Origin of the sequence: Photorhabdus akhurstii (assembly GCF_018448925.1) — a bacterium.
In the GTDB taxonomy this organism is placed as follows: Bacteria; Pseudomonadota; Gammaproteobacteria; order Enterobacterales; family Enterobacteriaceae; genus Photorhabdus; species Photorhabdus akhurstii.
This window is the reverse complement of sequence record NZ_RCWE01000022.1, coordinates 1-57,671: the sequence shown is the minus strand read 5'-3', so window position 1 is coordinate 57,671 and position 57,671 is coordinate 1. Positions and strand designations below refer to the sequence as shown.

29 protein-coding genes and 1 pseudogene (1 of these 30 running past the window's edge) are annotated in these 57,671 nt (G+C 41.8%); 4 read left to right on the top strand and 26 right to left on the bottom strand.

What is annotated here, in order from left to right; all coding sequences use genetic code 11:
- The 4 genes in view from EAE93_RS18615 to EAE93_RS18600 are tightly spaced (at most 14 nt apart) and all read right to left on the bottom strand, a layout consistent with a single transcriptional unit that may run on beyond the window.
- Positions 1-1,009, bottom strand: partial view of an isocitrate/isopropylmalate dehydrogenase family protein gene (locus EAE93_RS18615; RefSeq protein WP_214040294.1) — the 5' portion only. 1,157 nt of this gene lie to the left of the window's left edge; the window shows 1,009 of its 2,166 coding nt (coding positions 1-1,009); its start codon is at positions 1,007-1,009; the stop codon falls past the left edge of the window.
- The gene (locus EAE93_RS18610; RefSeq protein WP_214040293.1) at positions 1,006-1,749 is read right to left on the bottom strand and encodes an alpha/beta hydrolase; all 744 of its coding nucleotides are present in this window, start codon (positions 1,747-1,749) and stop codon (positions 1,006-1,008) included. The genes EAE93_RS18615 and EAE93_RS18610 overlap by 4 nt, the downstream gene beginning before the upstream one ends.
- Positions 1,746-2,684 (bottom strand): beta/alpha barrel domain-containing protein, encoded by a 939-nt coding sequence (locus EAE93_RS18605; RefSeq protein WP_105398052.1) that lies wholly within the window; start codon positions 2,682-2,684, stop codon positions 1,746-1,748. Before EAE93_RS18605 ends, EAE93_RS18610 begins: the two co-directional genes overlap by 4 nt.
- 14 nt (positions 2,685-2,698) lie before the next feature.
- Positions 2,699-3,916: a multidrug effflux MFS transporter gene (locus EAE93_RS18600; protein WP_214040292.1), complete on the bottom strand. Its 1,218-nt coding sequence runs from the start codon at positions 3,914-3,916 to the stop codon at positions 2,699-2,701.
- 676 nt (positions 3,917-4,592) lie between these two features.
- Here EAE93_RS18600 and EAE93_RS18595 point away from each other — a divergent pair.
- On the top strand, positions 4,593-5,012 hold the full coding sequence (locus EAE93_RS18595) for a GFA family protein (protein WP_105398050.1): 420 nt from the start codon (positions 4,593-4,595) through the stop codon (positions 5,010-5,012).
- A 192-nt stretch (positions 5,013-5,204) separates the two neighbouring features.
- Here EAE93_RS18595 and EAE93_RS18590 read toward each other — a convergent pair whose 3' ends face one another.
- The 19 genes from EAE93_RS18590 to EAE93_RS18500 form a co-directional block, all read right to left on the bottom strand.
- On the bottom strand, positions 5,205-9,665 hold the full coding sequence (locus EAE93_RS18590; protein WP_214040291.1) for a type I polyketide synthase: 4,461 nt from the start codon (positions 9,663-9,665) through the stop codon (positions 5,205-5,207).
- A gap of 130 nt (positions 9,666-9,795) precedes the next feature.
- A complete protein-coding gene (locus EAE93_RS18585; protein ID WP_214040290.1) occupies positions 9,796-12,360 on the bottom strand; it encodes a non-ribosomal peptide synthetase in 2,565 nt (854 codons plus the stop codon).
- Positions 12,361-12,385: 25 nt separating this feature from the next.
- Positions 12,386-12,844, bottom strand: coding sequence for a GNAT family N-acetyltransferase (locus tag EAE93_RS18580; protein ID WP_044467012.1), 459 nt, complete (start codon positions 12,842-12,844; stop codon positions 12,386-12,388).
- A gap of 21 nt (positions 12,845-12,865) precedes the next feature.
- The gene (locus EAE93_RS18575; RefSeq protein WP_214040289.1) at positions 12,866-16,000 is read right to left on the bottom strand and encodes a non-ribosomal peptide synthetase; all 3,135 of its coding nucleotides are present in this window, start codon (positions 15,998-16,000) and stop codon (positions 12,866-12,868) included.
- A gap of 26 nt (positions 16,001-16,026) precedes the next feature.
- On the bottom strand, positions 16,027-16,356 hold the full coding sequence (locus EAE93_RS18570) for a darcynin family protein (RefSeq protein WP_040148897.1): 330 nt from the start codon (positions 16,354-16,356) through the stop codon (positions 16,027-16,029).
- A gap of 5 nt (positions 16,357-16,361) precedes the next feature.
- Positions 16,362-17,093, bottom strand: a complete 732-nt coding sequence (locus EAE93_RS18565) for a thioesterase II family protein (RefSeq protein ID WP_214040288.1) — start codon at positions 17,091-17,093, stop codon at positions 16,362-16,364.
- Between the two features lie 60 nt (positions 17,094-17,153).
- On the bottom strand, positions 17,154-22,955 hold the full coding sequence (locus EAE93_RS18560) for a type I polyketide synthase (RefSeq protein WP_214040287.1): 5,802 nt from the start codon (positions 22,953-22,955) through the stop codon (positions 17,154-17,156).
- Positions 22,956-22,972: 17 nt separating this feature from the next.
- Positions 22,973-27,445 (bottom strand): non-ribosomal peptide synthetase, encoded by a 4,473-nt coding sequence (locus tag EAE93_RS18555; RefSeq protein WP_214040286.1) that lies wholly within the window; start codon positions 27,443-27,445, stop codon positions 22,973-22,975.
- A gap of 60 nt (positions 27,446-27,505) precedes the next feature.
- A complete protein-coding gene (locus EAE93_RS18550; protein WP_214040285.1) occupies positions 27,506-28,918 on the bottom strand; it encodes a serine hydrolase domain-containing protein in 1,413 nt (470 codons plus the stop codon).
- A 74-nt stretch (positions 28,919-28,992) separates the two neighbouring features.
- Positions 28,993-30,357 (bottom strand): MATE family efflux transporter, encoded by a 1,365-nt coding sequence (locus EAE93_RS18545; protein ID WP_214040284.1) that lies wholly within the window; start codon positions 30,355-30,357, stop codon positions 28,993-28,995.
- Between the two features lie 125 nt (positions 30,358-30,482).
- Positions 30,483-40,751: a type I polyketide synthase gene (locus EAE93_RS18540; RefSeq protein WP_214040283.1), complete on the bottom strand. Its 10,269-nt coding sequence runs from the start codon at positions 40,749-40,751 to the stop codon at positions 30,483-30,485.
- A 236-nt stretch (positions 40,752-40,987) separates the two neighbouring features.
- On the bottom strand, positions 40,988-42,133 hold the full coding sequence (locus tag EAE93_RS18535; protein WP_214040282.1) for an acyl-CoA dehydrogenase family protein: 1,146 nt from the start codon (positions 42,131-42,133) through the stop codon (positions 40,988-40,990).
- A 9-nt stretch (positions 42,134-42,142) separates the two neighbouring features.
- Positions 42,143-42,400 (bottom strand): acyl carrier protein, encoded by a 258-nt coding sequence (locus EAE93_RS24745; RefSeq protein ID WP_040148891.1) that lies wholly within the window; start codon positions 42,398-42,400, stop codon positions 42,143-42,145.
- 11 nt (positions 42,401-42,411) lie between these two features.
- Positions 42,412-43,470 carry an HAD-IIIC family phosphatase gene (locus EAE93_RS18525; protein ID WP_214040281.1) on the bottom strand — a complete coding sequence of 353 codons (1,059 nt, stop codon included), beginning with the start codon at positions 43,468-43,470 and terminating at the stop codon, positions 42,412-42,414.
- A 16-nt stretch (positions 43,471-43,486) separates the two neighbouring features.
- The gene (locus EAE93_RS18520) at positions 43,487-44,332 is read right to left on the bottom strand and encodes a 3-hydroxyacyl-CoA dehydrogenase family protein (protein ID WP_040148890.1); all 846 of its coding nucleotides are present in this window, start codon (positions 44,330-44,332) and stop codon (positions 43,487-43,489) included.
- 446 nt (positions 44,333-44,778) lie between these two features.
- Positions 44,779-45,129 (bottom strand): type VI secretion system contractile sheath small subunit, encoded by a 351-nt coding sequence (locus EAE93_RS18515; protein WP_036778179.1) that lies wholly within the window; start codon positions 45,127-45,129, stop codon positions 44,779-44,781.
- Positions 45,130-45,730: 601 nt separating this feature from the next.
- On the bottom strand, positions 45,731-46,021 hold the full coding sequence (locus EAE93_RS18510) for a DUF6137 domain-containing protein (protein WP_214040280.1): 291 nt from the start codon (positions 46,019-46,021) through the stop codon (positions 45,731-45,733).
- A 23-nt stretch (positions 46,022-46,044) separates the two neighbouring features.
- Positions 46,045-49,806: a hypothetical protein gene (locus EAE93_RS18505; protein ID WP_214040279.1), complete on the bottom strand. Its 3,762-nt coding sequence runs from the start codon at positions 49,804-49,806 to the stop codon at positions 46,045-46,047.
- 447 nt (positions 49,807-50,253) lie between these two features.
- Positions 50,254-50,709, bottom strand: a complete 456-nt coding sequence (locus tag EAE93_RS18500; RefSeq protein ID WP_036809758.1) for an Lrp/AsnC family transcriptional regulator — start codon at positions 50,707-50,709, stop codon at positions 50,254-50,256.
- Between the two features lie 261 nt (positions 50,710-50,970).
- Between EAE93_RS18500 and EAE93_RS18495 the strand changes: the two genes are divergently transcribed.
- Both EAE93_RS18495 and EAE93_RS18490 read left to right on the top strand, forming a co-directional pair.
- Positions 50,971-51,585: a LysE family translocator gene (locus EAE93_RS18495; protein ID WP_036778188.1), complete on the top strand. Its 615-nt coding sequence runs from the start codon at positions 50,971-50,973 to the stop codon at positions 51,583-51,585.
- Positions 51,586-51,922: 337 nt separating this feature from the next.
- Positions 51,923-53,092 (top strand): RNA-guided endonuclease InsQ/TnpB family protein, encoded by a 1,170-nt coding sequence (locus EAE93_RS18490; RefSeq protein WP_214040278.1) that lies wholly within the window; start codon positions 51,923-51,925, stop codon positions 53,090-53,092.
- Between the two features lie 163 nt (positions 53,093-53,255).
- On the opposite strand, the gene EAE93_RS18485 is transcribed toward EAE93_RS18490, so the two are convergent.
- Both EAE93_RS18485 and EAE93_RS18480 read right to left on the bottom strand, forming a co-directional pair.
- Positions 53,256-54,296, bottom strand: a complete 1,041-nt coding sequence (locus EAE93_RS18485; protein ID WP_214040277.1) for a 5-bromo-4-chloroindolyl phosphate hydrolysis family protein — start codon at positions 54,294-54,296, stop codon at positions 53,256-53,258.
- A 57-nt stretch (positions 54,297-54,353) separates the two neighbouring features.
- Positions 54,354-55,457, bottom strand: a complete 1,104-nt coding sequence (locus EAE93_RS18480) for a toxic anion resistance protein (protein ID WP_105398039.1) — start codon at positions 55,455-55,457, stop codon at positions 54,354-54,356.
- A 448-nt stretch (positions 55,458-55,905) separates the two neighbouring features.
- On the opposite strand from EAE93_RS18480, the gene EAE93_RS18475 reads away from it, so the two are divergent.
- Positions 55,906-56,307, top strand: coding sequence for a hypothetical protein (locus EAE93_RS18475; protein WP_040148876.1), 402 nt, complete (start codon positions 55,906-55,908; stop codon positions 56,305-56,307).
- A 165-nt stretch (positions 56,308-56,472) separates the two neighbouring features.
- On the opposite strand, the pseudogene tccC reads toward EAE93_RS18475, so the two are convergent.
- Positions 56,473-57,671 (bottom strand): annotated as a pseudogene (gene tccC / locus EAE93_RS18470) (insecticidal toxin complex protein TccC); the annotation flags it as partial.

Below are 57,671 nucleotides of genomic sequence, written 5' to 3'. Positions count from 1 at the left end.
CACGTATCACATTATCTACTGCACCGTTAATTTGCTGTGCTGCATCAGCAAAGCCAAGATATTCCAGTAGTAATGCTATTGTGTAAAACATCGCTGCCGGATTGGCTTTATTTTTACCAGCCATATCAGGCGCACTACCGTGTACAGGTTCAAAGTAGGCAATATCACTACCAATATTAGCGCTAGGCGCTAAACCAAGCCCTCCCATTACGCCCGCTGCCAAATCAGACAAAATATCACCAAACATATTCTCAGAGACAATGACGCCAAATTCATGCGGTTTTTTTACCATCCATAAAGCTACTGCATCTATATTGTGGATATCCGCTTTTATTTCAGGGTAATGTGCCGCAACGGTATCGAAAATACCTTTTGCAAAGTGCCCACTTTCCCGCATTACATTTGGTTTATCCGCAAAGGTTACACGGGAGTAGTTATTTTCCTTTGCATACTCAAATGCAGTGATAAACAAACGTTCTAAACCAAAACGGGTTTGTAGACGAACTGTCCATGCAGCTTCTTCAGGACCATATTTATCTATATTTGGGTGCTGTAACCAAGTCGTTGCAGTAGAGGGAATGCCTTTAAAATCGAACCCTGCATATAGTCCCTCGGTGTTTTCCCTAATAACACAACAGCGAAATGGTTTACGGTCCCCTTCTACATAACGTACTGGCCGGATATTTGCATATAATCCCAAACGCTGGCGTAATTGGATAACTGGTGACACATAATTTCTCGTTTTCACACGCAGATGCGGCGGCAACGCTTGTTGTGCTTCTTCTTTACCTTTACTAGTAATAGCGCCGAGTAACACCGCATCTACTGAAGCTATCTTTTCCCAAGTACTGGCAGGTACTGGATCACCATCTCTTTCCCAACAAGTCCAACCAATATCCCCAATTTCCAATGTCACAGGAAGATTCAGGGCCTGAAAAACGGGAAGAGCAGCATCGCATACTTCCTGACCAATACCATCCCCAGGTAAAATAAGAATTTTTTTATTCATAAGGTTTTGAGCCAATCGTTAATTACATTGTTAATAAATGACGGCTTATCTTCCCAAGGCCGCATTCCTGCTCCATCCACGACAACCAAACAGTGCATAGGATGAGTATTGACCACCTGATTATATTCTGTGGCTAATTGCGAACGTCCTCCAACTATACTCAGAAATTTTCCTTTGTAATTACACAATATTGTTCTGGCATCCAGTTGTAGCAACAGTGAAAATCCCACCATCATGCGTTCCCGAGCAGTATTTCTTAAATGATCAAGTATCGCAGGCATTTTAGGAGATGGAGTCCCACCTTCAGGAATAACAAAGTCATGTAACACAGAAATCGCTTCATCTAGCTGATTTCTATTTAGTAATGCTATCAATTGTTCCAGCCTATTGGTCAGTAACAAATCAGCATATCCAGGACCACTCACTGAGATTACGCCCGTGAGGTTTTTCAGGCGAGACGCAAGCAATTGCACCAGAGTACCTGACATCGCAAAACCTATAAGCAAATAAGGCTGGGAAAAACGTTGATTGAGTTCAGATTCAATAATATTAATAGCGCAGTCGGGATCAGATGAATTAATTAAAGATAATGTATCAATAATCGACACCTGATATCCCATTTTCTGTAATAATATACGTAATGGAGTGCAAAAATCGCCATGATCCCAAAGCGGCATCACAGGTGCGAGAATTACCGCTTCAAGGCTGAAACATCCGGCACGGTTATTATGCCGTGTCATGCCGTTGCTCCTCGCAAAGATTTAACAACCTGAAACGCATAATTAATACCATTTCGTAACCCTTCTTCAAGAGCTGTTTTATTCTCCACACTCAAGTTGTACATACCCATCATTATATCGATAATATCGCGCCTAGAGGCGGCAAAAAAACGATGGGATTGCAGTTCATTAAGTTGATTAAATACTCGTTCAAGGTCATATTGTTTACTATTTTGGCTCAGATTGAGAAATGATAGCCAGCTTTCCAAATTGAGATTTCCGGCACCTTTTCCCATCCCTGATAGAGAACTATCAATAAAATTAACTCCAGCTCTCATAGCTTCAATACTGTTCGCTGTGGCAAGACCCAGATTATCATGAGGATGGAATCCCAATTGCACTTGCGTGGCAGACTTTAACTTATAAAACATCTGCGCTACCTGTTCAGGGAACAAACTACCATTTGAATCCGCCAGGTAAATAATATCAGCACCAGCTTGTTCACACTGTTTGGCAATCTCAATAATTTTACTGATAGAGAGCTGACTCGCTCGTGTAAAATTAATACCCACAGCCATTCCAGTCGCTCGAGCAATCTCGCACAACTCTAAGCATGGTTGCGGGTTATCGGCCTTAATACATAACCTAAGCAAGCTAACACCATTCGTCTTCATCGCATAGATATCATCAGCATTAATATTATGCGGATGGGCAATGACTACCAATTTTGCCTCAGGTACCGATTGATGAATATCTCGGATATAACTATCCGGAGACATACCTGTTAGGCCAATATTAGAGATAGGTTTGAAAGAACCATTGCGATAACCGATTTCAAACCATTCCACGCCACTTTTAGTCAACGCTTCAACATGTTTTATAGCGTATTCTGTTGTAAAATTAAAATTATTAAGGTATCCACCATCACGTAATGTGACATCTATATTATTAACCATTTTTCATTCCTATTTTATTTAGTTTCTATTACTTGTTTTCCACTTATTTCTTTATCACCTCTATTACCAGTTATATAAATAATACTACCGACCAAGGAAACAACTGTGATGATAGATGCCACCTTAATAGGTTCATGGTGAGATATATAACCAATAAGCAATGATGCCAGTCCTGCACTACCTAATTGCAAGGTTCCCATTACGCCGGAAGCTGTCCCTGCCGCTTGAGAATGAGCGGCAATTGCTGACGCAGTACCTAGTGGCAGCAAAAAACCATTACCGAAAGTCAATACTGATATTGTTAGCACAGAAGTTATCAATGGGTAGGAACTAAAAAACATTTGTATCGTGAAAGCAATACCTCCAACAGCAAAGATAAAATAGCCATGAGAAATCGTCTTTCTCACGCCCTGCCGGCGACTTAATTTTTTAGCAGTAAGATTTCCCAACACATAACTCAAAGAGAGCATTATATAAGTGTAGCCAACATATTTTTCTGGTAATCCCATAGCGGTAAGAATAAATGGAGATTCAATCAAATAAGAAAAATATGCCGTATAAGCGAAACAAGGTATTGCTGCATAGTAAAGAAACTCTTTATTTATTATCACTTGGTAAGTACTGACCAATACATTTTTAACACTCAAATTTTGACGTTTTTCTATTGGTAGTGATTCTTTCAGAACTAGCAAGCACAACATAAGCGTGGCTGTTATAAATAAAGTAAGAAATAAAAAACAGGCTTTCCAACCATAATACTCACTTAACATACCGCCGATCATGGGTGCGACAGCGGGTGACATTCCCACAAAAGGGAAAATAATCAGATACAAATTGGCTGCCTCTTCTTTCCCCATCAAATCACTAATAATGGCACGACTTAATGTAATACCCGCACAAGCGCCTATTCCCTGGAATAAACGCAATAATAGTAACTCACTAATATGCGTACTGTAAAAAATACCGATTGTTGAAATCAGCCATATGATCATCCCAGAAATAAGAACCCTTTTTCTTCCGAAACAATCACTTAATGGTCCATAAATAAGTTGAGAAAAGGCTATACCAAATAGAAATATAGCTATTGCACTTTGTATACTAGATTCGCTAACGTGATAATAGTTTCCCATTTTACTCAAAGCGGGTAGGAATATATCTGATGAAACCAGTCCCCCCATAGAAAGAAAAGCCATTAAAACGATAAATAATAAAGATGAAGTTTTGTTGCTCATAGGCCATTAACCAATCGATATAATAAACATTATCCCAAAATAAATTCCGTATAAAATAAAAGTCACGTGCCAGTTAAATTCACATTAAATGCACACAATCACTTATTTAATGAATAAAATTAACACCTTGCATGTAAAAACAACAAGTTACTTTGCATATTATCTTGTACTGCAAGAATTAAGAACTCTTTATAACAGCATAAAGACAAAATCCCATTCACGCTTTAGATTAATAATTTTTTACTCTATAAATAACCCCTCCAAATAGTGAGATACTTTTACACAGCTTCTTTAATAATTAACTTTTACAAAAATAAATTCATGTAAATATCAATTAAAAAAATAGTAACATCAACATCACTTTTAGCAAACAAAAAAACACAGAATTTAAATTCAAAAATGAATAAAAAAAACACAAAACACAACATATAATGCTAAAAACAAAGCCATTATTATTTGAACAATGATATATACCCTATGGATTTCAAGATGGATCGCGACGGCAAGGGAGCGAATCCCCGGGAGCATAGATAACTATGTGACCGGGGTGAGTGAGTGCAGCCAACAAAGAGGCAACTTGAAAGATGACGGGTATATTTTTTTAAAACTCACAAACCAGTAATACCAGATCACATTTCCTCGCTATTGTTAAGACACGCAAACTAAGGAGGTACACATGTTAATTTCCGGTAGTTGTCACTGTAAGAATGTTGAATTTACGTTTAATTGGGAACCTGAACCTCTGGAGATTCCGGCACGAGCATGTACTTGCTCTTTTTGTACCAAGCACAATGCAGTCTGGACATCACTCCCGGCAGGACAGCTTCGGCTGAGTATCAGAGAACAAAAGCTTTTACATAGATACTCTTTTGAAACAGGCACAGCGCAGTTTCACATCTGTAGCCAATGCGGGGTAGTGCCTGTTGTCATCAGCCAGATTAACGGTCGCGATTATGCCGTAGTTAACGTCAATACCTTTGAAGACGTTGACCCTGCGCTGTTTAAGTATATTGCAGCCAAGTTCACTGACGAAAGCGAGCAAGCGCGATTGACGCGTCGCCAACAAAACTGGATTGCTAATGTTGAATATATATAGCCAAAACTAAAGGAGACATAGATTTAGAAGCCAAATTCGGCCAAATGGGAGAGGAGGCGTTTTACCACTATCACAAACCACATGTATCACAGATCACATGGTGGCATGAAAGGTAAAACGCCTTCTGGGACTTTTATTGAAAAAATTAGAGTTTAAAAACGCTCTGTCAGAGAAGGTCAGAAATCCGACATGTTATACTGCGTAATTAGCTGATTTTTTTACCCTCTTATTCTTCATTCTTTGTTTTGCAAGTTGGCTAGCTGAAGTTCGATGTTGTAATAATGCCGCTTCATTTTCTTGAGTGTTATTCAACTTAGATGCCACCGCATTTTCTAGTTTCGACACGGTGCTGTAGGTAAACATCATTGATATAGGAATATCGTGATAGATACGCTGTTTGAGCCTTTCATTGATTTGAACGATATCCAGTGATGTGGCACCCAGCGCGAAGAAGCTGCAATGCTCATCAATTTCAGAAAGCCCCAACTGGTGTTGTACTTCTTCTGAAATCACCTGTTTAATCGAAATATTTTTGCTTACGATCTCATTTTTAGTCTCTACCAAAATATTGGCTTTTTCTCTATCCAGAGCATTTACTCTTTCCTCAATCGGTATTACAGAAACTAATAATCGTTGTTGCGTCGCCTGTGAAAGTGCTTGTAGAAATACGGCTTTACCTTGCTGATTGGTTAATCCTTCTGTGGATGCGTCAATTTCCATATTTCTTGACGCCATGCCAACTTCCAGCCAGCGATCCCAAGCGAGAGAATAGACCTTGAATTTTAGATCTCGTCTATCAGCAATCGCGTCGAGAAATGCATTTGCAGCAACATAAGCAGATTGCCCAGGGGCGCCACAGTAAGAGAGTAATGAAGAACATAAAACCATTGAATTTAGCGGTTTCTCTTCAAAGTACGATATCAGGTTCATTGCTCCTTCTACTTTAGCCGTCATGATTTTGCGATGTGATGATATATCAGGCTGCATAATCAACGCCCCGGCATCCGAGCCTGCGCTATGGATCACCATGTTGATGGCCCCATAATTATTTTCCAGATACTGTAACGTGTCGAAAAGTTGGGGTTTATCTGTTACATCCAATTGTCGCAATATCACCTCCCCACCGAGTTGTTCAATCTTCTCCACACACTCAATTTGTTTAATCAACGCTAATTGCTGCTTGTTTTCCTTGATATTTGCCCATTGTGAACGGTCAGGAATAGCTGTTCGAGAGGCAAGCACAATACGGGCCTTATAGTGTTGCGCCAGGCTTTGCGAGAGCTGCAAAGCTATTCCACCCAATCCACCACTGATTAAGACTAAACATCTCTCATGCAACCCATTACATTGTTGATGAGTTTCAACGCTTTTACTTGGCAGTGCTTTGAACTCTGGCAACCAAATTTGGTTATGCCTTATTGCCATTCGATGATTAATATCAGAACTGATTAAATGACGAAGTAAAGACTGGGTTGAACTATCCTTTGCTAATTCATCGAAGGAGATGTCAATTTGATAGCCATAGTGTTCTTGATGCTCGTGGTTAATTGACTGTATTAAGCCTTTCAGTAATGAGATAGCGGCATCGGTGATTTCATAGCCGAGCACATTCTCAATTTGAGGCGTTAACAGAATAAACCGAGAGGCCGCGAGTGACTTACTGGATAATATATTTTTGATACATGCGAGCCATTCAAGATAATGTGCTATTGGATCACCAACAAAGTCTTCTGCATTAGGCATTAATACAAACGAACAACAGCCCGTTAGATTTAACGAAGGTAATTTATCAACCTCCTCGACAAAGATAATATTTTGTCCTGATAAAACGTTATCGACCAGCGCTCGATTGCTATTAGCTCCACGATGTGTGGTTAGAACATATACCTGACCTTCATGTGCCATTTTCTTAATATCATCACACGAACTTCTATACCACACCGGTCGATACAAGATGTTTCCTTTTATATCTGGTGATTTAATCTGTGGCGTTCGACCTTTTACCAACCGATCTCTGATCTTTGTAAACTCTTTTTCAGCAAATGCGTACACAGGTAAATGAATGAGACGACCAGATTGGCTGCTCGGCACTTGCCAGTTTCCTAATCCGACAGTACACCACAACTTAGCAATTTGGCTGTAGAAATAGGTGATATCCCCCTCAGGTAAATTCGGATGCCTTAACATATTGGCAATATGTATTTGTTGATCCGATTTTTGTTTAAAGAATTTCTGTACACAACTAGCAAGAGTGTTGCCCGGCCCTACTTCGATGAAAACAAGATGTTGCTGCGAAGAAAGCGTCTCTAAACACCCTAAAAAGTCGACTTTATCTCTTTGATGAGACAACCAATATGCTGGTTTTCTAATTTCATTATTATCATGCCAATCACCAGATAGATTTGACAAAATTGGGATATTTACAGAATTAAACGCGACCGTTTGCAATGCCTGCTCATATTCATCCTGTATTTCATCGATCGTTTTAGAATGGAACGCGTGGGTAGTTTTTAGTTGACGCGAATGAATGCCCTGTAATTGCAAGTAAGATTTCAGGTTCTCGATATCTTCAATAGAACCAGACAATACTGTCGATTCTTTACCATTAACCGCCGCAATTTCTAAACTTCCCGCCAATAGTTCTACAACTTGCTCTTTTGACAAAGGTACACTCAACATGGCGCCTGGAGACATTTTCTCCATCAATTGCGCTCGTCTACCAACCAAAAATAGAGCATCTTTTAGCGCAAAAACCCCTGAAATAGTCGCCGCAACATATTCACCCAGACTATGACCTAATAATATATCAGGCTGAATACCCTTTGATTCCATTAATCGCGTTGTCGCGTATTCAACGATGAATATGGCAAGCTGTATGATTTCGGCAGGAAATGGATTAGAACTTTCCGGTTCCATTAAGTAATTTCTTATCTGTTCTCTTTTTTCATCGTCCAAAAGTGATAAACAGTGCTCTACTTGCTCTTTAAAAACCAACTCACGGAGATATAAGCCTAGCCCCATAGTCTGATATTGCGAGCCTTGACCGGGATAGAGAAAAACAACACGTTTGTTTGCAGGTTCACACCGACCACGAACAAAGTCGGCTGTAGAGTATGTCACCCTGTCGTCTGAGCAAACCAATACAGATCGATAACCAAAACGCTCGCGACCATTTTGTAAGGTATGAGCGACATCGGCTAATTTATTGGGATTAGAGGCTAACCACGCGATTAACCGGTTCTCCATTTCACCCAAACTCCATTCAGATTTAGCCGACAACGGGAGTAATTTTACTGCATCAGAAGCTTGATCATCGTGAGGCTCACAGACATATTCTTCAAGTATCACATGAGCATTGGTTCCCCCAATACCAAATGAACTCACCCCCGCTCGCCTCACCGTCGCGCTATCCCAATCTTTACTGTCGGTATTAACATAAAAAGGTGAAGAAGAGAGTTTTGTTTTAGGATTAGGATTCGTAAAGTACCGATTAGCGCACAGCTTTTTGTGTTTTAGCATCAGCGCCGTTTTTATTAACCCGGCCATTCCAGCCGCACTATCAAGATGACCAATAATCGACTTTACCGACCCAATAGCAATACTCTGCTGTGGGACGTTGGAGAAAACTTTATTCAGAGCGGTTATTTCTATTGGATCACCAAGCTTGGTCGCCGTGCCGTGGGCTTCAATATAAGAAATGGATTCAGCTTCAACCTTAGACATAGCCAAAGCACCTCTAATCGCTTCGAATTGTCCGTCAATGCTCGGCGCGGTGTAACCTACCTTTCTTGAACCGTCGTTGTTAAGCGCTGATCCCTTAATCAAGGCCAAAATAGGCCGTCCCTGCTCCAATGCAATTTTGAGCGGCTGCAACACTATCGCGCCAACGCCTTCACCACCGACAGTACCATTCGCCATTTCATCAAATGGTCGGCAAGTTCCATCTGGAGAAGTAATCATGCCATCTTGATGTAGATAGCCCTGTTGACTGGGCGTAACTAAAGTCGCAGCGGCAACAAGCGCTGTCTGGCACTCACCTAATAACAAGGCTCTTGATGCCAGGTGTATTGCAGTGAGAGATGAAGAGCACGCTGTCTGAATGGCAATCGCCGGCCCTGTTAAACCTAATTTGTACGCCAGTCGAGTTGCCGCGAAGTCTTTCTCTACTAAGTTAAATGCAGAAAAAAGACTGGCGCCATCTTGTTCACACTCGTCATAAGCGGCCATTTGCCAACCGAGTTGAGCGCTTGACGCTAAATAACAACCAACCGCCCCTTTGTATTCAGACGGAACAATACCGGCAGAACCTAACGCTTCAAAACCACATTCATGTAATTTACGAATTTGTGGTTCCAAAAACTCAGCTTCACGCTTGTTATAATCAAAAAAATCAGCATCAAACGTTAAAGGGTTATCAATAACACCCTTAGCATTGACGTAATTTTGGCTCGCATAATGCTGTTTAGATACGCCATTTTTCGCCAATGTTTCATCAGAAAAACGAGAGATACAATCCTTGCCCTCTAAACAATTTTCCCAGAAGCTCTCTACTGTTTCACTATTAGGGAAGCGACAAGAAACACCGACGATAGCGATTTCTAATCCCGTTAATTTTTGCCTGGTAAATTCGTGTGTATGATTATCTTTTTTCATAATTTTCAATATTAGCAAGTGCTAAATTAGCCATTAAATTATTGAGAGACGTTTAATTAAAATATCAATATATTGCAATTGATATTTTTCAATTGATATTTTTAAAATGGATAAATTAACGAAATTAAGCTTAAAGACCGAATATCTTTAATGCTTCATCAAACTGTTCTGTTGAATTAGCGCCATTATCGGAACTGTCTAATGGTTGTTGATTGCCATCTATATATTGTGCTTGTGACTGAATCGTAGTGTGTTGAAATAAATCGACAATTTCTATTTCCCGCGCAAACACTTCACTTAATTTGAAACTAAGTTGTGCTAACTTAAATGATGAACCACCTAAATCAAAGAAGTTATCTGTTAAGCTGATATTCTCTTTTCGAGTAGTCAGTAAATCCGCCCAGATATCCAATATTTGCTGTTCTGTCTCATTACTACATGCCACAATTCTTTTTTGCACCACGTCACAGCGCGGATCAGGTAATGTAGCGTTATCAATTTTACCACTACTATTTTGTGGGAATTTATCAACTGCAATGAAATATGCCGGCACCATATAATCAGGAAGATGGAACGCAATTTCCTTACGAATCGTACCAAAATCGATTTCTTCATTAGTACAAATATAAGCGATTAATAATTGATTACCAGACTCTTTATTATTGACTATCACATGGACATCAACGACTGGCTTAATATCATCCACGGAATTCAGTTTTAATATCGCTTGTTGAGTAACTTTCTCTATTTCTCCAAGTTCTATTCGATATCCATTTATTTTCACCTGACTATCTATTCTCCCTAAATAAATCATCCCTTCCTCACCGATATATCTTGCCAGATCACCCGTTCGATAATAACGCTTACCATTGATGAAAATGAAAGATTCTTGAGATAACCGGGCATTATTAATATAGCCTTTTGCCAACCCTTTCCCAGATATAGCAATTTCCCCCACTGCCCCTTTGGGAAGAATTCGCATAAATTCATCAATCAGTACAATTTCCTCACCAGACATTGGCTGACCAATAGGAATAGTCTCAGTATTAATCTGGCTTGAAGCGTTAAATTCAAAAGAGAGTGATTGTACACAACATTCTGTAGGCCCATATGCGTTAGATGCATTCGGAACCGACTCCCAGCAATCAGCGAAATTCAACCAATTTTGCTGATCTAATTTTTCGCCGCCAATCATCAGATGCTTTACCTGACAATCAATGCGCTGACCATTCATTTGTGACCTAATCATTCTTAAATGGGTTGGAGTACAATCGGCAATATGGATCTTTCTGTCACGCCAAAATTGGCTGATTCTCCTGCCATTTTTTCTGATCTCATCAGGCACAATATGCAGCGTATGGCCCAGTAACAGAGCCGGATATAGCTGCTGTACCGACGCATCAAAACTGAGTGCTGATATCATTGAGACGTTCAAATCCCACGGGTAATTGCGATAAACCTTTTGATATAGCCCTTTGACCAAATTGACAACGGCACTGTGAGGAATTTCAACCCCTTTTGGATTACCCGTCGAGCCAGAGGTAAAAATAATGTAAGCGGAATCTTGACCATTAATTTCAGGCAATTGAAGGTTTTGTTTTATATCAAATCCATTGTGTTGCAAATTATCATAGGTAATCTGGCTGTACTCTTCCAACGCCAACTGGGTATCAATTGACGATATAACTAATCGCATCTCCGCAGTATCTAGCACATATTTCTTTCTGCCAACGGGCCAATTTATATCGAAAGGACAATATTTTCCGCCGGCTTTAAGCACCGCGAACATTGCTACTATTGCTGAGCAAGATCGCGGCATATGTATACCAATCGTATCGCCTCTTTCGATACCTAACTCTATTAACCTGACGGCGCAGGTATCACTCAATTTATCCAGTTCAGCATAACTCAATTCCCCCACACTATCTGCGATAGCCGTTTTTTCCGGGTACATACCGACCTGTTGCTTAAATAAAGCCAATATCGACTGTTCAGTATCAATGCCATTTTCTGCTTCAACAGCATTTAAATAAAAGGGATTAGCGATTGGCAACTCAGAAATTTTACAATCAGAGCGTATTTCATTTACCCAAGATTCCATTATATTCATCATAGTGATGACATAATCTGAACCGTATATCGAAGTCATTTCACATGATATCAGCGCATTATCATGTTCAAAGAATAATTGCGATAAGGCGCGTTCAAAGAATTCATAAGACTCTTTTTGGCAATTTTTCAATATAACAGCTAAAGGGAAAGTGACTGTACTATCAAAAATGTTTTGAAAAGATGCTACGGCATACGCAAGCTTCTGCTGAATATTTGTTGAAGCAGCTACGATCACCTCTTTTAAGGTACACTCACTATCAAAGTTAAACGGTAGGCATAATACCTTTGGTCCAGTTGAATCTTCGAGATAATTTCCAGTAACAACAGTCACCTCAGAACTCTTCAACATTATTGCCTGCGCATAAGCGGCCAAAGACACGAGCAATATGCTCAACCGTTTATTTGAACCATTTGCAATTGAGAGTAAGGTCTTTGAAGTTTCTTCAGAAAAGCTAAACTTTGTTGGTTTAGATGAGATATCTTTACAATAAGAAATCTCGTACTCTGGGCTACGATATTCAGATAAAAATCCCTTCCAATAACTTACCGTAGCTTCACTAATTACATTACTATTATCAACCATTTTAATATCTCATCTTTAAAGTTAATTAGCCATTCCACTTCATCGTAATTTCTAACTCACCAGTATGTTCATCCACACCTTCTTTTTCCTCGACAAAGCCATTCATTTTATAGAAATCTCTCGCCAGTTTATTTTTTGAATAAACATTAAGAACTAAATCACTTCTTTTACCGAAGGCATCGAATAGTAATTTCTTTCCAATTCCTTTACCTTGAAAATCAGGATGAACAAATATTGACGCCAAAATATTATCAACCAAACTGATAAATCCAACAATTTCATCATTATATTTGGCAACTACAGTTTCAGCGCCAGGAATATATATATTCATCATATCCTCCTTACATGAGTGCCAAAAACTCTCGCTAACAAAATGATGACACTTAATTGAAGCAAGATACCAAATATCTACAACTCTTCTTATCTCCTCCACATCGCCATTCAACTCTGTTAAGACCACGTTTTTAATAGATTGTAAAGTCATTATCATTTATCTCCATATTTATTAATGAGTAAAACTGACTCTTTTCTTCATTTTTCCACGACGTTCCGCTAGTCGGTCTCGTCTCGACATAGCCTCTTCTTTATTGACCAGGTTTATTTCCTGTTTTTCACCGGACTCAATATAGGAAATAAGAGTCGCCATATTCGTGTATGTGAAGAAATCGACAACTTTTAACGGGAAAGGCAGGAACTCATTCAAAACATTTGTAATTCTAAGCAGTTTTATTGAGTTAGCCCCCAAATCAAAGAAACTGGTTTTAAGGTCTATTTGATCTACCTCTAAAATTGAGGAGAATACCTCAAGCACTTTATCTTTATAGCTTGAACCCTCTAAATCAGCAATATTTTGGCTCGTTAAATCAAGATCAGGCAGGCTTGCTAAATCGACTTTCCCATTTGTAGTTAATTTAATTTCATCCACCGCTTTAAATATGCCAGGCACCATGTAATTAGGAAGAGATTCAGATAAATAACGCCTCAGGTTATTCTCTTCAATATTCTGACTAGAAACGTAATAAGCAACTAGTTGATCTTCTCCATGAATCCTCTTAATAATCACAACGGCATTATGGCATGCGTCATATGACTTTATTTTTGTCGCTATTTCATCTAGCTCAATTCTATAGCCTCTCAATTTTATTTGATTGTCCACTCTACCGATATATTCAATGTTACCCTCACCGTTAAAGAAAGCTAAATCACCGGTTTTATATAGTTTTGATTTATGATCAAAAGGACTATCAATAAATTTTTCAGCGGTTAAATCTGGCCGATTCAAATATCCTCTGGCAAGGACTCTTCCCCCGATATAGATCTCACCGGGAACGCCTATCGGTTGCGGGTGTAAATTTTTATCTAAAATATATATTTTCGCGTTATTTATCGGTCTACCTATAGGAACAACCGGATTTTCTTGTTGATCTCGTTGATATCGATAGATCATACAACCAACCGTGGCTTCTGTCGGGCCATATTCGTTACAAATAGTTACGCCAGGTTTCAGTTTATCCGTAATTTCTTTACACAATTTACTTTCTAATTGTTCGCCACCGAGAATAAACGTCTGTAATGAACTGTTATTATCGCAGATTTGATTGAGTAGATTTAATTGCGAAGGTGTGATCTTGACATGACTTAGATTTTGGTTTTTAGCCACATCTTGCAACGCTTCAAATGACTCTTTATCGATAATTTCTATTTCTCCGCCAGAAATTAGCGGGCACCAAATAGAAGTTACGGTTAAGTCAAACGCAAGACTGGTAAACAAAGGATAAACCGAACGATAACTATCTGAATGGTAAGCGCTAATAGCCCAGTAGATATAGTTCATAACCGTGTGGTGTTCTAGCATCACTCCCTTCGGTTCTCCGGTAGATCCTGAGGTAAATATAGTATATACAAGGTCATTTTCAGAGTATGCCAAATTTGGTCGTTGATTGCCACCTTCGTTTATCTTCGACAAACTGAGCAAATCATCATGATAAATAATATATTTAATACCATTAGATAAAATCTTGTTTACCCGTTCTTCCGGGGTAGATATATCGATTGGAACATAGGCAGCACCTAATTTATTTATCGCAATTAACAGCGCTATCGTATAAATGCTAGCACGGCATTTAACTGCAACCAATTCCTGATGCTTAACGCCTTTTGAATAGAGATTGTTTGCAATTTGGTTAGATAGCTCATCAAGTTCTGCGTAAGTGACGCTAATACCTTGTTGTCTAATGGCGATATCATCTTGATATTTTTCTACCGCCGCCTGCCATGCGAAAGTTAAGTGAGCAGGCCCAGGTAATGAAACATCATTATTATTAAAATCAATAATTAACTGATTATACTCTTTCTCATCTAAGAAACAGAGTTCAGATAATGTCTTTTCTGCATTATACGCTATCGATTTTAATACTTTTGTGAACTGTTTCAGGATGCCATTAATAAAATATTGTTCGTATTTTTCGGAATTATAACTTAACTTTAAAATCGCTGAATCAAGTAAATTGACTTCTAAGCTCAGATTGAAATTTGTAGTTTCAGACGTTGTATATGAAAGAATATCCACACTGGTTGACATCTGTTGTAACCTTTTTGAAATTGGGTAATTCTCTATCACCACAATACTATCAAAAAGATTATGTTTTATTTTATTAACGCTTTGTATTTCAGATATTGGATACTCTTTATAAGCATCCCGCTCCAATATCGTGGTTTGTACGCTCTTCATGATGCTTAAAAGCGTCATTTGACTGGATAAATTATCAATTAACAAAGGCGGTGTTTGAATATATAAACCAATGCTATTTTCAATGCCAGCAATTAAATTATCTCTACCGGATACTGTGGTACCAAAGCAAATGGATTCAGAATCATTACACTTAGCTAAAACAATTGACCAAGCTGTGTATATTGCAATAGCCAGCGTAAATCCATTATTTTTACAATATAACTCGACCGCGTTTATTAAATTTTTATCTAATGTACATTCAATTTTACCAACGCCTTTTGAGAGCAAGTTTTGTTTACTTGGTAAACTCATTGCCGCGTCCTGAAATATAGTGCCAGTCCAGAATCCTCTGGCTTTATTACATTGCCTCACTTTATTTAAATGAACAATATAATCTTGATAATCAAAAATGTTACCAACACATTTTAATTGAGGATGATCATAATAATCCCAAAGTTGGGTTATTAATAGACCCAGACTCCAACCATCCATGCAAATGTGATGATATTGAACATGGAGAATATAATTATCTTCGCTTACTTTATATAAGTTAATTTTGATTGGGCAACGTTCTAAGTCAATTTCAGTTTTTTGAGAAACTATCTCATTAATATTTTCTTGATCTGCCCTATAACTATTATTTTCAAATGTTCTGAAATCTATGTGAAGCGGTTTATTGTCAAAAATAATCTGAACTGGATGGCTTAATCCTTTCCAGCGGTAAACCGTTCGTAATGCTTGATGTTCCGATACCACTCTGTTCCACGCAATTTCTAATTTCTTTTCATCAATCAGACCCGCAATGGTTAAGGTAAAGTTTGTCACATAAACATCTTTACTGCCCTCTTCAATGGAATGATAAAGCATCCCTTCTTGCATTGGACTTAAAGCGACAATGTTATAATTCACAGGCATTTTCTAATCCGTCCATTCCATTATATTTTATGTGACTTATATATTTCATGGGCATTTTCTATGCCCATTAATATATTGGAAATTTTCAAATACCCATCTGATATTACGGTTGTATTTCGCATATCCTGGAGCATACAGTAGTAATGTTCCAAGCTTTCTGTCTCAATAATGACAATATCTTGAAAATCAGCAGAAAACCCTTCCGAGTCTACGGTTCTAAGACTAATAAAATCATGGTACTTCAGCAGAATTTCAGGCAGCGATTCATTCTGCAATTGCTCTCTTTGAGAACGATTTAAAGCATTCCATTTATCACTAAAAACCAATGTCCAAATAATCACATATTTCATATAAATCACCGATTGAAACTCAGATCGCTTGCTATTTTATTTATCAAGCTACTTGGAAAACTATTAAGGTAAAAATGATCTCCATCAAAAGTACTATGAAGGAATTTACCATTTATATAATCTTGCCAGGAAGAGATCATTTGAGGAGTGACTGCAACGTCATATAGGCCGGAAAAACTATGTACTGTCGTTTTATCACTAATTTTCGCATCACTCATACGCCAGGACTCTATTATTCTAAAATCACTCCGCACAATATCTAACATCATTTTCATCACCACACGGTCTTCACAAAAGTCCTTCGAACCGCCCAATTTCTCAAGATATTCGGTTAACTGATCATCATTGAATGACGCACGAGATAAATTCTCTTTATTTTTTAAGTGCGGGGGTTTGAAAGCTGAAATACCTAACCAAACAGGGGACAGACCTAAATCCTGTAACCTTAACGTTAATTCATACGCGATAAGGCCGCCCATACTATGGCCGAAAATAGCAAATGGCTTATCCGTCTGAATTTGATTCAAAAATAATTCGATGACCTGTTCCATAGATTCTGGGAGCGGCTCACCAAAACCCATGCCTCTTCCCGGTAGCTCAAGAGCGATACACTTTATCCAGCCCGGCAGTAAATGTGACCAAGGTCGATAAAGCATATGCGAACCACCTGCATGGTGAATCAAATAGAGCCGAACATCAGCATTTTTACTATTGTTAATATCTATAAAATTTTTCATATTTTTAAAAATGTCAATAAAATGGAGCGGGTTTCGGTTTCACTCCATTATATCAATCCACTAAAAGTTAAATTCTAAAAGACTCTCATCTTTAGGAATATCCAAATTCACTTCTGCATGCTTAACGTATTCAGAAATAGCAACATCCGAATGATTTAAGATATTATTGACCAGATCAATATATCGCTCTATGAAAAATTTAATCTTTTCACTGGTAAATAATGCACTCTTATATTCAAAGCTAAATTCATATCCACCGCCGATCTCTTTAACAAAGAACGCCAGGTCAAATCTGGAACTTTCTTGTTCTATTTCATATCGGCTTAACTTCAAATTAGGCATTTCAAAATCAGCCATGCCAATATTCATATATGAAAATACGGTATCGAATATCGGCATCCTATTTTTCTTTGGTTTTACATTTATTGCTTTAACGATTTCTTCAAATTGAATATTAGCATTATCAAATGATGAGACAACAACATCAGCAACAGAGTTAACTAAATCTCTAAAAGTTGTTGCTTCATCAAAATCAAATGGAATTGGAAGAAGGTTGACAAACATACCTATGACATCTTGCAACTCACTTTGCGGCCTACCCAATATGGGCGTTCCAATACAAAATTTCGTCTGCTTTGTTAAATCAGCTAATAGCAAGTAGTAGGTAGATATGAAGATCATGAAATTGGTCGCACCATCTCTACTGAACATATTAACCAATCGTTCTGTAGTTTCATTTTCTAAATAAAAGTAAAGTCTCTCCCCACAATCATCTGTGATATTTTCCCGTTCAAAATCACATGGGAGTTTAATTTCTGGTATGTTTTTCAGCTTTTCTAACCAAAAATCCTTTTGTGCTAATACCTTACAACTATTTGCTATTTCACTTTGCCAAATAGTGTAATCTTTGTACTGTATATTAAGAGGAGCTAATTCTATCCCCTGATAGATATCCAGAAAATCTCTCACGAAAATATCCTGAGATAAACCGTCAGATATAATGTGGTGAATATCCAAGAAGAATATATATTCATATTGTTTTAATTCAATAAGAATTAGCCTAATTAACGCGTCTTTATGTAAGTTGAATGGTTTTATTAACTGCTTTATCTGCTCTTTAACTTGCAGCGGATTTAATCCTGCTGTATTGAATTTAATATGCTTGAGTTCAACAGTGGGTTCTTTGTGACATTTTTGTCTTGGTTCGCCATTAACTAATATTATCGAAGTTCTAAGGGATTCATGTCGTTGGATTAACTTCTGTAGCGTTTCACTGAATTTTGCTATATCCAAGTGGCCGACAATATTAAAAACCGCGGTTTCATTATAAGCAACAGATCCTTTATCGAACATTTGTTGCAAATAGATACGTCTCTGACCGGGAGATAATGGATATGAATCCTGCTCAGCAACAGGTTGAATCGCCTGATACCCTGATGTTTCAGATTGACTTCCGGCAAATTCGGCAATTTCTTTGACCGTTGGATGTTTGAAGAAATAGGTCAATGGCACATCAATATTACAGCTCTTGTGTATCTGCGATAGTAAAGTGATCGCTTTAAGAGAGTTGCCGCCTAAATCGAAGAAATCATCCTCTATGCCTAACGGCTTGATACGTAAAAACGCTTCCCATATTCCAATCAACTGAGTTTCAATTTCGTTACCAGCGGTAATAAAATCACATTCAAGATCTGGCCTGCCTGAATACTCTTTATTGCTATTATCATGCCCTTGCTCTTCAAGCTGATTTGGTTTAGACCATTGCGCAATGCGGGCATTGATATCAGCGGTCGAGATAATTAAAGCGTCTTTTTCTTGATAATTGAGTACATCAGCCAGTAATAAGATACCTTCTTCTTTCGTTACCAATAAGTGCGACAAACTGGTGCCAATTTTTTCATTAATGTCACTCTTTACCGCGACTTCCCAACCATCCCAATTGATCAATGTCCAATTATTCTGGTTATATTGGTTGTGCTGAATGACAAACGCATCTAAATAAGCACTAGCGGCAGCGTAAGCATAGAAACCAAGTCCTCCTAAGATTGGAGCAAGTGATGAAATAACAACACAGAAATCATAATCAATTTCCGCTAACGCTTGCTCTAAGACTTTAATTCCTTTTTGCTTAGCTTCAAGATGCGCCTGAATGTAAGCCTTATCAGTTTCAATAATAGACCTTAGTGAAGCCTCTCCTGTAATTCCCGCCAGGTAGAATACGCCGTCTATCTTGCCATGATCTTTAATAACGTTTTGAACAAGTTCAGACATGGCATCTAACTCTTTCGCATCAGCTTGGATCAACTGCAACGAAGAAGCCTGTTTATCTATTTGTTGCCAAGAATTATCCAAATAAGCACTAGAGCGCGACGTAATAATTAAATTAGCTTGATATTCTTTAGCGAGGTAATTTGAAAACGTTTTACCAATAAAGCCCGCGCCACCAATCAATAAATAAGTCCCTTCCTTTTTCAGACTGACGTGATTTCGATCGGCTAAAGACACGTAAGGAACGAAATCCTCACACCACCTTCTGTTATTGCGATACGCAACGGTCTCGCTTCCACCATAGGCAATTTCAGCAAGTAACTTGGTCGCCCCGCAATCTGTTGCCATATCGCCAACATCTATCGCACGACAAGATAAATCCGGAAACTCTTGCCGGATCACGGTGCTGATTGCCATAACCGCCGCTGATGATGGATCAATGCTCTTTTCATTGCATACCACGACGGCATATTTCACCAGCAAAGTGATATTTTTAAGAGTACTGTCGGCTGTTTGCGCACGATATGACTTTAAGAGATGAAGAATCTGTGACAGCAATTCATCGACAGCCAGCGCTGAGTCAATGCAATCAATAACAATGTTCGATACAGAAACATGACTCTGTTCGAGCAACTTAAAGAATTGATTAAAGTCTTCTTGGTTATCGAGTCTAATTTGGTTTTCGCCATCCAGATCAAACACCTTCTCGTTGCCCACATGAATCTTTATTAATTTCTTGTAGTAACGTTGTAAGCTACTCTCCATACAGCATGTTGGCGCCGATGGCTGTCCGAGTCGTAGCAAGAGCGTTGTTTCATCACTTGATGGCGCATTTGATGTGCTCAACGGCTGTTGTTTCCAGCCATGTTGATAAAACCAGTCAGACATCCGCCCTTTCCTTTCAACTTTTTTCTCTGCTTCTATTGCGCTTGATGCGTTAGAGAAAATATTCAGGAAATTTGCTTCCTTGGGCCAAAAAACGCTTCTATCGAAGGCATATCCGGGCAATGGGATACGCCTGCAATTATCGGTAAATCGCACCTTATGCCAGTCAATCTGAACGCCTTGTTGCCACAGTTTACCCAACGCTCCCCAATATGAATAAGGCAGTTCTGGCGCCTTGATCTCTTCTGGCAGTAACTGGATAAGCACATTAGAACGCTCCTCCTTAGAATCATCTTGAGAGAGATATCGCCGTGTGAGATTGATCAGATCGCGGCCAACACCCACTTCAATAAAAATAGAGGCTTTGTGTTTTTCAATCAGGTGCTCAAATCCCTTGACGAAGCAGACTGTACGTTCAGCCTGTGCTGCCCAATATTCCGCTGACATTGCCTGCGAGGCAGTTAACGGCAGTCCCGTCACGGAAGAAATGAGCGGGATCTTTGGCGCACTGAGATTAAACTGAGCTATCACAGCCTGGAGTGCGCCATTAATTTGTTTCATCGCCGGCGAGTGCGCCGCATGCCTAGACTTGATTGGCGTGGTCAGAATACGCTTTTTCTTAAGTATCGCTGCGAACTCTTCGATATTTGCTTCCGATCCCGATACAACGCATGAGTCTTTATTGTCAATCGCCACAACTATTCCTGCCGGGCATATGGCGTTAACCTCTGCAACAGGCAGCGGGATACTCAACATCGCCCCCGTCGGCAAATCTTGCATGAGTTTGCCACGAGCAATCACAAAATTAATGGCATCTTCTAAGGAAAACACCTCTGCAATTGTCGCGGCGACCAATTCACCAAAGCTGTAACCAAGCAAGCTTGAGGGTTGAACGCCAAGTTCCATCAGGCAACGAGCGAGCGCATATTCAACAATAAAAATGGCCGGTTGAGCATACTTTGTTTTCTGTAATTCATTTGCAACACTATCGGTAAACCACCTTTCTTTCAGAGATTCACCTAAATGGTGAGACGCTATCGCAAGGCAATGGTCAACAATATCCCGGAATTCTGTATGAGTATCATACAAGGCACGCGCCATATTGGTATATTGCGCTCCCTGACCGGGCAGCAGAAACACAATTTGATGCTCTGCCCCAGACGCTTTTGTCGGTTGGGAACTGGGTTTTCGCAGGGCTTTAATTAAGTCGTCGCATGAAGAAGCAACCACTGATTTTCGATATTTATGATGTACTCGCCCCTCCTGCAATACATACGCAACGTCAGATAACCTGATGTCCTGCTTAGTCTGGAGCAAGTCAGCTAAATTATGTTGATTATTGGTGAGTGATTCAGGCGTTTCACCGGAGAGCAAGAATACATTCGGTAATGTCTCGGCCTCTGTTTTCAGAACGGTTGGTTCATCCGCTTCCGCTAAAATGATATGGGCATTCGTCCCGCCAATACCAAATGAACTGACGCCGGCAATACGTTTCTTATTTCCTGAAACTGCCCACTCCATTGGTCTATCTACGACTTTGAACGGCGTTTCTTCAATATGTAGCTTGTCGTTAGGCGCCTTATAGTGAAGGGTTGGTGCGAGTTTCTTATTTTTTAAAGACATCACCGTCTTTATGACACCGGCAACACCAGCCGCTTCATCCAGATGCCCGATATTACTTTTCACCGCACCAAGCATGCATAGATGATTCGAGTCGCCGAACACTTTAGATAGCGCCGATACCTCAATCGGATCACCTATCTCAGTAGCAGTGCCATGACACTCGATATAGCTAATCTCCTCCGGTTCAACACCAGCCAACATTTGAGCGCTGGCTATCACTTCCGCCTGTCCTTGAACACTCGGAGCGGTAAATCCAACTTTGCGCTGACCATCATTGTTTATCGCGGAGCCTTTGATCACCGCATGAACATAGTCATTATCTTCGATGGCTCTATCCAAAGGCTTAAGCAACAAAATGCCGACCCCACTGCCGCCAACAGTCCCATTGGAGTTAATGTCGAAAGGCCGGCAGTGACCATCCGCTGAACGCACCATGCCTTGCTGATAAAGGTAGCCGGACTCTTGAGGTAACGTTAAAGAAACCCCGCCAGCCAAAGCTAAGTCACAATCTCCACTCAAAATTGACTGACACGCCGTATGAATAGCAACCAGCGACGTTGAACAAGCGGTGTGGATCGCCACTACCGGTCCATTCAACCCCAGGCGATATCCGGTTCTTGTGATGATGGATTCAGGTAAATTCCAATTCACCACATCGAATGTTTCAGAGGGAGTGAGTTTGCTCTTTAATAAACTCGATATCCAAGGAATGTTTGAAGCCGCCCCGGCAAATAGACCTATTCTTTCATCACTATTTTGGCCTATATAAGCAGCGTCCTCCAATGCATGCCAACAGCATTCGTGTAACAATCGACACTGCGGGTCCATCTTATCAACTTCGTCTTTTAAATATCCGAAGATATGATTATCAAAGGATTTATAATCTGCAAGCGTCGCTTTAGCCGCTACAAAGTTGGGATTATTGATATCTTCTGCTTTATAACCATTAGCAAGGAGTTCATCTTGCGTGAATCTTTTAATGCTTTCTTTTCCTGATATTAAATTTTGCCAAAACTCCTCTGGGTTTTCAGCATCTGGAAATCGGCATGCCATGCCAACGATGGCAATATCAAATGAATCTGTCATAAGTTAATAACCCAAATTTAAATTGAAAGCATAGATAATTCAGAGATTAGTTGTTCAAGTTCAGTACTTGATAATGAAATGGTAGGAAAATCACTGGGTATATAAAAATCCTTGAAATCATAATTATTTAAGTCGATAAGTTCCTTGAGCTTACTCTCCATGACATTAATGATATTTTCAATTTTAGGAATATCTATCAACTGCTCAATGTAACTCACACTCACTTTACACCCTTGCTCCCAATAAATATTGAAATCAAAAGCTTCCGTATAGATATTATCCACACTGGAAATCGCATGAGGGTAAATTGACTTGATGTTCACAGCACCCTGATGAACCGATCCGGAAAAGTCACCTAAGTAATTGAACTTCGGTGCATTGTGAATACGATTTAAGTGTTTTTCTGTCGAGCAATGGCGAATGGATTGATAGGCCATACCATTATCATTAACCCGACGCATGGCTATTTTTGTCTTTTTTACATGGGAAGATATATTATCTTCACAGTGGCATATGAGTGGATAAATTGACGTGAACCAGCCGATATTATGGCTTAAATCCACTTCACTCTGTTGTGAACTTCTTCCGATACCTTCAAGCTCAACGGTAAAATTATTTTTATTAAAAGTTTTAAATAATGAGTAGGTAAACAGTGAGAAAAATAATTCATTGGGCTTGAGTTTCAATATTCCACATAATTTGGTAAAACTGTCAAAGTTAACACCGGCTATTTCACTGGTTAGCAAACCCACCGTTAATTTACGATTATATAAGTCTTGATACGTAAATAAAGAAGCGCCACTGATTTGCTGTTGCCAAAAGCCGATCTCATCAACACTGACTGTTTTTGCATAATGTTCAGTAAAATCAATCCATCTGGCGTAATTATTATTTTGTTGGCGTAATTTAAGCGGCTGATGATTTAAATGCTGCTCAACCAGTGTATTTAAGTCTGTTATCAAAATATGCCAGGATACGCCATCAATAATCAAATGATGGGCAATTAGCAGTAATTCGGTCTCGTTACCATCATCAAGGATAATTGCCTGAAATAGCGCAGATTCAGGCCAGCTTGACGCCTCCAGATGCGTTCTCGCCACATATTCCCGTTGCTCAAACCCCGTCACATTCACTCTGCGTGTTTTAACATGCCTCATCGCCTCCCGTACTTGTAAAGTAAAGTGTTTATCTTTTACATAGCTATTCAGGATTGGATGGAATGATACCAACGCATCCAAGATCTTATCCAACTCGGTTTGAGTTAAACATGATGGGAAAGATAAGGAGAGCATTTGGTGGTATATCTCTTTCTTTCCTAACAACAGGCCGCTAAACCATTTCATAATTGGCGTGGGCGAGAAAGTCGATATCTTGACGGCTTCTTCTGGCTCCATAAATATCGCCCGACTGTCAATATGGCGACACAATAATTTTGGCGTCGGTAACTGGAGCACTTCCTTCGCGACTACGCTAATGCCTTTTTTCTGGAGCAATGTAACCAACTGGATAGCTTTTATCGAATCACCGCCAGATTGATAAAAGTCACTGTGTATAGATAGCTCTGTACAACCCAATACCCGTCTAAACTCTTCGAGCACCGATATTTCTAAGGCGCTCATTTTCTCATTGTCATTAGTACCTATTTTATCATCTTCAAGCTCAAGCAATTTGGCGCTATCAACTTTACCGTTAAAGGTTAAAGGAATTTCACGAATACATTTAATCAATTGTGGAACCATATAGTGGAGTAAATGACTCGATAAATACTGTTTTAATTCTTCTCCACTGACAGCCGATCCCTCCGACAAAACAACAAACGCTTTTAAGATTGAGGCATCAGAATTAGCTTCGTCGATCACTATGGCGACATCCTGAACGTCCTTGTACTCGAGTAGCTTTGTCTCTATCTCTTCGATCTCAATTCGATGCCCCCTGATCTTGACCTGTTTGTCGATACGGCCTAAATAAGTGACTTGCCCATATTCGTTGCGATAGGCGAGATCACCGGATAAATAGGCTCGTTGTCTTGGATAAAATCGATCAGTAATAAATCTGTTCTGAGTCAACTCCGAACGATTCCAATAACCGGCGGATACGCCATTTCCAGCAATAACCATTTCACCTTTCATGTAAGGAATACAATGGCGTCCATAACCATCGACAATATATATCTGCGTATTGTCGATAGGCTCGCCAATCGGCACGGAAACGTCGCTATCTTTGGCGGGATCAAACTGGTGAATCATACAGCCAACCACGGTTTCTGTTGGGCCATATTCATTAAAAATGTCAGCTTTACCACCAAATTGAAGGTATGTGTGATTTGCAACGCTGACTTTTAAATTTTCGCCGCCAACGATAAAACGTTTAATCGCACAATGAGGGCCGATAATTTCATGTTGGATAGCGCGTAAATGTGACGGTGTACATTTCACGACGGTCGCCACGCCATCGTGAATAATATCGCTCAGGATAAAGTTTGATGTTTCTGTATATACCTTAATAGCCGAGCCGGAAATCAGCGCCGGGAACAGTGAAGTCACCGTTAAGTCAAAAGTCAGCGGTGTATAATATGCCGCGACATCAGATTTTTCGGGGTAATAAACTTGGGCGGCCCACCGGCAATAATTTACAAGCTCTGGTTGACGAATAATTGTCCCTTTCGGCAAACCTGTGGAACCAGAAGTATATATTAAATATGCTTCACTTGTCGGTTCACACCTGACTGGTAATGGCAATAAGTCATTTTGTGGCAAAGTTTCAGATAAAGCCGCACTATCGCAATAAGCAACACCTGCCGGCAGTAATGATGCCCAATCCGGGTTTGTAATAACTAATACACATTCGCTATCGGACAAAATATATTTTATTCTTTCCTGCGGTAAATCCTTTTCAAGCGGAATATATGTCGCGCCAACGGCCATAATAGCCAGTAAAGTTGCGATTTGCTCTGCGCTTTTAGGAAGCAAAATAGCCACTCGAGATCCGCCAGAAACCCCGTGATTTAAGAGATTAGCGCTGATTGTGCTAACTAAGATCCGAAGCGCTTGGAAAGTCAGTGATCTATTTTCTTCAATGATTGCCAGCCGATCTTTATTGCTTTCCACACTCTGTTCAAATAACGATATCACCGTTGCAGCGGTCGGTTCGGCATTGTTAGCCCCCGTTTCAATCAGCTTAAGATTATCTTCTCTTAATGGCGCAACCATCAGCAACTGGCGATGTGGATCAACACTAACTTCATCCAGAATCTCAATTAATAAATTAATTACTGCGTCAATCTGCGGCGGCGTATATTCCTCTACTTTATAGTCACAATATATTTTTGTCGTTCCCTCATTCAATAACTCTTTAAAAAGGAATTGAATTGAATATTGCTGTTCACCGGGGAATATATCCTCGACAATCAATGGGTATTCACCCAGAACCAACTCATATTTAGTGTTAGCATAGTTGTAGCTAACATCAAATAAATCATTAACCGATGCCCCGGCTCTCGTCTCTTTAACCAACTCGGTGTAATCATATTTTTGGTGTCGGTATATTCGATTATTATTCTCTAAAGCTGATTTAATTAAACTGGAGAAATCGGTATATTCATCCACTGCTATTTGTGTCGGAACAGTAGATACCGTCATTGAATTCCGCACAAGGTTGGTCTTTTTCCTACCATGAAGTGGTACACCAAAAGAGACTTGTTTACTCCCTGAAAGCCGGGATAGCAAAAGAGCAATAACAGCATAGTAGAATACGTTTTCTGTACATCCTAATGTTGCGCAGACATGCTTTATTCTCTTTGATACCTGATGAGGAATATCATAAATTTTCCGTATGGCTTTGGTTGAAAGAGTTCTATTGCCCAAAATAAAGTTGCTGTTTTCTCCCTTGCCAGCCAGGAAATTACGCCAAAATAACTTATCCTTATCATATTGACGACTAGATGAATATTTTTCTTCTAATGCTAAAAAGTAACTTTGATCATCGCTAAACTCACAATGCACAACATCATTCAATGGATTATTATAACACTCACAAACCCTGGCGATAATATTTTGCATCGTCACGCCATCACAAACTAAGTGATGTATTTTGATTAAAAATCCACATTTTGAATCAGACACTTTATACAAACAAAAATAATATAAGCATGTCCCTAAATCCATTTTCCGAGACATACACGCTTCGCGCCATTGTTCAAATTCTCTTTGTGGATTTTCTCTATTACGAAAATCAATAAAATCGATATTATTTTCCGCTCGGCTATCTAAAACCAGTTTCGGTGGAATCTCATCATTTAAAGTGAAATTTAGACTTTGGGTTTCTTTAATCACTCTCTGTATCGCATTAGTTAACCTTGTGAAATCCAATTCCGTTTCAACACTACAAGTACCACCAATATTAAACATGCTGGTCCCTTGGTGTTTCAACTCAGTTACCCAAACGCCTTTTTGAATCCCTGTCATTTCATATGATTTGCTACTAATAGACATAATTAAATCCGTATAAATTTAAATTCTGAACATTTTAAAAAAATCAAACCTCTATCAAACTCAATGCACTGAGCGGTGACGATATAAAACCTGAGAGAACAGAGAGAGACAAAGGAGCAAAAGAAGCACAAGAGAACAATACAAAACCCAAAAGCTATTAGGCATCCAAATCATAAATGTCGCCCAAGATAATCCAAGCAACAAATTTGGCAAGGTCAACATGACCAACAGAGCAATAATGAATAAAGCAGATAAAATTGTCGCTTTCACAACGCCAAAGTTTGCAAGCCAACTTATATTTTTTCCTTTTAAGTTTAAATAAATTAACAAGAGGCAAGCCAAAATCACAAATACACTAATAATGAGAAAAGTTCTATCAAAAGTATCAAATAACTCAAGCTCTTTAACGGTACTTAGCCCGGTAAATTCACCACCTTGAGCAAGCTGTTCCATTGCTTGCTTGCCAAGTTCAAAAGTAATATTGCTATTAACATTTGCCATCACAGCAACCGCAGCGCCAGAATCCAGATCAACGGCAACGTAACTAGAGAACGTTGGATTCATTCCTGTATGAAATACCCTGTTCCCCTGTTTATACCATCCCAAGGTATATATCGTTTTCTCACTTTCGTTGGTATCGACACCCAACTTCCCTGAAAAGACCCGTTTTTTGGCATTAAGGAGAGTTGAATCCGTATTGCTGCCTAAAAATCTCAACCAGTTAAGCATATCGGACGCATTAGTTTGTATATATCCTGCGGGTACATTAGCTAAGACAAATGGTGCATCGTATGGTCTGGCTTGCAAAAAACTGATTTGATGGCCGATTGCCTTTTTCGCCACATCTGGAAGAACGGAAGTCCCATTCATCTGTAGCGGCGACAAAATATAGGTTCTCAGCAGTTGTTGATAAGATTGCCCAGAAACTTTCTCCATCATTCTGGCTGCAATATCGTAATTAAGTGTGGCGTATGCATGTTGCTGCCCCGGCATCGTCTGGAGGTTAATCAGCTTAATCTCATCGATAACTTGCGAAAGCCCCTTTTCAGGTTGGGAATAAAGCATATCAATGGTTTTAAAAGGCAGGCCCGATGTATGGTTAAGCAATTGCAAAAATGTCACATCAACGTTTTCACCAGCGTAAATTGTTTTTATCGATGGCAATATTGATGAAACTGTGGTTTGAGGCAATATTTTGCCTTCCTCTATCATCTTGGCCGCAATTAAACCGGTAAAAGATTTACTTACTGATGCCAGCTCAAAAATAGTCTCTTTATCTAAATTTTGCGCACCGTTTCTATTTTCATTTGTTAGCAATATTACGCCTGATTTTTTATTCTTGTCGACCGTCACCATAACTAATTCAGGTATCTTGCCAAACTCCATATATTGCAAAATTTGACTTTTCAGATTCTCATCTGCCGAACTCACGCCGGAAAATAGAAGCAGGAAAACCATAATAAAACACTTCATAACAGCCCCATTCACATTTAATATTCTATTTCACTTCACACCAAACATTTCCAATCGAATAATTAATGCCACTTTCACAATCTATCTAAACATGCTTGTTTAGAAACTAAATTTCCTAGCGCGATTAGAGAAAGCACAACAGCCAGAATAAATACCAGTAAGTCCACCGAAAATAGAATCAGAGGAAAGCATTCAACACCAAACAAAAAAGACAATGAAAAAGTTAAAGCAACCTGCAAGAAAAGTTTAATGAAAACCAATAACATCGAATATTTCTCCTTTTTTACGCTTTGTAGAAAGCCGATAAATACCAACAATCCACCAAGGAAGAACAAGCCTAAAAAAATAAAAAATGAAATATTCAAAACCGTTAATAACAGATTTTTATCATCAGTGAATAAGCCATATAGATGTTCCGGCAACGCAACAACCAGTAAAGTCATTGATATTGAATAAAATGCAGCATATAACAATGCCACTTTCAATGACTTTATACAGCGATGATATTTTTCCGCGCCAAAGTTATAACTTGATAAAGTTTGCAACGCCGACATCATGGCTATCAACGGTAAGACGACAAAGCTTAATACCCGGAAAACCAAGCCGAAAGCACTAATCATATCACCTGAGTTTTCAACTCCACTCGCTTTGATGAGATAATTGATAGTGAAAATAAGTATCCCATATGACAAATTGCCAATCAGTGTCGGCAATCCGATAAGCACTATATCCTGGCACTCTTTCACGTCTATACCGAAGTAAGTCGGCGAGAGAGTAAGACGAGTATGATCACTATAAAAGAGCAGTACGGCACATATTAGCGCGACAGTATTTGCCAGTATTGTGGCAACCGCGGCGCCAAACATTCCCATGTCGAATACAACAATAAAGATAGCATCAAAAACAACATTAAGAATAGATGCACAGAGCATGATTGAGAACATGGCATTGGTTTTACCTTCTGCTCGTAACAGATCACCCAAAATAGTCGCTATCATGATAATAGGCGCGCATAAAGCCAATGGCATGGCATAATCCAAAGCATAATTAATTATGCTTTCCGTCGCTCCAAGAAATAATAAAACCTCTCGCGCCCATGTTAGAAATAATATGCCAAAACAGATAGCACATACTCCCGCCATAAATATAGCTTGTGTCGCCACTCGATTCGCCAAAGCAGGTTTATTCGCGCCTAGAAATCTCGCTACTAAAACGGCAGCGCCCGCTCCCAACATAACCCCGACCGCACCGACTAATAACAAGACGGGGAAAAATATTGAAAAGCCTGCCATAGCATCTTTGCCAATATATTTAGTAATAAAGATAGCGTCAATTATTCCATAAAGCCCCTGAATTGACATGCCAAAAAATACTGGAATTGATAGTTTTAAATATGCAAAGGGCACAGAATCATTTGCCATGAAATCGGTATTTTTCAATGACATCTCCAATACAAAATGAATATTTTTAAATTTGATATTGCTATATAGCGTGCAAGTGAGATTTTCCAACTTAAATTAATATCGCGTCATAGCTCTCATAACAAGAGCTATGACCGCAAATATCACTCTAGTTTTTCAATCACGAGTTTGCCAATCACGCTCTCAAGCAATTGTTTAAATAACGTCATTGTGCCGGTGATGTCGTTGGCATTGAGATTTCGATTATCAACGGCAATCAGTTTCCGAAGAGTTTCGGTCATACCCGCCACAGTGTCCGCCCACCATTGCGCATGATCAGGTATTGCCATCGCAAGGAAACGATGAAGAAGCTCCAACTGTAATAACCACCGTTTTATAAACTGCTCCAATTCACTCGATGTCATCGCCAATAACAACTCCGGGCTTTCCATCAATTTATTAACCGCACTTATACCAACATAATGGTGTATTGGCGTGTTTTCGTCCGTAATAGCCGTGTGAGTCTGTAATCCCGACAGGGTTTTATCTAGCGTCCCGCGTAATAGATGGTCAGTGGATAAAAACGCTCCAGTTTGAACAACCGATATAGCAAGATAAGGACGAGATTTATGATACACCTCGTGAGATTTCATAAACTCAAGTCCTTTGAAACCGATAACAGTTTGCGCGAACTCATGATCACTTATTTCACCAAAGTAATTAAAGCTCCCGTCATAAACTTGATAGCCTCCTGGCGTGCGCCCAACCAAAACAAATGCATGTGGAATAACCTCTTCCTCATCGATTTCCAGATTATCAAATAGAGGCCGGAGTAAATATTCACTATGACTCAAGCCGTAAGAAGGGGAAAACGGTAAGTGGTAATCTGAACCGGTGACAATAACCAGTTTTCCTTTCTCCAGTTCCGCTATGCAATACGCGGTGTAAGATGCCAAATCGTCAAAAAACTGCTTGTGATAGGAAAACGAGAAACTTTCCTGCAACTGAGGCCAATCCAATAATGCACCATAATTCTGATAGTCATTCAGAATATTGCCTTGTGAGTCTGAGGGCCGCACGCTAAAACCAAACAGTAAGCTTCCATCCGATGCTCGCATTAAGCTATTTGGACAATTCAAGCCATAATCATGCTTTAGTTTCTCTCTCACTGCCGAATACATACAGCTCACATCACTGCCATAAAACTCAGGCTTGAACTGTGTATTGTACTGCCAGCCGCTCGAGATAGATGGACGAGGCGTATCGATCAAATGGATGATCTCATTCAGGCTCTTTCGCGATAGCAGCATATTCATATCAACGGGAATTTTTACAGACTTCGCTTTCGCGACGACTTGCACTGCGGATAGTGAATTACCCCCTAATGTGATGAAATCATCTTCCCCGTTCACCTCACTGACACCCAGTACATCTTTCCAAATAACCTTAAGTTCTTCTGCCATACTCTTTGGCTGCATAACGTCAGAAACTTGGCTTCTCGCTACACTTTGTGTAGACAATTGGGTTACGTCAGAGTCAACTTTACCTGAGAAAATGGCTTGTAGCCTTTTCACATCTTTAGGATATTCTTTACCTCGAATCGGCATAGGAGGAAGGTTTACCGAAGGTGCAACTGTCTCGTTCAATTCATGCTGCCAATCGACATTGACGTTCAACAGTGACAACATGCCCAGACTTTCCATGAGGCAAGACGCCTCTTCTTTGCCACGACTGATAAGAGAAAGACAGACATGTTTTGTATTGAAATCTTGATGGTGTTTAATCAGGGACGACAAACCATTTCCAGGCCCCACCTCGACGAAAATAGCATCACCGCTTGCCAGTAATTCCTCCAGTCCTTGAGTAAAGCGCACCGGTTCACGAATTTGGCGAACCCAATAGTGCGGTTCCACCATCAGATTTTTAGTACTCAATTCTCCGGTCACATTAGAGATGATAGGAAGTTTGGGTTCAGAGAGTTTCACGTCACCGATAACTCGCTCATAATCAGCCAAAATTGGCTCCATATAGCGGGAATGGAAAGCACGGCTGACTTTAAGACGCTTCGTCTTGATTGCTCTGGATTCGCAGAGTTGCTCAAATGCGGTGATTTCCTCATCTGAACCGGAGAGCACACAAAGTTCGCTGCTATTATTGAGCGCGATTTCCAAGCGACCAAACAACATGGTTTGAGCCACTGTTGCCGAACACATAACAGATAACATAGCGGCGGCTTCAGTGGACTGCATCAAGCGGCCTCTGGCACAAACCATCCTAATAGCATCAGCGAACGAGAATATTTCAGCAACCGCTGCTGCAACATATTCACCTAAGCTATGACCCAACATCGCTGTCGGTTTAACGCCATAAGATGCGAGAACCTGCACCAGTGAATACTCAATAATAAACATTAACGGCTGGGCAAACTCGGTATTATACAATTTCTCATCATCTTCTCCTGAGAGGAAAAGCTGTTTTAAATCAATCGCGCAATACTCACTGGCGATTTCAAATCCTCGATCACACCATGTTTTGAACAGATCATTGGTGTGATAGAGCGAAAGTCCCATCGCTGCATATTGCATGCCTTGTCCCGGGAACAAATAGACCACTTTTCTCTCTGACGTCATGCCGTTGTAGAGATAATCAGAAGATGATGACGACAAGCGCTGCAATAAACCTTCACGATCCCGGCTATAAGCAACAAACAGATAAGGCATAACGTCTCTTTGCATTAGACTCAATGCCATCTCATTAATGTGACTATCAACTACGTTGCTTTGTATTGCTCGCTTCAACTGCTTCTTATAGCTGTCTAACGACTTTTCATCAGGGGCCGATAATACGATAGGCAGAACAACTGGCTGCTCTTTGGTCAGTGTTTGTCGATTGACACTTGACGCTTGTTCAAGCACCACGTGCGCGTTCGTACCACCGATACCAAACGAGCTAACACCCGCTCTTAGCAGTCCCTGAGAATCATCAAGTCGGCTGTATTGATTGCTGATAATGAATGGGCTGTTGACAATATCAATTTCCGGGTTGATTCTGGCAAAATTGATTGTCGGCGGCAGCTCTTTATATTTAAGCGCCATTGTTGCTTTTATCAGTCCGGCAATACCCGCTGCCGAATTCAAGTGTCCGATATTGGATTTTACACTGCCTAATTTGCAGAAGTTTTTCTTATCAGTAGCAAAGGCGTGTTTAAGCGCTTTAAATTCAATCGGGTCCCCCAGATGGGTGCCCGTACCATGCGCTTCAACAAAGCTTAACGTGTCTGCCGAAACATTCGCATCTTTAAGCGCGGCTTGAATCACGTCAATTTGCCCCTGATAACTTGGCGCGGTGTATCCAACCTTTCTGCCGCCATCATTATTAATAGCCGTGCCTATGATGGTCGCATAGATATTGTCGTTGTCTTTCAGTGCTTGTTGAAGTGGCTTTAATACCACAACGCCAACGCCATCACCAAAAACCGTCCCACTGGCTTGAATATCAAATGGGCGACACTTCCCATCTTTTGCATGGATCATTCCCTCTTCAGAGAGATAACCGGCTTTTGTCGGTAAAGTAATGGAGACGCCGCCAGCAAGCGCGATATCACATTCTCCAGCCCTCAGGGACTTGATTGCCTCATTGACGGCAACCAGAGACGATGAGCAGGCGGTTGACAACACCATACTTGGGCCGGTCAAATTCAATTTATAGGAGACAATGGTCGCCATATAATCCTTATCCGCCACTGTCATTGCACTATATTGGCCCGCACTTCCCTCGGCCGTCGCCATCGCCTGAGCTAACCACTGCAAATTGCCTGACGCTGCCGCATAAAGACCAATTTTGTGTCTGCTTTCTTTGGGCTTAATTCCAGCGTCTTGCAGTGCCTGCCAGCAACATGTATGGAAGGCGCGAACTTGCGGGTCCATTTGCCTTGCTTCGTAAGGTGTATAGCCAAAAAAGGTCGCATCAAACTCACCCGCGTTAGGAAACACCCCTTTCGCTCTGATGTAGTTGGGATTATCTAATAGCGCCTGATCTATCCCCTCTTCAAGCAGCTCTTCTTTGCTGAATATCGATATGGATTCTTTGCCGTAAGTGAGATTCTGCCAAAAGTCGTAAATGTTTTCGGCTTCTGGGAATGTCGCAGCAATACCAACAATGGCGATTTTTTTACTGATATCAGCATCGAGATCTTGGCTCGGTTGACTATTCAATGGAGCATCAAATTCTGCTGCTTTATTATTTTCAACCGAATCTAATGATATTTCCCCCACCATCATGGCGTTTTGCTCAATAATAAAACCCGCAAGTAATTCCGATGTCGGATAACTGAACATATCCACCACGGACAAATCAATATAAAGCGCTTCAGTAATACGCTTATTGACCTGAACCAGATCCAGTGAATTTGCGCCCAATTCAAAGAAGTTATCACCACTATTAATCGAATGGATTTTTAAGAAGTCTTGCCAAATCTCCATAATAGTGTCGATGATCTGTTGTTTTGAAAATATTTGCTTTGAGCATGTCTGCCTTGAATGTGCTGAATGGGATTGATTAGTAAAAGGTCTAATATGGGCGCCGACCCATTGTTCAAATCTCTTATTCAGATCCCCGGTAGAAACAATTAACTGTGCCTCAAGAGGTGACTGTAAAACACGCTCTAAAATATAAAGACCTTCATCCGGCTCAATTAATAGCTGTTCTAATGAAGAACCTATGGCGTCATCAGCATTTTTACGCTCAAATACCCAGCCATCCCAGTTGATACTAATCCAAGGCTTGCCCAACTGATTTTGTTGTTTCGCAAATGCATCAGCAAAAGAACTCACTGAACTGTAAGCCGAGAAGCTTAAGCCCCCCAAAATAGCCGCAATGGAAGAGCATAAAATACAGAAATCAATTTGTTTGTGTTCTAATAGTTCTGCAAGCAATTGGTAAGAGTAAACTTTTGTATCAAACTGAGGCTGACAGTTCTCCATAGTAATATGGTTAATGCCTTGGAAAGAATCTCCCCGCGTCACACCAGCCGCACAGATCACCCCATTTAACGAGCCATATTGTGCTTCAATGTGAGTAATGAGCGCTTCCATCTCCTGCCGATCACAAACGTCCGCTGCGTAGTAATCAATATCGCCTTCATTAATCAGAGATAATTGATGTATTCGATCAATAATTTCTGACTGAGGATGGGCTTTTACTTCAACATCACCCCACTGCGCTTTTTGCGGTAAATCCCTACGCCCCGATAAAATCACCTTAGCGCCATATCGCGTCACTAAGTGTTCTGCAAACAGCAAACCCAGATCACCCAATCCACCGGTAATCAGATAAACACCCTGTTTTTTGAAAAGCTGTTTTTTGGCAATAACGTCGGTAATCAGTTCATTATTCTCAAGCTGTTGATAACGCTTTTCAAATCGTGCTTGTTGAGACCATTTGACAATAAAACTCATATCGCTTGCTGTTAATTCTTGAGCAAGAATATCGCATGCTGCCTCAATAGATTCAGCCGTATCTAATTCAATAATTCGAGGATGGCATTTCGTGACTTCTTGAGCGATAACTTTAATTAAGCCATTGAGCAGACTGTGTTCCGGTAGTGCTGTAGTCGCCAATAATAAACGAAATTCAGATAAACGACCCAATTTCCCCCACGATTGCAGTAATAAGATGACAGAAAACCAAGATGTCGTTATGTCTTTGGTACCGGAAAGCGGCCAGGCAAAAATAATTGAGTCCGGCAAGAAACTCGAATTGACTAGTTCAGTCATCAAGTTATCAAAACTATTTTTATCTCCCGGTGTAACGCCGATTACTTGGCCGTCAACATAATACGCCGGCGACGGAATAACGAATTTAAGTTTTTGTCCCTCTTGGCTAAAACGCTCAGTAAACGCATCACACCACGCTAAACTCGGCACAAAACAGACGATATTATTTGCCTGTCCGGTGTTTTCAGTCGGTAATTCGACAGCTTGCCACTGTTCGGTATATAACCACTGCGTTAATTCTTTTTTAGTTATTTTGGTTTCAGATGTCCGACCGGTCGTGGTAGAGGAAATATGATACTCACTTAAACTTGGCTCTCTGATGAATTGATAGCCTGGAAGACTAATACGCCCCGGAGAGACATTTTGGTATAAGGCAGTCCAATCGATAGAAATCCCCAAAGACCAAAGCTCTGCTAATACCTTAAGCAGGCAGGCTCGGTCACTCTCTTCCTCTAGTGGATGACGTAACAGATTAAACACGGAAATATTCGCGTGACTATCCGCTATTTGCTTCACAAAAGTCGAAAGAGTGCGTCCCGGACCGACTTCTAAAAATACGTTTAGCGCCGGCTCTTGCAGGCAAGTTTCAATGCCTTGTTGAAATTCGACGGCTTGGCATAAGTGCTTGATCCAATAATCGGCTGAACATGCCTCTTCCGGTTGTATCCACCGGCCTGTGACGTTTGATAAAAACGCCGCTTTTGGCGCTTTAAAATCCACTTTATCCAGTTCCGCTCGAAACTTATCAACGCCGGGCAACATCATCGCCGTATGAAATGCATGCGATGTCTTCAATAATCGACAACGGTAATTCTCTTGTGACAATCGCGCTTGTACCGCTTTAACCTCTTCCAAAGGACCCGCGATAACACATGAATTAGGCGAGTTAATCGTAGCCAGTGTCACTAAGTCCGTCAGAAATGGCGCAACTTTTTCTCTGCTCGAAGCGACACTGAGCATGGCTCCCGGTTCACACTCCTGCATAATGAGACCACGTGAAGCAACCAATTTAAGCGCCTCTTCCAATGTCATCACTTCTGCCAATGTCGCGGCGACATACTCTCCCACACTGTGACCAATCATTGCATTGGCCCGGATGCCGAAACTTTCCAGACACTTCGCCAGTGCATAAGAGATAACAAAGATAACCGGTTGGGTGATGCGGGTATTTTGCAGTTCAATACTACGTTCTTCTGCATCCTCTCCATCGCTATACAGAAGCGATAGCAGATCAATATCAAATTGTTCACGTAGCAGTTGATGGCACTCATCCACTCTAGTTTTGAAGATGTCTAGCTCATGATATAAACCTTTCGCCATCTCGACATATTGCGCTCCCTGCCCCGGGAACATAAAGACAAGACCGGGTGCATTGTCTGAAATCTCACGTCCCTCAGACTTACCACTTGCCAAACGAGACAACATGGCGCTCAGTGTTTCAATGCTATCCACAACCGCTGACGAACGGACATCAAACTCACCTCGCCCTAATTGCAACGTGTAAGCCAAATCGGTCAGATTGGGTTCTTGATCTGCATGTTGGATATGGTCATGCAGTTTACTCGCTATTTTAGCTAAACCTTGCTGGCTCTTGCTTGACAGCACAACAAGTTCTGGACGCTCATTATCTCTCTTTACCGGCTGCGCTATCGATTTAACCGTCAAGTGCACATTGGTTCCACCAATACCAAAGGAACTGACTCCCGCGGTTCTAATCTCATTATCACTCTTCCAATGCCTTGATTTATCGATCAAAGTGAATCGAGTGTCAGACAATGAGTCAGGGATCGTTTCCGTAACATGGCATGACATCGGCAATGTTTGGTGTTTAAGCGCCAATATCGCTTTAATAAAGCTTGCTACGCCCGCCGCTGTATTGGTATGACCGATGTTGGATTTAACACTCCCCAAAACACAATTTTTGTCACTTGCCCCAAGCGCTTCTTTGATACCCTCAATTTCAATTTCGTCACCAACCAAGGTCGCAGTGCCATGCGCTTCCAGAAATTCAATATCTTCGGGTTTAACACCGGCCATATTTAAGGATTGGCGAATACAATTTGCTTGTCCATTCGCATTAGGAGCGGTGTATCCCGTTTTGTCACGACCATCATTGTTGACGCCAAAACCCGCGATCACACCATAGATGTTGTCATTATCCCTCAGTGCATCCTCTAGCCTTTTGAGTGCAACCATCCCCAAGCCATCACTAAATACTGTGCCGCTCGCTTCTTTGGTAAATGGGCGGCAGTGACCATCAGAACTGTTGACCATCCCTCGCGCATAGACGTAACCGCTTTTAACCGGTGTAGTAACCGATACCCCACCAGCTAATGCAAGATCACATTGATGAGTGTATAAACTCTGACAGGCTAAGGTGATAGCCAACGCAGAACTGGAACAGGCGCTTTGAACCGTCACAGCCGGTCCGGTTAGATTTAGTTTGTAAGCAACACGAGTTGTCAAAAACTCTCGGTCATTCAAAAGCGCAACACCAAACTGCTCCGTTGAATCCGTCACCTCTTTTTTTAATCGCTCTAACCATTGATGATTCGAGCCACAAGAGGCAAAAAGCCCAGTTATCGGTCTATATTTTTGATTGCCGTATCCGGCATCATCAAGTACCTGCCATGTCGCTTCATGTAACAACCTGAATTGAGGGTCCATATACTGAGCTTCACGAGCCGTATACGTAAATGCCTCTGGATCAAAATCAAACGAGCTAGATAACACGCCCTTGGCTTTGATGTAATTGTCCAACTGCAAAATAGTGGAAGGAACGCCTGCTTCAAGTAACTCCTCATCTGAAAAAAAGCTGATACCTTCATGACCTTCTAGCAGATTTTGCCAATATTCTTGAATGTTCTCACTGCCCGGAAAGCGCCCGCTCATTCCCACAACCGCAACCGCGTGTTGGGGGTAATTGTTCTTAGCTTCTTCGCTTGAAACGGATATTGGCGATGTATTCTGAGGTGTGCGTTTGCTCTTTGGTAACGTTTGGCTATTACCTAGCGAGCAAATATGCTGAGCTAATTTCTCACAGTTGCTATGACGATAATAATCACTGATTTTTAGGCTCAAGCCATACTCGGTGTTAACCTTATCATGTAATTGCGCAATATCGAGTGAACTCGCCCCCGCATCAAAAAAGTTGTCTTTAAGGGTAATCGCATCTTTTGCAAAATGCGTTTTCAACATCTCAAGTAACGCTGTTTGTAAACTGACCTTATCAAATGAATGCGCTTGGTGTACTTCTGCAACCTTCGCATGCTGAGCTGTTTCTTTTTGGATATTCGCGACGGGTTTAAACTCAAGGCGATTCGGCAATGATTGATATTGTAGATCCGCCAACGAAGGCTGCGCCCCGTCTTCATATTCCTGCAAAATGATGTGCGCATTGGTTCCCCCCACGCCAAATGCGCTCACCCCTGCCAATCGCACGTCACCATTACTGACGTCCCACGGTTTGGTTTCGGTGTTTATATAAAAAGGCGTGTTGTCCAAATCCAGTTTTGGATTAGCTTTTTTAAAGTGCAACGTAGGCACTAATGTTCTGAAATAGGCGCAAAGCGCTACCTTGATAAAAGCCAAAACTCCGGCGGCTGCGTCGCAGTGACCAACATTAGACTTTACCGAGCCTAACGCGCACGAGCCATTCCCCTGAAAAATGCTTTTTAACGCGGATAATTCAATAGGATCGCCAAGTAAAGTACCGGTTCCATGCGCTTCGATATAACTAATTTGTTCCGCGTCCACTTCTGAATACTCAAGCGCATCCTGAATCACACTCTTCTGCCCCAATTCGCTGGGCGCGGTAAAGCTGATTTTGTCACTGCCATCATTGTTTACCGCACTGCCTTTAACGATGGCAAAAACTCTATCGCCACTCTGGATAGCATCCTCAAGGCGTTTTAACGCAACAACGCCAACCCCGTTACTGAATACGGTACCGCATGCATTCTCATCGAATACGCGAGTTTTGCCATCAGGGCTGTTAATCATCCCTTCTTGATATAGATAACCACTTTTATGAGGATGGGTAACACTCACCCCGCCAGCTAATGCAACGTCACACTCGCCGGCTTGTAACGCCTGACATGCCATGTGTATCGCCACCAAGGATGTCGAACATGCAGTTTGAATGGTGACCGATGGCCCTCTTAGGTTCAGTAAATAGGAGATCCGCGTACAAAATGAGGGATCATTTAAAGTAGCAACATGGAACTGCTCAGCCGCTGAACTAAATTGTGTATTAAGCTCTTTAAACCAGGACCATTGGCTACTTGCTCCGGCAAAAACCCCCACCTTTCCTTGGTATGTTTTAGAGTCGATATTGGCATGATTTAAAGCTTGCCAGCAGTTTTCTATCATTAAACGGATCTGCGGGTCCATCCTTACGGCATCAGAATGGTTAATACCAAAGTAATCTGCGGCAAATTTAAATGGATGATTAATTATTCCCTTTGCCGAAATATAGTTTTCTCTCGAATACTCTTCTTTTGAAATTCCATTGGCTTTAAGTTCGTCTTCAATAAATGAGCTGATACCATCTACACCGCCTCGCAACATTTCCCAGAATTCACTTACGTTATCAGCGCCAGGAAATTGCCCAGCCATGCCGACTACAGCAACCTCAAGTCCAGTAAAACTATTTTCCATAATTAACCTTTGTTTTCGTTGTTACACAGGCGAGTAATAGCAGGATATCAATGCTCATACGGTGCTTGGTTATTATTCAACGTACACTCCAAATCTGGAGCCAATAGAGCTGATCCTAATAGTCATGATTGAGCATCTCAGAAATAATATTTACTTTTCGAATAAATAGACGTCCAAGATACTCAAGACATCATCGCCAAATAAATTTGGCATGATGGTTTTGATATATCCTGATTTTAAAGAACGGATTCTTTACGATAAAACTGTCTTAATGCATGTTGTGCAATCAAAACTTGCTGGATTTGGCTGGTGCCTTCGATAATTTCCAGCACCTTGGCTTCTCGGTATAACCGTTCCACAGGATAGTGATTACACAGGCCATTACCCCCTAAAACCTGTACCGCATTATTTGCAACTTGAATAGCAGCTAAGGAACTCTGATATTTAGCAATATTGGTTTCCATTATTGCATCATGGCTACCTTGGTTTCTTAATTCGCCAATCTTCTCGCACAGGGCTTTTGCCGCATAAAAAACTGTTGTTGAATCGGTAATTAAGCCTTGAATTAATTGGTGCTGGGCAATTTTTTTACCGAACTGCACTCTTTTACGGGCATAGGTAATCATTTCCTCCAGAGCCGCATGAGCAATTGCCACCCCAGCCCAAGCGATACTGTATCGGCCATAAAAGAGCGCGGTATTCGCCACAAAGCTTAGCCCTGCACCTTCTCGTCCTATCAGGCTATCTTTAGGGATCTCTACGTTATCAAAGCTCAACTCAGATAGATAAGCACCACGACTAGCCAACAGTCCTGTCATGAGTGTCCGGCTCAACCCAGCCGCTTCTTTCTCTACAATAAAGGCGCTGATTTTGTCGCCATTCTTGGCAAAGACTAGAAACAAATCGGCAATTCCCGAGTAGGTGATCCACTTTTTATTACCATTGATGCGATAACCTGAATCAGTGGCTTCATAGGTTGTTTGAATTGAGCCGGCATCTGTCCCGGCGTTCGGCTCAGACAGTGCAAAACAGGCAATTTTCTCGCCTCTACACATTGCCGGCAGATACTTTTCTTTTTGTTCCGCGTTGGCAAGTCTCACTAACGTTTCACCCACCAAACTGGTGTGGACCGTAAGCAATGCCCTGGCCGAATTGCAGCCTTTACCGATTTCTTCCGTTAAATAGCCGTATGACAATGGATCAATGCCACCACCGCCATATTCTGGCGGTAGAATAGATCCCAGAAATCCTAAATCGGCCATTTGAGTAATAACTTCTCTTGGTACGCCGCCTTGTTGGTCAAATACGCCAGCTTGAGGTCGAAGTACTTCATTTGAAAACTCTTTCGCTAATTTAACCAGCCGGTCTATTTTATTATTCATAAATAAAATCTAACCTTTTATTTTTTGGACAAGTTGTTGCATTCTTTCAATCGAAACAAAATTCTCTCTTTCAATATATTCATCTGGAATTGAGATCGAAAACTTATCTTCGATAAAGCATAGCAGTCTCATAGAAAATAAAGAGTTAACCAGACCGCTTTCAAAAATATTCGTATCGTCCTTTAACTCTATTTCATCATCTAAATTGGTAATATTATTTTCAATAAAATGACGAATTTCTGTTGATACAACACATGAATCTTTCACACACTCATCCTTTAATTAATTTCAATTTTGACATAACGCGGAAAATCAGGAACTTGACTCAGATCGTGAGAGAAAATTATTGTATCATCTGAGAGCTCCTGACATTTTTTAAAACCAGCAAATTGATAGGTGACATACATTTGTCTATTACGCTGTGTCCGTTTAAATTCAGCATGCAAATTATGTGATTTTTCTTTAGCTTGTTTCATAATATAAGTCAGAGCGATACTGCCGACACCTCTGGATAGGGTTCTACATGACATCAGCAAAAGCTTTATATAATCCGTGTCGCCTTTATATTGAACCAAGGCAAGACCTATTTTTCCGTAAGAGCCATATTTATCGACTAACTCAAATACAAACAGGTCATGATCATCAGAAGCCATAAGCTCGGATAATTCATCACGATTGTAAGTAATGCCGGTAGAATTAAGTTGATTGGTGCGTTGAGTTAACTCTTCCGCTCGCAGCAAATCTTCCTCTTCGGCTTTGGCGATATAGAATTTCATCTCTAATTGACTGAGGAAATCTTCGGGCGTGCCGACAAATTGTTCTTCCTCATTTTTCCTGAGAATATCATCTTGATAACGACTCCTTCTCAGCTTTGCATCATCAGATATTTCCATGTTCGCAATTCGCGGTAAGTCTAGAATTGTCTTATATTCTAAAGCGTCAATACAAACAACGTCGGGATGTTTTGAATTAACCTCATCCCTCTCCATTATTTGATCATCAACAAAAATAAAAGTATCGGTTGAAATATTCAAGCTCTTCTGAATTCTTTCTATCGATAAAGACTTTGGTCCCCAATTGATTTGCGGATAAATAAAATATTCATCCAGTTCAAATTCGCGAAGTTTAGCCATCGCATCACTGGCATCATTTCTACTGGAAATAGATTGCAAAATTCCCATGCTATCCAGTTTTTTGATAATCTGGGCAATATTTTCTTTGAGTTTCACCTCATCCTGCTCAGATAAAACCCCCTCCCAAATTGTATTATCCAAGTCCCAAATCACACATTTGACGGGTTTATTTGTTACTTCAACTTGTGTGTCAATATATTTCATTTTCACACTTCCCTAATTATTTGTATTTAAAGAAACCCATACCACTTTTTTTACCCAAATGCCCGGCATCGACCATTTTCTTAAGCAGTGGACAGCATCGATATTTTGGATCTTGATAGCTGTCATAAAGGACACGTAATGAATTCACCACGGTATCCAGCCCAATCAGATCGGCGGTTTCCAAAGGCCCCATCGCATGGCCATATCCATCTTTAAAAATCTTGTCTATATCCTTTGGCGTCGCAACGCCATCCTGCACCAAAAAAGCAGCTTCATTCATAAACAGGTGAGATAATCGGTTTGAAACGAAGCCGGGGTAGTCTTCCACTACCACCGCGCTCTTATTAATACTTTGCAGCAAGGCTTGGGAAGCCTCTAGCGTTTTATCACTGGTATGGAAACCTTTAATCACTTCTACACATTTCTTAAGCGCGACGGGATTCATGAAATGCAGGCCAATAACTTGCTCCGGGTAAGGTAAACATGAGCCAATCTTAGTAATTGAAATACAGCTAGTATTTGCAGCGATGTAGGTCTTCTCATTAATGATAGAAGACAGCCGTTCATATACATTTTGTTTCGCGGCCAGATCTTCTTTCACATTTTCAATGACCCAATCACTCCCTTCAATTTCTTGATAATCACTGACCACTTTTACTCGTTCAATCAGCTCATTGCTATTCACAGATTTCAGTGAAGGTTCAAGCATTTGATAGAGCCTAAACTCCTTTTTTATCCGGGAAGGAATATTCTCAAGTACTGTTGGATCAATATCTAAAATGACGACATCGTGACCAAAAGCGGCGCACACCATCGCGGTGTCTAACCCCATAACACCTGCACCAACAATCGATATTTTCAAAGCAAATCTCCTTTTTAAAATTGTGACAACAGACTAGAAACTGACAGACTTGAAGTACATACAACTTTGATGATTGAAATTAAACTAATAGTCGAAGGGATTTTCAATTTGCCTTTCAGCTCTTGAATATCTTGGCAATGTAATTTTTAAACTGATGAATGTATCGTTGTCTTCCCTCTCCAGCAGCGAGAGTGTTCCATACGTTTTATTTTCTTATAGCTGATGGCAGGTTTAGTACGCTACCGCCCCTCGCCGTGACCGATGCGCATAAGGTATGGTTGCTATTTTATGGGACGCTTTGCCGAGCACCCGCCCTTGCAGACGCTCGGCAAAACGCAGCGGACAGTTAATTCTTCCTCTGCCGAATCGCGCCGTAACACAACACGTTCCAAAAATCGGAATGAAGTCAATTTAAGTAATTTTTTCGTAGGGCAACTCAACCTGTTTCAGGTGGTTATGTTTATCTTTGGTCGGGTCTTTAATGTTGTATATAACAGATTGGCCTTCACCGCCTTATGCAGGTCATTGCTCGGCGTCGGCACTTTTAGAATAGTTTCTCGTTCTTTACAGAACGTGGCGTTGTCTAACAGGTTGGATGTCAGATCGTGGAAAGTCAGAGTGATATTTTCTTGGCTGCCATTAGCAGACAGGAGATGAGTTGTCTGCCCATAACTAGAATCGCTCAAGAATAGCAATCTTAGCGGCCACTCAACCTTTTTCTGTGCACTACCAGTATGGAAGCTCCGTTTAATATTAACGTGTACTTTCGGCACTTCGTTCATAAAGCTTTCAAACATAGTATTTATCCTAAATAGTAGCTCATGAGAAGGAAGTCAGCCATGCGACATTGACGGGATGTACTTTGCTTCTGCTTTACAGAAAGACAGAGCAATAATGCCTATACATAAATTTCCATTAACAATAACGCACAACAAACTTTCGCACTAAAGTAAATTTTTTATATATAAAAACGCATTATCAATTTATTCAGCTCTTTATCTCAAATTAGCTAATCCTTATAAATTCAATAAAACACTTTAGAAAAACTGATAATAATCATACATAATAAATATTGACCATTCAAATAATTAATCATTCTAATAATATTACTAAAAAGTAAACTTCCGTGTACGGGATGACATGAAAGCCGTGACGCTAACGTTACGAAAACTGTCTATGGGTTATATGCACAGGCTTGACTAGCGCCTCGGAGAGGCATGAGATAACGACCAAGGCATCATATCCATAGTGAGAGATGGCGATAAAATCACTTATGGTTCAGAGGGTAAGGATATGTATGAGTGTAAAAAACAAACAAAGATAGCAGCGCTTATCCGCAAAGTGCTAAACAGGCAGCCTGAAAATTCGCCGCCCGTGAAATAACAACTGTACAAAATTTTAAACAAGATCTTCTTGGGGATGAGATAAGGTTGATACAGTAGATGCACGCGCGTCAAGGGCGTCACTCACGATTGCCGAAAATTCATCGATCTCTATTGATAAAGGCTCATATCGCAACCATCCCAAAGTACAATCGAATAACGCTTCCAGTCGTACCACAAATTCAATCGCATCGCGTGCAGGGATCTCCAGTCGTCCACGCTCGATTAATTCTTCCGCGCTATCACCTGTGGTGTCGCAGGCAACTTTGATAATCAATCGCCGAATGTAATTCTCTGATATTGACATAATTTCTCCTTGAACAATCGTACTCAAGCCTTCGTCTCTATGGCTCGAATAATAACAACAGGATCAACTTCCGCTAGTTTAAAACGGCCTTTCACCTCTGCTACGGCGCAAGTCAGAGCACGTTGAATATAGGTTTCAATTTCCTCAGTTACGCCATAAGGCGCCAGCCCAAGTTGTTTGATCAATTGTTGGCATTGGCTGTCAGAGAGTAAATCGGCATGATAGGCGAGCAGGTATTCCTTACAGCGCTTAAACTGACTTTGCCAGACTGCAACTTCATCTGCGATTGTAGCGGCAGAGTTTACATTCACAGCAATTTCAGGCACATGGTGTAACACCAAATCACGCAAAGCCGCATTTTCTGGCTCTGCAATTAGCTGTTGCAATGTGAGAGTCAAGTCACGACGATGCAACAAACTGACGCCTATTCGTTCAGCGGCAATAGGTGATAACGGCACTTGTACCATCCGCATCAGTGTCTGTTGCGGCCACATCGCTGAAAGCAGTAATCCCAGTTGCCCTGCTGTGGTGTAAAGGAGCTCCCACTGGTTTTGGTCAGCATCTGTTCTCTCCAATTTTTCAACCATACAATGAAAAGCTTTCCAGGCGCCTTCAAAACCAGCAATGTAAGCTCCAGTTACTTCATCACGTACAGACTGGTTCAGGCAGAGTGCTGCCAGCGTTGTGGCAAAAGGCAATGAATAGACGGTGATACGTTGAATAGAAAAATCAACCACTTCTCGGTAAGCAGCATAAGCGCGAAACAACTCATGCCAAGGAGAATGACCAACCATTTCATATACATGTGAAACTTCATCGTTAGCAACATACGAGAAGTCGTAAGCTGTATCGAACAGTACCCGTAACCAAAGCACCAATTGATGGAGATCCTCAGCTTGCCAACGTGTGCCATCAGTACGCTGCATACGCAAGAAGAGTGTCCAAGTGCCTAACTGACAGACTCGATTAGGTGATACTCGCCATATAGGTTGCCATTCGACGATACGCAATGCCAACGCTTCGAATACATGTAAACGACCAATATCCTCTTCCAGCGCATTTGGCAGTTCAGCAAATTCAACGATCAATTCTTCCTCATTGAAGAGGAAACTGGCTTTGTGTACCACAAACGGTAGTGAAATCTCCAGAATGTTCCGTGCTAACCTCAACAGACAAGAGCGTGCATCACCAAAGCCATCCGCGATATTTATCAGTTTGCGTAAGGATGCAGGTAGTTCAGAACCAACTCCAGTTCGGAAACGAGCCAGCATCCATTGATGCAAGAGATTGTGTAGTTGATGAGCATTTTCTATAGGCAGTTGATCAGGCGCCATATTGCCAGCAATGGGTATCAAAACTTGCCAGCGTAAGAAGTCGTCGCCCAACCATTCCGCAACGTTTTCTTTTAACTCAAGCAAAAAATTATCTGGCATGGATTGATAACGAGCACGATCTATCCATCTTAAGAAAGAGCGTAATGCGGCCTTTTCCGTGGCAGAAAGCGTCGACAGTTGGGCAAATGCGATCCAACCATCCAGAAGATCCAAGTAACGCTGATGTGTAATGGGATCACGTCGATCGACCACATCGGTTAACAGCGCTTTAAGTACTTGATCATAAGTATCCACCAAGTCAATGCGACAAAGGCCCTGCAATGCCGGTAAGTTTGCTTGATGTAGAGTCTCCATTAGGCTGGCGGTAGCTTGCAGTAAATCGGCTGCTTCGCTAGCTCCAGCTAATGCACCGGCAGCCTTAAAGCATTTCAGCGGAGTCAAAAATGCCAGATAAGCAGCAAACGCTTTTGGTGCACATACCAAGCTAGCGAGCACGGTCGGCGCTAGTTGGCCGTGGTGTATTATCTTTAATAGAGAGGCCGGAGAAAGCGTGGATTCTGCTGCATTGACCAGCGAATGTACAATATTTAGTCGCTCAGTATCCTCGTAAATAGGCAGAATTTCTGTATCTGCGAGTACATGGAGTACACATTCTAGCAACATGCGTGCGTCGTTATATGGTGCAGCTATCGCAGCATCGACTAATGACGCCAGTTGGATGGCCGGCAATTTTTCAATCCATGCCTCGGTTTTAATTAACTGCATAATTAGGCGCAGATCATTGAGTTGGATGAACCTGTCTGCCAGTGTTGGAATAGCTTTGCATAAGCGCAGTAACGCAGATTGCGGATTATTTTTGACGGTGATAGCACAGAGATAATCTGCCGTTGCATCCGTTGTCGGCCAATCAGAGGGTAAAAACTCAGTCGCTCCCTCTCCTGCCTGTGCAAGGAGCCAACCTGTTAAACTGGGGCTTCGGACAGCATTACCATTTTGCAACCAAGTGTCGGTTGGGAAAATCGTGCGCTGTTTAAGTGTGGTATAGCTCTTTTCCGCTAACATCGGTAAGCCAGTTAACGCATTTTGCAGAATATCGGTAACATGTTGAGATGTAAGCTCGGTTATTGACAGGGATTCACTGTCGTCAAACACACGTTGTACTGAGGCAGGTAAATTAACCGATTCGACTGTTTCCGTTTTCAGTTCGATAAGCGGCTTTTGTGCACTAAAGTAGGCCAATTCCCCCATGCTATCAATGACTACCCAAGGAACAGCGGGTATATCCGTTAGTTGGGTAAGAAAAACCGGCAAATTTTGTTGGCGGAACATGATACCGGCGTGTTCACTAGCCACTCCAGATTCAACGAAAACAGCGGTAAGCGCCGCTTGTACAGATGGGGAGAAACGCAGGTAACGAGACCAGGCATCATCCAATGTCGATGCAGAAAGGAAGCTGCCTAAAGAAGGAGCCGAAGGAGGCAGTAGTGCTGTCACCGGTACTGCTCGCATACAACGCGCCAGCTCGGTTCGTACTTCGGCGGTTAACCGTTGAACACGGCGTTCAAGCGTGTAACCGGGTGCCGGGCGCACCTGCACTAACCAAAGTTTATCTACATGTACCTGACGTAATTGTGTGCCATACCACAAGGGAGCGGTTAATGTCGGCCAATGATAGGCGACTGAGTTTACCCTTGAACCGGGCGATTGCGCTGCTGCAAAGCCAAAACCAAACGCCAGTTCTCCCCGAACGCCGTCAGAAGCGTCTAAGGTCAGTCCGGTGGCCGATACCAGACCATGATCTGTTTCCAATACCCACTCAGTATCCAACGCACTTTCAGAAAAATGTTGATGCAACTGCCTGATAATTTTGTACAAACTATGACATACATCGGCTGTCAGATAGGGAGCCTGTAAAGGTTCCACTCTGGGTAGAGTACCTTCAATCAACCGTTGAACGAAACAGGTGATTGGCTGTGGTTGATAATCAGGATTGATTAGCCGTTGTTGTGCGATAGCTTGAGATGCAAATCCACTGAAAGTAACCTCAGCAACAGTGTCGGCAAAATCTGCTGTACGACGGCAAATCACACTCGCATAGCCACCTGCATTAACGAAAACCGCACCATCTTCCAAACCTGCGCTACGAACAATCCAAGGAGGCGGGCCACAGACTTCCTCTACTTGTTTTATCCAATCGTGATGCTCCGTAATATGTTTGCTGTAGATGGTGCGTAGCAAAGCAACATCAGCATGTGGAAAAACCTCGGTGATGGCAAGCGCCTTATCGGCAGGAAGCGCCAGCAAAGGGGGAATAAGAGCCGAAAAATCGACGTGTCGGGCGAGCTGTTGTAATCGTTCAAATTTTGCAGTCATACGTTTTATTTTCTTACCTTTAAAACCAGAATCCCAAACGAGTTTTCCCATTGAATAAGTACGAGTTGCGACTTTCATACCAACCCTAATGCTCTACCTGATATCTCTATTATTGATATCAGGTTTTTCTAGGTAAGTTTTTGCATTTTACGGTAGATCAAAACAGTTAAATAGGAAGGTAATTCTCTTAAATGCTCTACTATTTTGGTGCGGTTATTTAGAGTGCTTCCTGAAAAATAGCGATACAACGCCCATGTCTAAACACAGTAAGAGGAATATAAGAGAGCCAAGTATATCTCTCTGATAAGCAATTCTGTATTTCCTCCTAATCAACACTCAAAATATAAAAAAAGAATATTTCATCACAAAAAAGTTTTAAAAATATTATAAAGAAATATTTTAGACCTCCCTGTCAGTTATCGAATATTTATACGGAGGTTTATCAAATTAATCTAGCTTAAGTCTTCTTCCATTAATCGTCCGAACAAATCTGGCACGTTTCTTTCGTTGATAACCTTTAAATGCCTATGTCAACGGAAGAGGACGATCTTGGATAACGGTTTTCATGACGAGGGTAGATATTAGGCGCTGAACGCCGGGCATGCTAGACAACCGTTCGTCATAGAGCTTCTGAAAAGCGGGCAGATCATGAGTAACGACGTGCATGAGATAGTCAGGATCACCGAAAAGCCTTTGCGCCAAAATAATCTGCGGTATTTCCGTAACGGCATCTTCAAATGACCTGATTGCCAACCTGTCCCCTTCACGCAAGGTTACGAACACAATCGCGGAAAAGTTAAAACCAAGGCTGGCGGGATCAAGGTGGGCACGATAGCCCCTGATAATCCCCGATTGTTCCAGTGACCGTACCCGGCGATGACATGGTGAAAGGCTGAGGCCAACCCGTTCAGCAAGGTCAGTCACAGAAAGACGACCGTCCGCCTGTAGTTCAGCAAGAATCTTGCGATCAATCTTGTCCATTTGGAAGAGTCTCTCTTTTATCCGCATCAAAATAATCAAAGTTGGAAGCACATTTTAACGATAGAAGGATATTCTTTCCACTGATGTAAACAGCCCGGATGTACTCATATTTTTCATCAAAATGGTAATCCGGAAATGAGAATAATAAGGTGGAAATAATATGCGTATTTATTCATGTTGCAGGAATCTTTCAGACTGGAAGACACTACAACTTGTGACTGTAGAAGCTGTAACCCTGCAATCTGATCGGGGAATAAAACTATGGAGTTAAGTCTGTTTGCTGCATTCTGGGTTGTCTCCGTTCTGCTTATCATCACCCCAGGAGCAGACTGGGCTTACGCCATCTCTGCGGGTATGCACGGTCGTGTAGTACTTCCTGCGGTCACAGGACTACTATGCGGGCACCTCATTGCGACAATTGTTGTGGCAGCCGGTGTGGGAGCACTAGTTGCGGGTACGCCAGTCGCTCTGACAGTGTTAACAGTAGCCGGAGCGGGTTACCTGCTGTGGCTCGGCATTAACATGATCCGTCATCCTTCCGCACCTACAACAAGCGATGAGCGGGAGGTAGGTTCCAGGTCCCAATGGGCGATAAAGGGACTCTGTGTCAGTGGCCTGAACCCGAAAGTCTCCCTGCTATTCCTGGCACTGTTGCCGCAGTTCACCGATCCGACAGCCGGCTGGCCGATCCCGGTACAAATTATGGCATTGGGCCTGCTTCACATTTTAAGTTGTGGTGTAATTTATCTGATAGTCGGATACGGTTCCCGGGCAATCCTAAAAACCCGCCCACAGGCCGCGCATATTGTCAGCCGGGTATCCGGCGCTGTAATGATTATCATCGCGGTACTCTTATTGGCAGAACAATTCATCTGAGAATGTAACAAGTGTCTGATATCACAGAAAAGTTAGACTAATTCGTGCATGCCTGTTCCTGATTTAGCAAAAACCGCCGTAAACCCTTGCCCAGTGCGAGGGTGTCGCAAAAGTTAACCCTTATCAATTAAGCTCTGGGTTAATATTCCAAACGAGACCTTCTATGACTCAATTCCTACGGCAACTGACACCTTCCGTTCATACCGGGCGTCAGTTTGTCACCGCTCAGGAAAGCCCAGAGGGCTTTAGGACTGGCGACTCCGGCGTCTCCTGACTGGATTGATATCTGCCGGTAAAACAGGCTAAAATCAATGCACTTTCTCAATGAGCGCTGAATATGTTAAGAGCGACCAAAGTCCGCCTCTACCCTACCCCCGAACAGGCCGGGTATCTTAACGGCCAGTTCGGCGCGGTCCGTTTTGCGTACAACAAGGCGCTGCACATCAAAAAGCATGCCTACAAACGTCACGGCGTGCATTTAAATCCGCGCAAAGACCTCAAACCGTTACTGGCGGTCGCGAAGCAATCCCGCAAGTATGCCTGGCTCAGGGCATATGATTCTATCGCGTTACAGCAGGCGGTGATCAATCTGCATACTGCATTTGATAATTTTTTCAATCCGAAGTTGCGCGCCCAATTTCCCACGTTCAAACGCAAACAGGGCAAGCAATCCAGCTATCACTGTGTTGGGGTGAAAGTGCTGGAGGGCGCAGTGAAGATCCCGAAATTGTCACCGATAAAGGCCCGCATACACCGAGAAATTGAAGGGGAAGTGAAGAGTATTACGCTATCCCGAACCGCCACGGGAAAGTATTTCGCCGCTATCCTGTGTGACGATGGCAAAGAGGTACCGGAAAAGCCGGGCGTTATCACCCGCGTGACCGGGTGCGATATGGGTTTGTCCCACTATCTTATCGAGTCGACCGGGGAGAAGGTCAATAACCCCCGTCACCTTATCAACGCCGCCCGTAACCTGCGTCGTAAACAGAAATCACTGTCCCGCAAACAACAGGGCAGCGCTAACCGCGGCAAGGCCCGATTACGTCTGGCGGCAGTCCATGAGCGGGTAGCCCATGCCCGCGCCGATTTTCAACACAAACTCTCTCGGACAATAGTTGACGAAAACCAAGCGATAATTGTTGAGACGCTGAAATCGGCTAACATGATGAAGAATCACCACCTTGCCCGCGCTATCGGGGATGCGGGCTGGCATGGCTTCATCAAGAAACTGGAATACAAAGCCGCAGCGGCGGGCGTTCATCTGGTCAAACTGGATCAGTGGTTCGCCAGTTCGAAAACCTGCCATTGCTGCGGTCACAAAATGCCGGAAATGCCGCTGCGTAAGCGGATCTGGCCATGCCCTTGCTGCCGAGTCGAACATGACCGCGATATCAATGCAGCGATCAACATCCGGCGCAAGGGCATAACAGAATTACAGGCGGCGGGACTCGTCGTTTCTGCCCACGGAGGCCAGCGTAAATCCGTCATAAAGACGGTGGCGGCCTGAGAAGTGGGAAGCCTCGCCGTTTTTTACGGCGGGGAGCAGTCACATCATTTTTTTCTTGGTCGAAAGTTCTGATCTTGGAACAGGCGCTTAATTTAATTTTTTATCCAGAATTCAAGTTAGTTACAAGCTCATGCAATAATTCCCATCAATTTTTTCAGCCTTTTTAATCATGTTTAGCGCCAAACCCTTGGGAACGGATCAACTGATTCATTACTTTTAGATCGACCAATAGATCGTCGATATCATTATCTAATAGATGCTGGTGCATTTCGCTAAATACCACACTCATTTCTTGTATCCCTTGGTAAGTCAGAGATCTCACCTCTTCGAATTGGGCGCTATCAGCATTTTGCTCTTCTAACAAAACACAACGCTCCAATGCCTTGACAATCATTGGTAAATAACGGTTGAGAAATAACTTACCGGGAGTGACATCCCTGGCATCAGCCTGCATACAGCCAATGATCGCCTGCGTTTTCTCCTCAATCAGGCTAACCAGTTCCTGCATCTCATACGCCATACCAGACTTATAACGCTTGATCTGAGCCAATTGCTCATAGTATTCAGCAAACTCTGCCTGTGTCTCATCTTGCCGACGCTGCTCCTCAGCCTGTTGACGAGCAACCATCTGTTGTTGCTGTTGCAGCGCTTTCTGCCGTCGAAAATTATTCCAAGGCTCAATCAACACCGTTACCAGCACGACAACAAAAAATGCGACACCAAACCAAACAGGAATCGCATGGGCATCAATTTTAAACAATGCGGCAATAGTACTCGCTATTATCAGTAATAACGGGAACTTGCTTACCTCTAGTTTACGTTGTCTGATAATCGTGATGAACAAAGCCGCTAACCCGCCAAACAACAGGGCAACGGCCCACAGCCCCGCCAGCGGACTCAACACCACCACCAACCAACCGGCCAAAGTCGCCGGCCTATATGGACGTGACGGATAGAGAGCCAACAATCCGATATAGACTGATAACACCACTATGGTGGAAATATGACCATTACCCGCAGGCAAGGCTAAAAAAGACCAAGGAGTATACAGGACAATACAAGCCAGTATAAAAGCGAGGATAAAGACTTTGATATGAAACAGTACACGTGACAGAGACCGCTTGATGCTACCGAACAGGGACATGGCTTCCTGTTCCTGCTGCTGTGCCGCATCACGGTCAGACGATGATTGAGGTGTAGGCATAGAGTATTTTACTCTTCTTAATATCTATTACTGTCAGGAAAGCACCTGATAAGATGACTAATATTGTGCATTAGCCGCCGCGGTTAAACGCTGGCGTAAATTACCTTCCATTGAGGAGAGTTCTTTCTCAATCTCAGTCCGCTTAATACGCGCTTCTGACGCAATGCGCATGGTATCCTCAATCGTATTGACTAAACGGCTCTGCACATCGCGCAAGGTTTCAATGTCAACGATAGAGCGCTCCACTTCAGTAGCCGTTGCAATGCTGCTTTGTTGCAGGATTTCAGCATTTTTGCGTAATAATTCGTTGGTCGTATCAGCCACCTCTTTTTGCAATTTAGCCGCTCTACTCTGAGCTTTCAGTGACAGATTGAGTACCATCTGACTTTTCCAGATTGGCAATGTAGAAAGGATGCTGCTCTGGATCTTTTCCGCCAATTGCTGGTTATTATTTTGTACAATCCGGATCTGCGGAGCTGTCTGTATAGCAATGGTTTTTGACAGTTCCAGATCGTGAAGACGGCGTTCAAAGCGATTAATATTTTCTAGCAGATCTTTAACACTCTGCGCATCCATCATATCTTGAGACGTTTCAGCCCTTCTCTGTAATGAGGGCAACTCCACCGTTTTAATCTGTTGCAACTTCTGTTTGCCCGCTTCAACATAGAGCGATATCTCTTTATAGAAACCTAGATTGCGATCGTAGAGTTGATCTAACACCGTGATATCACGCAGCAGGTTAAGCATTGCGCTATCCAGATGAGTGGCGATGGTATCGACCTGTTGTGTTAGCGTCTTTTGATCAATCATAGTGCGTTCAGCTTTCTTAAAAATCCCGCCGATCAACGGTAATTTTCTCAGAAAGCGACTGCTTTTCTCTTCTGGGGACAGCGCATCATGTTCACGAATAAACATGACCAAATCCGAGAGTTTCTGGCCTACCTCATCAGCCTCTTTGGTTTTTACATTCTCCAATAACGTATCAGCAAAACGGGCAATCCCTCCCATAGGCTGAGCACCATAGCTGATCACCGCCGCAGGTTGCGAAATATCGATCTTTTCTATTAGCGTGTTGATGTGCTCCTGATCAATCAGAACAGTTGACTCGTTGAGAGCCATATCACGACCAAATGATGGGATAGGTATAACTTTAGTGCTCATAAAATAATCCTGTTAGCTGAATTTGTATGGAAAATAAGGAGTTATTATATGGCGTCTAAGACGTGTTTAAAACAAGTTCTATTTTCTGCCCCATCTGCAAACGTTGAAAGTCGGAAAGTAACAAAATGGTTAGGCCAGAATACTCAATTTAAGCTTCTGTTTTTATCTGTTTATTCCGCCTAATTGAATAAAATAGAGCAACCTGTTGTAATTCCTGCATGAAACTATGACACGTAACTATTGCTGTCAATATATATGGTAATTAGTTAAAAACGTTAATATATCCATAAAATCGGTCTCAGTACAACAACAGGAATAAATTAAACAAGAGGGTGTATCACTATTATGAAAAATTATTTAGTATCTATTTCGATATATTAATCATTGCAGATCTGTTTGAATATAGATTATATTTCAGGTGTTTATTCAATATGACAGGATTAGAATCATGAAAAATTTGTTTGTTATTATGTTACTTCTCTCTGTAATAACAGGATGCTCCGGTAAAAGTACCTCAAACAGACAAACACAAGCAGAAGAGGGATTGAAATTTGCATTTTCATCCGGTGGAAATTTTATCTTAACTCACGCCTGTACAGATAAAATCGATTATTTAGGGCCAGATGAAGGGGGGAATGACCAGATAGAAATAGCGATAAAAAACGATAAACAATGCTTTGCTCATTTTGACGCTTTAATCAATAAAAACATCGGCACCCAAATGGCAATATCATTCAAAGGTACTCATCTTGCCACGGCGACTATTCAAACTCCTTTAAATCCTTCATTCAGAATGGGGGTAAAAGATAAAGAGCAAGCCATAAGTATTATGAACGCATTAAAAAACTAAATAAATTGTGATTACTTTTAATATTGATGATGATCCAGAGCTAGTTTCTATTATTAGTATCTTCTGCCAGACGATTTAAAATCTGGCATGTCGATCTATGATAATCGAATATCTCCGCCCAATGTTGGGCGAAGATTTCCGGTAATGCTTATTGCAAGATATTAATTACAAAGAAAAAACTCGTCGTGCGGCTCCCACAGCACTGGTGCCATAGTCTATCGCATTAGCGATCCCGGTTGTGGTCAAGACCCTGCCTCTGATCTGATTACCAATCATGCCAGCGACATGATCTATACCACTACCGGCAGCACTTAACGCTCTGGAAATCCAACTCTCTCTTCCCATCACTCTGTGCAAACCAGTTCCAATGCCACCCGCAAGCCCGCCGAGAACACTAAATATCGGCTCAAAGACAGGTCTGGCGACACTGAAATGTACTAATTGTCTGGCTAAACCGGCGACATGCGGGCTGATAACTCGGCCTAAGATCCTACTCAAAAACCCACCACCCATTATTCTGTTGACAGCCATTTCAGCACCCAAACCAGCGGCATAACCCACCGCGTAATTCGCTAAATGCCCGGCAGGGTTACTGGTGACATCTAAACCAAAACCAATCCAGGAGCCATAATAGGTGCCAATACCGGCATGGATACCTGCCCGAGTACTCCCTTGTGTACCAGTGATCATCCCACCCGCCGCCCCACCCGCCGCTGCCCCGACTTCATGGGTAAGGGTAGAGGAAGTCCCTAACATAGTGTCAATGGTGCCTACCGCACTCCCGGCCCCAATAGCGCCGCCAATCCCCCGGTCAGCATTATTTATCCATGATCCCACCGCCCCTGTTACCGCCCCGGCGGCTGATGCAACACCGACACCTTGTGCCCGTGCGCCATAAGCCGCGGCTGAACTCGCCCCGGCAGCCGCTCCAGCCGCCGACTGTACTAACGTCGATTTCCCCTGTACGAGTCGAGCAAGTAATGCCCCGCCTTTTTCCAACAGGCTACCGACGTTATATCCCATCAACGCGCCAATCCCCGCGCCTACGGCCGCAACCCCCAGAATGACGGGAATAGCCGCGCCAGCCGTAGCGGCAATGGTAGCCGCAAGACCGCCAATCGCAATCCCGCCGGCAATAGCTCTGCCAATTTTTTGCCCCCGCCTCATTGACGCAGACATTCCCTCATCAGGTTTACGAAACAGAAACGAGGCAAACCAAAATGTATTTCGATTTCGGTTTGGAGACGGTGCTAATCCGTCATGGTCAGTCAATGTGATGGGGTTATTCCTCACCATTCGGTACAAATTCAGCCCATCCACGGTTCCCGCCGGATCAGCACTCAACCATCGACCCACCCAAGGTT

What these genes read in the sequence shown, in the direction of transcription:
- EAE93_RS18525 (WP_214040281.1), bottom strand. Translation starts at nt 43,470, where the DNA reads ATGAAATATATTGACACACAAGTTGAAGTAACAAATAAACCCGTCAAA.
- EAE93_RS18565 (WP_214040288.1), bottom strand. Translation starts at nt 17,093, where the DNA reads ATGAAAAATTTTATAGATATTAACAATAGTAAAAATGCTGATGTTCGG.
- EAE93_RS18505 (WP_214040279.1), bottom strand. Translation starts at nt 49,806, where the DNA reads ATGAAAGTCGCAACTCGTACTTATTCAATGGGAAAACTCGTTTGGGAT.
- EAE93_RS18475 (WP_040148876.1), top strand. Translation starts at nt 55,906, where the DNA reads ATGAAAAATTTGTTTGTTATTATGTTACTTCTCTCTGTAATAACAGGA.
- EAE93_RS18555 (WP_214040286.1), bottom strand. Translation starts at nt 27,445, where the DNA reads ATGTCTATTAGTAGCAAATCATATGAAATGACAGGGATTCAAAAAGGC.
- EAE93_RS18550 (WP_214040285.1), bottom strand. Translation starts at nt 28,918, where the DNA reads ATGAAGTGTTTTATTATGGTTTTCCTGCTTCTATTTTCCGGCGTGAGT.
- EAE93_RS18515 (WP_036778179.1), bottom strand. Translation starts at nt 45,129, where the DNA reads ATGTTTGAAAGCTTTATGAACGAAGTGCCGAAAGTACACGTTAATATT.
- EAE93_RS18495 (WP_036778188.1), top strand. Translation starts at nt 50,971, where the DNA reads ATGGAGTTAAGTCTGTTTGCTGCATTCTGGGTTGTCTCCGTTCTGCTT.
- EAE93_RS18585 (WP_214040290.1), bottom strand. Translation starts at nt 12,360, where the DNA reads ATGGTTGATAATAGTAATGTAATTAGTGAAGCTACGGTAAGTTATTGG.
- EAE93_RS18485 (WP_214040277.1), bottom strand. Translation starts at nt 54,296, where the DNA reads ATGCCTACACCTCAATCATCGTCTGACCGTGATGCGGCACAGCAGCAG.
- EAE93_RS18605 (WP_105398052.1), bottom strand. Translation starts at nt 2,684, where the DNA reads ATGGTTAATAATATAGATGTCACATTACGTGATGGTGGATACCTTAAT.
- EAE93_RS18570 (WP_040148897.1), bottom strand. Translation starts at nt 16,356, where the DNA reads ATGAAATATGTGATTATTTGGACATTGGTTTTTAGTGATAAATGGAAT.
- EAE93_RS18580 (WP_044467012.1), bottom strand. Translation starts at nt 12,844, where the DNA reads ATGACTTTACAATCTATTAAAAACGTGGTCTTAACAGAGTTGAATGGC.
- EAE93_RS18595 (WP_105398050.1), top strand. Translation starts at nt 4,593, where the DNA reads ATGTTAATTTCCGGTAGTTGTCACTGTAAGAATGTTGAATTTACGTTT.
- EAE93_RS18535 (WP_214040282.1), bottom strand. Translation starts at nt 42,133, where the DNA reads ATGAATAATAAAATAGACCGGCTGGTTAAATTAGCGAAAGAGTTTTCA.
- EAE93_RS18600 (WP_214040292.1), bottom strand. Translation starts at nt 3,916, where the DNA reads ATGAGCAACAAAACTTCATCTTTATTATTTATCGTTTTAATGGCTTTT.
- EAE93_RS18590 (WP_214040291.1), bottom strand. Translation starts at nt 9,665, where the DNA reads ATGAAAAAAGATAATCATACACACGAATTTACCAGGCAAAAATTAACG.
- EAE93_RS18510 (WP_214040280.1), bottom strand. Translation starts at nt 46,021, where the DNA reads ATGTCAATATCAGAGAATTACATTCGGCGATTGATTATCAAAGTTGCC.
- EAE93_RS18610 (WP_214040293.1), bottom strand. Translation starts at nt 1,749, where the DNA reads ATGACACGGCATAATAACCGTGCCGGATGTTTCAGCCTTGAAGCGGTA.
- EAE93_RS18480 (WP_105398039.1), bottom strand. Translation starts at nt 55,457, where the DNA reads ATGAGCACTAAAGTTATACCTATCCCATCATTTGGTCGTGATATGGCT.
- EAE93_RS18500 (WP_036809758.1), bottom strand. Translation starts at nt 50,709, where the DNA reads ATGGACAAGATTGATCGCAAGATTCTTGCTGAACTACAGGCGGACGGT.
- EAE93_RS18540 (WP_214040283.1), bottom strand. Translation starts at nt 40,751, where the DNA reads ATGGAAAATAGTTTTACTGGACTTGAGGTTGCTGTAGTCGGCATGGCT.
- EAE93_RS18490 (WP_214040278.1), top strand. Translation starts at nt 51,923, where the DNA reads ATGTTAAGAGCGACCAAAGTCCGCCTCTACCCTACCCCCGAACAGGCC.
- EAE93_RS18560 (WP_214040287.1), bottom strand. Translation starts at nt 22,955, where the DNA reads ATGACAGATTCATTTGATATTGCCATCGTTGGCATGGCATGCCGATTT.